At 65.4% G+C, this 57,286-nt stretch carries 46 protein-coding genes, 1 other RNA gene and 1 other annotated feature (1 of these 48 cut by a window edge); of the genes, 24 read left to right on the plus strand and 23 right to left on the minus strand.

What is annotated here, in order from left to right; all coding sequences use genetic code 11:
* Positions 1-102: 102 nt before the first annotated feature.
* Positions 103-2,229 carry a TonB-dependent receptor domain-containing protein gene (locus ACUCV3_RS10390; protein ID WP_279729293.1) on the minus strand — a complete coding sequence of 709 codons (2,127 nt, stop codon included), beginning with the start codon at positions 2,227-2,229 and terminating at the stop codon, positions 103-105.
* Positions 2,230-2,669: 440 nt separating this feature from the next.
* Between ACUCV3_RS10390 and ACUCV3_RS10395 the strand changes: the two genes are divergently transcribed.
* On the plus strand, positions 2,670-5,435 hold the full coding sequence (locus ACUCV3_RS10395) for a bifunctional aconitate hydratase 2/2-methylisocitrate dehydratase (RefSeq protein WP_482240602.1): 2,766 nt from the start codon (positions 2,670-2,672) through the stop codon (positions 5,433-5,435).
* 98 nt (positions 5,436-5,533) lie between these two features.
* Here the strand turns inward: ACUCV3_RS10395 and ACUCV3_RS10400 are convergent, their stop codons facing one another.
* Positions 5,534-7,078 (minus strand): arylsulfatase, encoded by a 1,545-nt coding sequence (locus ACUCV3_RS10400; RefSeq protein WP_038292613.1) that lies wholly within the window; start codon positions 7,076-7,078, stop codon positions 5,534-5,536.
* A 229-nt stretch (positions 7,079-7,307) separates the two neighbouring features.
* Between ACUCV3_RS10400 and ACUCV3_RS10405 the strand changes: the two genes are divergently transcribed.
* Positions 7,308-7,817, plus strand: coding sequence for a hypothetical protein (locus tag ACUCV3_RS10405; RefSeq protein ID WP_279729288.1), 510 nt, complete (start codon positions 7,308-7,310; stop codon positions 7,815-7,817).
* Positions 7,818-7,901: 84 nt separating this feature from the next.
* Here the strand turns inward: ACUCV3_RS10405 and ACUCV3_RS10410 are convergent, their stop codons facing one another.
* From ACUCV3_RS10410 to ssrA, 4 genes are all read right to left on the minus strand, one after another.
* Entirely contained in the window at positions 7,902-10,601 is a 2,700-nt protein-coding gene (locus ACUCV3_RS10410; RefSeq protein ID WP_482240603.1) for a TonB-dependent receptor domain-containing protein, read from the minus strand.
* A gap of 91 nt (positions 10,602-10,692) precedes the next feature.
* Positions 10,693-12,345: a hypothetical protein gene (locus tag ACUCV3_RS10415; RefSeq protein WP_279729285.1), complete on the minus strand. Its 1,653-nt coding sequence runs from the start codon at positions 12,343-12,345 to the stop codon at positions 10,693-10,695.
* Between the two features lie 253 nt (positions 12,346-12,598).
* The gene (locus ACUCV3_RS10420; RefSeq protein ID WP_017500616.1) at positions 12,599-12,979 is read right to left on the minus strand and encodes a hypothetical protein; all 381 of its coding nucleotides are present in this window, start codon (positions 12,977-12,979) and stop codon (positions 12,599-12,601) included.
* 297 nt (positions 12,980-13,276) lie between these two features.
* Positions 13,277-13,631: a transfer-messenger RNA gene (gene ssrA, locus ACUCV3_RS10425) on the minus strand.
* Positions 13,632-13,654: 23 nt separating this feature from the next.
* On the opposite strand from ssrA, the gene ACUCV3_RS10430 reads away from it, so the two are divergent.
* The 3 genes from ACUCV3_RS10430 to ACUCV3_RS10440 are packed head-to-tail and all read left to right on the plus strand — an operon-like array spanning position 13,655 to position 15,102.
* Positions 13,655-14,419 carry an NRDE family protein gene (locus tag ACUCV3_RS10430; RefSeq protein ID WP_279729282.1) on the plus strand — a complete coding sequence of 255 codons (765 nt, stop codon included), beginning with the start codon at positions 13,655-13,657 and terminating at the stop codon, positions 14,417-14,419.
* Between the two features lie 51 nt (positions 14,420-14,470).
* Complete coding sequence (locus tag ACUCV3_RS10435; protein ID WP_136187520.1) at positions 14,471-14,722, plus strand: type II toxin-antitoxin system Phd/YefM family antitoxin; 252 nt, start codon at positions 14,471-14,473, stop codon at positions 14,720-14,722.
* The gene (locus ACUCV3_RS10440; protein ID WP_037511740.1) at positions 14,719-15,102 is read left to right on the plus strand and encodes a type II toxin-antitoxin system VapC family toxin; all 384 of its coding nucleotides are present in this window, start codon (positions 14,719-14,721) and stop codon (positions 15,100-15,102) included. Before ACUCV3_RS10435 ends, ACUCV3_RS10440 begins: the two co-directional genes overlap by 4 nt.
* Here ACUCV3_RS10440 and ACUCV3_RS10445 read toward each other — a convergent pair whose 3' ends face one another.
* Positions 15,103-15,444, minus strand: a complete 342-nt coding sequence (locus ACUCV3_RS10445) for a gamma-glutamylcyclotransferase family protein (RefSeq protein WP_279729279.1) — start codon at positions 15,442-15,444, stop codon at positions 15,103-15,105.
* A gap of 16 nt (positions 15,445-15,460) precedes the next feature.
* The gene (locus ACUCV3_RS10450; RefSeq protein ID WP_279729278.1) at positions 15,461-16,858 is read right to left on the minus strand and encodes an aldehyde dehydrogenase family protein; all 1,398 of its coding nucleotides are present in this window, start codon (positions 16,856-16,858) and stop codon (positions 15,461-15,463) included.
* A gap of 104 nt (positions 16,859-16,962) precedes the next feature.
* Here ACUCV3_RS10450 and ACUCV3_RS10455 point away from each other — a divergent pair, with 104 nt between their 5' ends.
* On the plus strand, positions 16,963-17,322 hold the full coding sequence (locus ACUCV3_RS10455) for a hypothetical protein (RefSeq protein ID WP_279776290.1): 360 nt from the start codon (positions 16,963-16,965) through the stop codon (positions 17,320-17,322).
* Positions 17,323-17,447: 125 nt separating this feature from the next.
* Here ACUCV3_RS10455 and ACUCV3_RS10460 read toward each other — a convergent pair whose 3' ends face one another.
* On the minus strand, positions 17,448-17,843 hold the full coding sequence (locus ACUCV3_RS10460) for a cupin domain-containing protein (protein ID WP_279729277.1): 396 nt from the start codon (positions 17,841-17,843) through the stop codon (positions 17,448-17,450).
* A gap of 76 nt (positions 17,844-17,919) precedes the next feature.
* Between ACUCV3_RS10460 and rnr the strand changes: the two genes are divergently transcribed.
* From rnr to ACUCV3_RS10475, 3 genes are all read left to right on the plus strand, one after another.
* Complete coding sequence (rnr, locus tag ACUCV3_RS10465; protein ID WP_279729276.1) at positions 17,920-20,235, plus strand: ribonuclease R; 2,316 nt, start codon at positions 17,920-17,922, stop codon at positions 20,233-20,235.
* 208 nt (positions 20,236-20,443) lie between these two features.
* Positions 20,444-20,734, plus strand: coding sequence for a hypothetical protein (locus ACUCV3_RS10470; protein WP_279729275.1), 291 nt, complete (start codon positions 20,444-20,446; stop codon positions 20,732-20,734).
* 59 nt (positions 20,735-20,793) lie between these two features.
* The gene (locus tag ACUCV3_RS10475; protein ID WP_007708936.1) at positions 20,794-21,384 is read left to right on the plus strand and encodes an anthranilate synthase component II; all 591 of its coding nucleotides are present in this window, start codon (positions 20,794-20,796) and stop codon (positions 21,382-21,384) included.
* A 136-nt stretch (positions 21,385-21,520) separates the two neighbouring features.
* Here the strand turns inward: ACUCV3_RS10475 and ACUCV3_RS10480 are convergent, their stop codons facing one another.
* A complete protein-coding gene (locus ACUCV3_RS10480; RefSeq protein WP_482240604.1) occupies positions 21,521-23,011 on the minus strand; it encodes a SulP family inorganic anion transporter in 1,491 nt (496 codons plus the stop codon).
* A 63-nt stretch (positions 23,012-23,074) separates the two neighbouring features.
* Positions 23,075-23,130, minus strand: a sequence feature (sul1 is cis-regulatory element that is thought to sense ions involved in sulfur or methionine metabolism; They are found in Alphaproteobacteria).
* A 156-nt stretch (positions 23,131-23,286) separates the two neighbouring features.
* The gene (locus ACUCV3_RS10485; RefSeq protein WP_482240605.1) at positions 23,287-25,041 is read right to left on the minus strand and encodes a chloride channel protein; all 1,755 of its coding nucleotides are present in this window, start codon (positions 25,039-25,041) and stop codon (positions 23,287-23,289) included.
* A 132-nt stretch (positions 25,042-25,173) separates the two neighbouring features.
* On the opposite strand from ACUCV3_RS10485, the gene trpD reads away from it, so the two are divergent.
* From trpD to lexA, 5 genes are all read left to right on the plus strand, one after another.
* Positions 25,174-26,166 carry an anthranilate phosphoribosyltransferase gene (trpD, locus tag ACUCV3_RS10490; RefSeq protein WP_279729269.1) on the plus strand — a complete coding sequence of 331 codons (993 nt, stop codon included), beginning with the start codon at positions 25,174-25,176 and terminating at the stop codon, positions 26,164-26,166.
* Positions 26,163-26,954 carry an indole-3-glycerol phosphate synthase TrpC gene (gene trpC / locus ACUCV3_RS10495; protein WP_069336610.1) on the plus strand — a complete coding sequence of 264 codons (792 nt, stop codon included), beginning with the start codon at positions 26,163-26,165 and terminating at the stop codon, positions 26,952-26,954. Before trpD ends, trpC begins: the two co-directional genes overlap by 4 nt.
* On the plus strand, positions 26,951-27,436 hold the full coding sequence (gene moaC / locus ACUCV3_RS10500; protein WP_279729267.1) for a cyclic pyranopterin monophosphate synthase MoaC: 486 nt from the start codon (positions 26,951-26,953) through the stop codon (positions 27,434-27,436). Before trpC ends, moaC begins: the two co-directional genes overlap by 4 nt.
* A complete protein-coding gene (locus ACUCV3_RS10505) occupies positions 27,433-28,617 on the plus strand; it encodes a molybdopterin molybdotransferase MoeA (RefSeq protein WP_279729266.1) in 1,185 nt (394 codons plus the stop codon). The genes moaC and ACUCV3_RS10505 overlap by 4 nt, the downstream gene beginning before the upstream one ends.
* A gap of 104 nt (positions 28,618-28,721) precedes the next feature.
* Positions 28,722-29,399: a transcriptional repressor LexA gene (lexA, locus tag ACUCV3_RS10510; protein ID WP_279729265.1), complete on the plus strand. Its 678-nt coding sequence runs from the start codon at positions 28,722-28,724 to the stop codon at positions 29,397-29,399.
* Here the strand turns inward: lexA and ACUCV3_RS10515 are convergent.
* Positions 29,390-31,522: a ComEC/Rec2 family competence protein gene (locus ACUCV3_RS10515; RefSeq protein WP_482240606.1), complete on the minus strand. Its 2,133-nt coding sequence runs from the start codon at positions 31,520-31,522 to the stop codon at positions 29,390-29,392. The two genes, lexA and ACUCV3_RS10515, sit on opposite strands and share 10 nt — an antisense overlap.
* Positions 31,523-31,571: 49 nt before the next feature.
* On the opposite strand from ACUCV3_RS10515, the gene gltX reads away from it, so the two are divergent.
* Both gltX and ACUCV3_RS10525 read left to right on the plus strand, forming a co-directional pair.
* The gene (gene gltX, locus ACUCV3_RS10520) at positions 31,572-33,014 is read left to right on the plus strand and encodes a glutamate--tRNA ligase (protein WP_010336543.1); all 1,443 of its coding nucleotides are present in this window, start codon (positions 31,572-31,574) and stop codon (positions 33,012-33,014) included.
* Positions 33,015-33,034: 20 nt separating this feature from the next.
* Complete coding sequence (locus ACUCV3_RS10525) at positions 33,035-34,321, plus strand: citrate synthase (protein WP_010336542.1); 1,287 nt, start codon at positions 33,035-33,037, stop codon at positions 34,319-34,321.
* Positions 34,322-34,381: 60 nt separating this feature from the next.
* On the opposite strand, the gene ACUCV3_RS10530 is transcribed toward ACUCV3_RS10525, so the two are convergent.
* The 5 genes from ACUCV3_RS10530 to ACUCV3_RS10550 form a co-directional block, all read right to left on the minus strand.
* Complete coding sequence (locus ACUCV3_RS10530; protein ID WP_279729261.1) at positions 34,382-34,723, minus strand: gamma-glutamylcyclotransferase family protein; 342 nt, start codon at positions 34,721-34,723, stop codon at positions 34,382-34,384.
* 76 nt (positions 34,724-34,799) lie between these two features.
* Positions 34,800-36,191 carry a sensor histidine kinase gene (locus ACUCV3_RS10535; protein ID WP_017500595.1) on the minus strand — a complete coding sequence of 464 codons (1,392 nt, stop codon included), beginning with the start codon at positions 36,189-36,191 and terminating at the stop codon, positions 34,800-34,802.
* Positions 36,188-37,273 (minus strand): hypothetical protein, encoded by a 1,086-nt coding sequence (locus tag ACUCV3_RS10540; RefSeq protein WP_347881912.1) that lies wholly within the window; start codon positions 37,271-37,273, stop codon positions 36,188-36,190. Before ACUCV3_RS10540 ends, ACUCV3_RS10535 begins: the two co-directional genes overlap by 4 nt.
* Before the next feature lie 77 nt (positions 37,274-37,350).
* A complete protein-coding gene (locus tag ACUCV3_RS10545; protein ID WP_482240607.1) occupies positions 37,351-38,523 on the minus strand; it encodes a hypothetical protein in 1,173 nt (390 codons plus the stop codon).
* 89 nt (positions 38,524-38,612) lie between these two features.
* Complete coding sequence (locus tag ACUCV3_RS10550; RefSeq protein ID WP_037511783.1) at positions 38,613-38,915, minus strand: Hpt domain-containing protein; 303 nt, start codon at positions 38,913-38,915, stop codon at positions 38,613-38,615.
* A gap of 81 nt (positions 38,916-38,996) precedes the next feature.
* Here ACUCV3_RS10550 and ACUCV3_RS10555 point away from each other — a divergent pair, with 81 nt between their 5' ends.
* On the plus strand, positions 38,997-41,672 hold the full coding sequence (locus tag ACUCV3_RS10555; protein WP_279729257.1) for a coiled-coil domain-containing protein: 2,676 nt from the start codon (positions 38,997-38,999) through the stop codon (positions 41,670-41,672).
* A 38-nt stretch (positions 41,673-41,710) separates the two neighbouring features.
* On the opposite strand, the gene ACUCV3_RS10560 is transcribed toward ACUCV3_RS10555, so the two are convergent.
* Positions 41,711-42,796 carry an anhydro-N-acetylmuramic acid kinase gene (locus tag ACUCV3_RS10560; protein ID WP_279729256.1) on the minus strand — a complete coding sequence of 362 codons (1,086 nt, stop codon included), beginning with the start codon at positions 42,794-42,796 and terminating at the stop codon, positions 41,711-41,713.
* A 55-nt stretch (positions 42,797-42,851) separates the two neighbouring features.
* Here ACUCV3_RS10560 and tyrS point away from each other — a divergent pair, with 55 nt between their 5' ends.
* Positions 42,852-44,069, plus strand: a complete 1,218-nt coding sequence (gene tyrS, locus ACUCV3_RS10565) for a tyrosine--tRNA ligase (RefSeq protein ID WP_482240608.1) — start codon at positions 42,852-42,854, stop codon at positions 44,067-44,069.
* A gap of 76 nt (positions 44,070-44,145) precedes the next feature.
* The gene (locus tag ACUCV3_RS10570; RefSeq protein WP_004207490.1) at positions 44,146-44,502 is read left to right on the plus strand and encodes a PilZ domain-containing protein; all 357 of its coding nucleotides are present in this window, start codon (positions 44,146-44,148) and stop codon (positions 44,500-44,502) included.
* Here ACUCV3_RS10570 and ACUCV3_RS10575 read toward each other — a convergent pair.
* Positions 44,474-45,550 (minus strand): mechanosensitive ion channel family protein, encoded by a 1,077-nt coding sequence (locus ACUCV3_RS10575; protein ID WP_270093090.1) that lies wholly within the window; start codon positions 45,548-45,550, stop codon positions 44,474-44,476. The genes ACUCV3_RS10570 and ACUCV3_RS10575 overlap by 29 nt on opposite strands.
* A 172-nt stretch (positions 45,551-45,722) precedes the next feature.
* On the opposite strand from ACUCV3_RS10575, the gene ACUCV3_RS10580 reads away from it, so the two are divergent.
* Positions 45,723-46,334 carry a hypothetical protein gene (locus ACUCV3_RS10580; RefSeq protein ID WP_279729253.1) on the plus strand — a complete coding sequence of 204 codons (612 nt, stop codon included), beginning with the start codon at positions 45,723-45,725 and terminating at the stop codon, positions 46,332-46,334.
* Positions 46,335-46,392: 58 nt separating this feature from the next.
* Here ACUCV3_RS10580 and recG read toward each other — a convergent pair whose 3' ends face one another.
* A complete protein-coding gene (gene recG, locus ACUCV3_RS10585) occupies positions 46,393-48,456 on the minus strand; it encodes an ATP-dependent DNA helicase RecG (protein ID WP_279776288.1) in 2,064 nt (687 codons plus the stop codon).
* Between the two features lie 203 nt (positions 48,457-48,659).
* Between recG and ACUCV3_RS10590 the strand changes: the two genes are divergently transcribed.
* Both ACUCV3_RS10590 and mfd read left to right on the plus strand, forming a co-directional pair.
* Positions 48,660-48,926 carry a succinate dehydrogenase assembly factor 2 gene (locus ACUCV3_RS10590; RefSeq protein WP_279731369.1) on the plus strand — a complete coding sequence of 89 codons (267 nt, stop codon included), beginning with the start codon at positions 48,660-48,662 and terminating at the stop codon, positions 48,924-48,926.
* 126 nt (positions 48,927-49,052) lie between these two features.
* Positions 49,053-52,517 carry a transcription-repair coupling factor gene (gene mfd, locus ACUCV3_RS10595; protein ID WP_482240609.1) on the plus strand — a complete coding sequence of 1,155 codons (3,465 nt, stop codon included), beginning with the start codon at positions 49,053-49,055 and terminating at the stop codon, positions 52,515-52,517.
* 400 nt (positions 52,518-52,917) lie between these two features.
* Here the strand turns inward: mfd and ACUCV3_RS10600 are convergent, their stop codons facing one another.
* From ACUCV3_RS10600 to ACUCV3_RS10610, 3 genes are all read right to left on the minus strand, one after another.
* Positions 52,918-53,247 (minus strand): DUF2322 family protein, encoded by a 330-nt coding sequence (locus ACUCV3_RS10600; protein WP_048936906.1) that lies wholly within the window; start codon positions 53,245-53,247, stop codon positions 52,918-52,920.
* Positions 53,248-53,336: 89 nt separating this feature from the next.
* On the minus strand, positions 53,337-54,473 hold the full coding sequence (locus ACUCV3_RS10605; protein WP_482240610.1) for a hypothetical protein: 1,137 nt from the start codon (positions 54,471-54,473) through the stop codon (positions 53,337-53,339).
* A 62-nt stretch (positions 54,474-54,535) separates the two neighbouring features.
* Positions 54,536-55,672 (minus strand): tetratricopeptide repeat protein, encoded by a 1,137-nt coding sequence (locus tag ACUCV3_RS10610; protein ID WP_279731374.1) that lies wholly within the window; start codon positions 55,670-55,672, stop codon positions 54,536-54,538.
* A gap of 501 nt (positions 55,673-56,173) precedes the next feature.
* Here ACUCV3_RS10610 and ACUCV3_RS10615 point away from each other — a divergent pair.
* Together ACUCV3_RS10615 and ACUCV3_RS10620 are read left to right on the plus strand one after the other, a co-directional pair.
* Positions 56,174-56,581 carry a hypothetical protein gene (locus ACUCV3_RS10615; RefSeq protein WP_279731375.1) on the plus strand — a complete coding sequence of 136 codons (408 nt, stop codon included), beginning with the start codon at positions 56,174-56,176 and terminating at the stop codon, positions 56,579-56,581.
* Positions 56,568-57,286, plus strand: the 5' portion of a protein-coding gene (locus ACUCV3_RS10620) for a TorF family putative porin (protein WP_279731376.1). Its footprint extends 19 nt past the window's final position; 719 of the gene's 738 nt are visible here — the first part of the coding sequence; it begins with the start codon at positions 56,568-56,570; the stop codon falls past the right edge of the window. Before ACUCV3_RS10615 ends, ACUCV3_RS10620 begins: the two co-directional genes overlap by 14 nt.

Raw genomic sequence — 57,286 nt, forward strand, 5'->3', positions numbered from 1 at the left:
GCACCGACCAACTAAAATTGATCGCCTTTCAGACCACCTCTCCCTTCAGGGAGCCCATGACACCGCCCCGCGCCTGGCGCGCAGGGCGGGGCCCTTCTCCCGTCAGAAGTCGACCGTGGCCGAGAGCCAGAGGCGGCGCCCTTCCTGGTTGATCGAATAGGCCGGGGTCCAGGCGGTCGTCGTGCCGGTCTGATAGGGCACATAGACCGCATAGTCGGTGTCGAGGATGTTGTAGAGCGTCGCCGACAGGCGGAAGGCCGGCGCGACTTGGTAGGAACCGCCCAGGTGGAAGACTTCATAGCTGCGGAAGTCGCCCACGGACGTCTGCTGCGCATTGGCGCCGCGATAACGGCTGGAACGGATTTCGGCGCGGGTCCAGACGCTGGCCTTGTCGCCCAGCTTCCAGCGCAGATTGCCGTTCAGCATATGCTTGGGCATGCCGATCAGCGGCAGCCCCTCTTCCGCGCCGCTGAGCTGCTCGGTCTCGGTATAGGTATAGTTGGCCGTCAGCGACAGGGTGGAGGTCAGGGCAAAACGGGTTGCCACCTCGACGCCGCGGGTCCGGGCCTTGTCGATGTTGATCGACTGGCTGAACAGGTCGACGGTCGGGAACGGGCCGACATCCAGACAGCCGGGGCGATTGGGATTGCCTGAAAACTGGCAGTTGGGGATGCCCGGACCGCTGGCGATCTTGTCGGTGAAGTCATTGTTGAACAGGGTGACATTGCCGCTGAAGAAACCATCGCCATCATAATAGAGGCCCGCTTCATAGCTGGTGCTGGTTTCCGGCTTCAGCCCCGGCGTGCCGAGCAGCGGGATGCGTCCCTGCCCGCCAAAGCCGATGATGCCCTCGGCAATCTGTTCGACGCGCGGCGTCTTGAAACCGCGACTGACGCCGCCCTTCAGGGTCAGCACATCATTGATGTTCCACACCGCATAGGCGCGCGGCGACCATTTGTCGCCGAAGGTCGAGTGATTGTCGTAGCGCGCGCCGCCGGTGATGTTGAAGCCGTCGACGACGGTCAGCGTCGCTTCGGCAAAGCCCGCCCATTGGGTGAACTTGAACGGCTCGGGGGCCACGCCCTCGACCATGCGCGCCTTCCAATATTGGCCGCCGACGGTGAAGGCCAGCGCGCCCGCCTTGCCGGCAAAGCGGGAATCGATGATGTCGTTGCGCGCCTCCAGCGTGCGCGGGCTGCCCGGCACCGCGCCCGGCGTGCCATTGGGGATCAGGCGGCCGATCGTCTCGGTCTCGTTGCGGGTCAGGGTGGTGTCGAGCTGGCCGAAGCCCATGCGCCAGCTGTGCGCGATCACATAATTGCTGCGGTTGAACCGCTGTTCGGGGGCATAGCCGCCCGATCCCAGCGTGCCCAATTGGCCCCGGCTATTGTCATAGCTTTGTTCGTTGCGATCATATTCGAACCACAGGTCATGATCGGCATGGGGCGTCAGCGTCAGCCGGCCGCCATAATTATAGATGTCCGATTCCACCGGGTTGCGGCCCAAGGTCAGCGCCGGATCGCCGGGGATCTCGATGTCGGACCCGGCGCGGTGGAAGATGCTGCCGCGCAGGGTCAGGCCGGCCAGCCCCTTGATGATCGGCCCCTGAGCAAAGCCGTTGACCGACTGGATATTGCCGAAGCGATCATCGCCCTGGATCGTGCTTTCGGCGCTGGCGGTGCCGACCCAGCGATCGCCGACCTTGCGGGTGATGATGTTGACGACGCCGCCCATCGCATCCGATCCGTAGAGGGTGGACATCGGGCCACGCACCACTTCGATCCGGTCGATCGCGGAGAAGGGCGGCAGGAAGCTGGTGGAAGTTTCGCCAAAGCCGTTGGGCGTGACGCCGCCGGGCGCATTCTGGCGTCGGCCGTCGATCAGCACCAGCGTATAGTCGCTGGGCATGCCGCGGATCGAGATGTTGAGGCCGCCGGTCTTGCCCGCTTCGCCGCCGACATCGACGCCCTGCACATCCTGCAGTGCTTCGGCCAGGCTGCCGAACCGCTTTTCCTGCAATTCCTCGCGGCCCAGCACGGTGATGCTGGCCGGCGCCTCGATGATATTCTGTTCATAGCCGGCCGCGGTGACGACGATCGCGCTCGACTGCGCATCGGCGTCGGCATCGGGCGCCTGCGCCTGGGCGGCGACGGGCAGTGCGAGCGCACCGATCAGGGCAGCGCCCCCCAGCAGATGGGCACGCGTCGACAAGATTGCAGGAAATGGCATTTCAGACCCCCATTGAAATAATAGTGCGACTTAGTCGCATTAGAATTTCACGGGCTGATGTGGAGGAAGAAGGTGGCGGTCAATCAATGATGATATGCCCAGCCGCCTGCGCAACAATTTCTCACAATCGCGACACCGGCGGAGCGCAGGCCTTTTCTTTACGGGACATGTTGGAGCCGCCTGGGCAACATAAGAAGGGTTGCAGACATCATGGTGGCGCCCAATATCCGCTTCGACACTCGTCCGCCGCTACGGATCGCCGCCGCTCCCCGTGCAGCGAGCGCCGGGGCGATCCGGATCGGTGCATCCGGGCCTATCGGGCAGCTTGCAAGCCGGGCGATCTTGGCCTACGCGCGACCCGTCACCGCCCCAGGTCGGTCCATAAAGCCGTCCGGTGGTGCCACGCCCGGATTCATACACTTTATGGCATTGGATTTATAATGAGCATCTACCTGGATTATCTGGCCGAAATCGACAGCAGGAAAGTCCAGGGGCTCGCACCCAAGCCGATCGACGACGGCGCCCTCGTCGCCGAACTCATCACCCTGATCCAGGATGCCGGCAGCGAACATCGCGCCGAAGCGCTCAAATTCTTCATCTACAACACCCTGCCCGGCACCACCAGCGCCGCCGGCGTGAAGGCCGACTTCCTCAAGAAGATCGTGCTGGGCGACGTCACCGTTGCGGAAATCACCCCGGCCTTCGCACTGGAACTGCTCAGCCACATGAAGGGCGGCCCCTCGATCGCCGTGCTGCTCGACATCGCGCTCGGCGATGACGCGGCGCTGGCGGTTCAGGCGGGCGAAGTCCTGAAAACTCAGGTCTTCCTCTATGACGCCGACATGTTCCGCCTGCGCGACGCCTTCGCCGCTGGCAATGCCGTCGCCAAGGATGTGCTGGAAAGCTATGCCAAGGCCGAATTCTTCACCAAGCTCCCCGAGGTCGAGGACGAGATCAAGGTCGTGACCTTCATCGCCGGCGAAGGCGATATCTCGACCGACCTTCTCTCGCCGGGCAACCAGGCCCACTCGCGTTCGGACCGCGAACTGCACGGCCTGTGCATGATCTCACCCGAAGCGCAGCAGGAAATCGTTGCCCTGAAGGCCCAGCATCCCGACGCGCGCGTCATGCTGATCGCCGAGAAGGGCACGATGGGCGTCGGCTCGTCGCGCATGTCGGGCGTCAACAATGTGGCACTGTGGGCCGGCAAGCAGCAGAGCCCCTATGTCCCCTTCGTCAACTATGCGCCCGTCGTCGCCGGCACCAACGGCATCTCGCCGATCTTCGCGACCACCGTGGACGTCACCGGCGGCATCGGCCTCAACCTCAAGAACTGGGTCAAGATGACCGGCCCGGATGGCAAGGCGATCCTCAACAATGACGGCAATCCGGTGCTGGAGGAGGCCTTCTCGGTCGCGACCGGCACGGTGCTGAAGATCGACGTCAAGAACAAGAAGCTGACCGACGAGGCCGGCAAGGAACTGGTCGACGTCGCCGCCGCCTTCACCCCCCAGAAGATGGAATTCATGAAGGCGGGCAGCAGCTACGCCATCGTCTTCGGCAAGAAGCTCCAGACCTTCGCCGCCGAGACGCTGGGCATCGAAGCGCCCAAGGTGTTCGCGCCGAACAAGGAAATCACGGTCGATGACCAGGGCCTGACCGCGGTGGAGAAGATTTTCAACCGCAACGCCGTGGGCGTGACGCCGGGCAAGGTGCTGCATGCCGGTTCGGACGTGCGCGTGAAGGTCAACATCGTCGGCTCGCAGGACACGACCGGCCTGATGACCGCGCAGGAACTGGAGGCGATGGCCGCCACCGTCATCTCGCCGCTGGTCGATGGCGCCTATCAGTCGGGCTGCCACACCGCGTCGGTGTGGGACAAGAAGGCCCAGGCCAACATCCCCAAGCTCATGAGCTTCATGAACAATTTCGGCCTGATCACCGCGCGCGACCCCAAGGGCGTCTATCACGCGATGACCGACGTGATCCACAAGGTGCTGAACGACATCACCGTGGACGACTGGGCGATCATCATCGGCGGCGACAGCCACACCCGCATGTCGAAGGGCGTGGCCTTCGGCGCGGACTCGGGCACGGTTGCGCTGGCGCTGGCCACCGGTGAAGCGACCATGCCGATCCCGCAGTCGGTCAAGGTCACCTTCAAGGGCCAAATGGCGCCCTATATGGACTTCCGCGACGTCGTTCACGCTACCCAGGCGCAGATGCTCCACCAGTTCGCTGGCGAGAATGTCTTCCAGGGCCGTATCATCGAAGTCCATATCGGCACGCTGCTGGCCGACCAGGCCTTCACCTTCACCGACTGGACCGCCGAGATGAAGGCGAAGGCGTCGATCTGCATCTCGCAGGACGAAACGCTGATCGAGTCGCTGGAAATCGCCAAGTCGCGCATCCAGATCATGATCGACAAGGGCATGGAAAATACCGCCGGCACGCTCCGTGGCCTGATCGCGCTCGCCGACAAGCGCATCGCCGAGATCCGCTCGGGCGAGAAGCCCGCGCTGTCGCCCGACGCCAACGCCAAATATTATGCCGAAGTCGTCGTCGACCTCGACCAGATCGACGAGCCGATGATCGCCGACCCGGACGTCAACAATGCCGACGTGTCGAAGCGCTACACCCATGACACCATCCGCCCGGTTTCCTATTATGGCGGCACCAAGAAGGTGGATCTGGGCTTCATCGGATCGTGCATGGTGCACAAGGGCGACATGAAGATCCTGGCCCAGATGCTGAAGAATATCGAAGCCGCCGAGGGCAAGGTCGAATTCAAGGCGCCGCTGGTCGTCGCCCCGCCGACCTACAACATCGTCGACGAGTTGAAGGCTGAAGGCGACTGGGACGTGCTCAAGAAGTACGCCGGCTTCGAATTCGACGACAGCCACCCCAAGAATGCCGCCCGCACCGAATATGAGAACACCCTCTATCTGGAGCGTCCGGGCTGCAACCTGTGCATGGGCAACCAGGAAAAGGCGGCCAAGGGCGACACCGTCCTCGCCACCTCGACCCGCCTGTTCCAGGGCCGCGTGGTGGAAGACACGGCCGAGAAGAAGGGCGAATCCCTCCTCGCTTCGACCCCGCTGGTGGTGCTCTCGACCATCCTGGGCCGTACGCCCAACATGGACGAATATAAGAAGGCGGTGGTCGGCATCGACCTCACCAAATTCGCCCCGCCCAAGGCGGCCTGATCAAGACCGCCGCCCGATCGCAGGATCGGGCGGCGGCATCAGGACAGCGATGATCAGAAGCGGCGCGGGACAGTATCCCGCGCCGCTTTTTTCATGGTTCAGCTCGCGCCGCCCGCCGCATCGCCCATCGCGTTGATGGCGTCGTCGATGGTGAAGGTGTTGGGCTTCTGGATCGGCGGAAATTCCTTGAAGGTGTCGGCAAATTGGGCCGCCCCCGCCTGTGCGCCATAGAGCAGGAAGGTGTTCTTCAACACCCAGTCATAATAGGTGTTGGATGTGATGTCGGCGAACTCATAGGGATCGATCCGCAGGTTGAAGAGCTTGGGAATGCGCAACCGGGTGAACGGCTCGCCCCAGACCTTCATCGTGCCGGCGCAGCGCTGTTCCAGGAACACGCATTTCCAATTGTCGTAGCGCATGGCCAGGATGTCGCCATCGTCGCTGATGTAGAAGAAGGCGTTGCGCGGGCTCTTCTCTTCCTTGCCGGTGATGTGGCCGACCAGGCTGACGCCGTCGATATGGTTCTTGTAGGTCCGGCCGATCGCCTTGTAGCCCTTCTTCACCTTCTCGACGATATCGGGCTCGCCCGCCATTTCCAGGAAGGTCGGCAGCCAGTCATGATGCTGGACGATGCCGTTGGAAACTGATCCGGCCGGCACCTTGCCCGGCCAGCGCACCATCATCGGAATGCGGAAGGCGCCTTCCCAATTGGTGTTCTTTTCGCTGCGGAACGGCGTCGTGCCGCAATCGGGCCAGCTGTTGCGATGCGGGCCATTGTCGGTCGAATATTGGACCAGCGTGTCCTCGGCGATGCCCAGTTCGTCCAGCAGGTCGAGCAGCTGGCCGACATTCTTGTCATGATCGATCATGGTGTCGTGATAGTCGGACTGCCAGCGGCCGGCCTGGCCCTTGCTGCCCGGCTTGGGGTGCGTGAACATGTGCATATGGGTGGTGTTCACCCATACGAACCACGGCTTTCCATCGGCCTCCGCCTGCTTGATGAATTTCGACGCGCGTTCGACGAATTCATCGTCGCAGGTTTCCATGCGCTTGGCCGTCAGCGGGCCGGTATCCTCGATCTTCTGCTTGCCGACCTTGCCCCAGCGCGGCATTTCGGTGGCATCGTCGACATCGGTCGCGAAGGAATGGATCACCCCGCGCGGGCCGAATCGTTCCTTGAAATGCGGCATGTCCGGTTCGTTGAGCGGATAATTTTCCATCTCCGGCTCTTCTTCGGCGTTCAGGTGATAGAGATTGCCGAAAAATTCGTCGAAGCCGTGATTGGTCGGCAGCATGTGGTTGAGATCGCCCAGATGGTTCTTGCCGAACTGGCCGGTGGCATAGCCCTGTTCCTTCAGCAGTGCGGCGATGGTGATGATCTTGTCGCTCATGCCCACCGGCGCGCCGGGAATGCCGACCTTGGACAGGCCGGTGCGCAACACGCTCTGCCCGGTGATGAAGGAGGAACGGCCGGCGGTGCAGCTCTGCTCGCCATAGCTGTCGGTGAACTTCATCCCCTCCCTCGCGATCCGGTCGATATTGGGCGTGCGATAGCCCATCACCCCGTCGGTGTAGCAACTGAGGTTCGATATCCCGATATCGTCGCCCCAGATGACGAGGATATTGGGTTTCTTGTCGGCCATGGTGCTTTCCCTTCGCATGAACAGGAATTGGGTCGCCTTTGTCTGCATCCTGCCTGACCAGCCGGCTATCGGGGAAAACCCTGTGAAGCGTCCGCGATGATGCACGGACAGGAGCCTGCCCGCTCCGAATGCGCGGCCATGCCCCCCTGCCCGGTCGCACGCACCGCCAGCCTCTTTCCTTTCGCAACCGTCATGGCATGACGGGAACAATGCACAGGGGGAGGATGAGGTGATTACAGCCTATGACAGGAGCATGGCGCCGTTCGACTGGGCGGCGATCCTTTATCTGATCTTCTTTGCCCTCTTGTTCCTGGGCGCCCGCTGGTGGAAGCGATCCGGGCGACGAATGCCGCGCTATACGCCGGCCGCGATCCTGCTTGCCGGCCTGTGGTTCGGCGGCCTGCCGCTGTTCGACCAGTTGCGGGTCGGCGCCATGGACATGGACCAGATGAGCGTGACCAAGGGGCGGATCAGCAAATTATGGGACATCCGCACGCGCAGCCGGAATACCGCTCCCCTCTCCTTCCAGAAACATCAGACCAATATAACCCATGGCTTCGACATCGGCGGGGAGAGTTTTTCCTGGCACGAGGGCAGCCGCTGTCCGGTGGCGACCTTCTGCGGCTTTGCCGGCGGTCCGCCCTATCTGCGCGAAGGGCAGAAAGTGGAGATAACCTGGTTCGCCGACCCGCTGCGCTTCGGCAAGCGCCGGATCGTGAAGCTGCTGATCGAAAGCTGATCGAAAAATGAGCCCGCGCCGCCGATCCCCCAACGCAAAAGGGCGCCCGATCGGGCGCCCTTTCCGTTTCGGCTGTGCCTGACGTCAGAAGGTCGTCGAAAGCGAGAAGTTGAAGGTCGTGCCATAATTATAGGCGTTGTAGATGACCTTGTTGGTACCGTTCGACTGGCTTTCCTCATAGTCGTTGCCCAGGATGTTGCGCACCTCGAACTTGGCGTCGAACTGGCGCCCCGCGACATAGACGCCCTGGCGCGCCACGAAGTCCAGGTTGATGCCGGGATGTTCATAGACGTCGGGCTGGTCCTGGTTGGCCAGGCCACGGCTGGTCACGCGCTTGCTGGCATAGGACAGGATCAGCGTCTGCTGCGACAGCTTGTCCTGGTCTTCCAGGCCAAACTGGAAGTTGACCAGATGGTCCGACTGGCCCGTCAACGGCGAACCGTTGCGGAAATAGTCGGTCGCCAGCGTCGACGACGCGCCGAACACGGCGGTCGTATCGCCCTCCTTCACCTTCAGCTTCGACTTGGTGTAGGTATAGTTGGCGATCGTCACCAGACGGCGGGTCGAGAAGAACGCGCTGTCAGACATGGACGACAGGTCGAAATATTTCTGCAACTCGACTTCGCCGCCATAGAGGTCGGCCTTGGGCGCATTGGCGAAGCTGGTGACGAAATTGTCGCCGTTGAGCGTGATGAAGGTTTCGATCGGGTTGTCGATCTTCTTCATGAAGCCCGACAGCGAGAAGCGCTGATCCCGCGCGAAATACCATTCATAGCGCGCTTCCGCGTTGAACAGCTTGCTGTCCTGCAGATAGGGGTTGCCCTGATAGCGACGGTTGGTGTCCGGGTCGAAATAGAACTGATAGATCAGCTCGCGGAACTGCGGCCGGGCAATGGTCTTCGACGCGTTCAGGCGCACCTGCATGTCGTCGCGCATCTGCCAGGTCAGCGTGCCGCTGGGCAGCCAATAGTCATTGTCGAGCTGGGTCGAGGCCGTGCTGGCGCCCGGCGTGCTGAACACCTGCAGCGGCGACACGGTCAGCTTGGCCGTTTCGTAGCGAACGCCTGCGTCGAGCGACAGGTCGTCCAGTATCTGCCAGTTCAGCTTGCCATAGCCGGCATGGTTCTTGAGCGTCGCGCGGAAGGCGGGATTGCCTTCGTTGGTTTCGATCAGGCTGATGTCATAATAGTTGACGATGCCCGGTGCCAGCAGCAGGTCAGGGCGCAGCACGCCCACGCCCTCGGGCATGTCGCTCGACGCGCGGAACTGGAAGTCGCGGCGCGAGCTGGTGCGGTTGGTGTCGACATAGGCATAGCCGGCGGTCAGCGCCATGTCGGCCGACGGCTTCCAGGTCAGGTCTGCGCCGCCCGACCACAGATCCTCGTTGAGGTCGGAGAAGCTGACCGTCGCGGTCTGGCCGGTATTGCCGTTCAGACGGTTGACGAACAGATTGCCATAAGGGTCGGCCGCCGCATTGGTGCGGATATATTCGAACGACAGTTCATAGGGAGCTTCGCGCTGCGAATTGGCGAAACCGCCGCGCACGTCCAGGCTGAACGCCTGGCTCAGCTTGAACTCGCCAACCACCTGCGTGTCGATCAGCTGGCGCTCATACCAGGCGGTATCCTGCTCCATGATGTCCGACGTCGGCTGGGTCTGCGTGTTGCCCAGACCCATGCGGGTGTGCTTGAGCGTGTCGCGGATATAGAGGTTGGTCCAGCGGATCTTGTTGTCGCCAAACTCCAGGCCCAGGCCCAGCAGGCCGTTGACGACAATGCGATTGTCGGTGGTGACGCGCTGGAAATCCGAATTGAGCGCCGACAGGTCGGGCGTGATCGAATTTTGCTGGCGCTGGTCGCGCGTGGTCCACTTGTTGCTGTAGCCCGCAGTGGCGATCAGGCCCAGGGTCGAACCGCCCAGGTCGAACGAGGTGCCGCCCGAGATGGTCGCCGAATAATTGGGGTCGATATCCTTGATTCGCTGGACGGTGCCCTTGCTGAAGCGCACCATTTCCGCCGCGATCGCGGTGGTATCGACATTGCCCGAGCTGATCCGTTCGCCGCTGGCGAAGAAGGCGGCGAGCGCCGGCGGAATGTCGCGGCTGCCATTGTCGAAGCCGGTCCAGTCGCTCTTGCTGCCATAATAGCTATAGCCCATCTGATAGGTGGTTTCGGTGTTGGCACCGATACCGCCGCTGATCGTCAGGAAGCTTTCCGCCGGCACCGCATTGGTCGTCAGGTTGATGACGCCGCCGCCAAATTCGCCGGGATAATTGGCCGAATAGCTCTTCTGCACCATCGAGGACGAGACGATGTTCGTCGGGAACAGGTCCAGCGGCACGACGCGCTTGAGCGGCTCGGGGCTGGGCAGCGGCGAACCGTTCAGCAGCGCGAGCGAATAGCGATCGCCGAGGCCTCGAACATAGACATAGCCGTTGCCGACCACCGACAGGCCGGTGACGCGGCCCAGCGCGCCGGCAATATTGCCGTCGCCCGTCCGGGCGATATCGGCCGAAGACAGGACCGAAACCACCGCCGGAATATTCTTCTGGACGTTGGCACTGCGGCGGCCGGTGACGATGATGTCGGAACCGGGGACCGAAATGTCGGGCGCCGCCTCCGGATCCTCGGCGGTCGAACGACCGGCAGCGGCAGCAGGATCGGCCGCCTGCGGGTCGGACGTGGTGGCATCGGCGGGCGCGGGCACTTCCTGGGCCAGCGCGGCCGGCGCGACCAGCGCAGTGGAAAGCAGCAGCAGGCCCGCGAACTTGAGCGGCGTCGCCATCGAATATCCCCTAGATAAGGTCATTGCACGTTTCGGGGCGGGATGCGGCCGATCATGGCCGCGTCCCGCCCCGCATCAGGTCCGTCCCGTCTTAGAGCGGGATCGAGGTGCAGGCGCGGCGCGCGGTGCTGGTGCTGTCAAACGGCGCGTAGGCCGAGTTGCAGGTCCAGCCGGCGAACCAGGTGTCGTTGGCGTCCTTGACCGCGCCGACATAGGTCGTCGTGTCGAAGAAGCTGTCCAGCGTCTTGGCGTCGATCGCGGTGGCGGCGGTTTCGGCCGCACCGTTGATGAACACCGCGCTCAGCGAGGCGGTGTAGGCATCATTGTTGTTGTTGCCGCTGAAGATGGCGGCAACATCGGCGGCGGTGTAGGCGGTCGCGCCGCTACCCGAACCGATATACTTGGTCGCGTTGCACTGCATCAGCACCGAACGGGCGGTCAGCGTGGCGCGGGTCGAGGTCGTGCCGGTGCCATGCAGGCGGACGCACTCGTTGTTCGGCGACACGACGATGCCGTTCACCAGCGACAGGTCGCTGTTGCCGCGGTTCAGGATCGATGCCTGGTCATTGGCTTCGTTGTTGCTGCTAACCTGCGACTGGATCGCGGTGAAGTTGGCGACGATGGTGTTCTGGCGCGGAGTATCGCTTTCCAGACCGTTGCTGTCGATTTCCATCAGCGCGTCGCCCTGACCCGGACGCTGCACGATCAGCACATATTGGAAGCGCCCCTGGATGCCGGTGTCGGCGTCAAGGCTGTCATCGTCCGCGCCGGTCGCGATATAATGCTTCATGTGGACGGTGCCGCCGAAGAATTCCGCGCCGTCGTCCGAGCTGTTGAAGCTCTGGATATAGTCCAGCGTGGTGCCGCTGCCGATGCCTTCGCCGGTCAGCGCCTGCAGTTCGGTGTTGGCGCCCAGAACATAGCCCGAATAGCGGATCTGGACATATTTCATGGTGCCCGCATTATAGGCGTCGTCACGACCGCCAAAGGTCGCCGGATCGGCCGAACCTTCGGTCTGACGCTCGCAGGTGTCGGCGCCGACCGAACCGCTGTTGCAGTCGGTGGTGCGCGCACGGCCCATCAGCACGACGCCGCCCCACTGGCCCATCGACGTTTCGGTCGAGTTGCCATTGATATTGTCGCGGCTGGTGAAGATGATTGGCGAGGTCGCGGTGCCAACGGCGTTGATCTTGTTGCCGCGGTTGACGGCCAGCCAGCTGGTGCCGGTGCCGCCATAGACGATGACGCCCGGCTCGATGGTCAGGGTGACGTTGGTGTCGGCGGTCAGCTGACCGCTGGTCAGGCTGAAGCCGTTGGCGGTGGTGCAGCCCACGGTCGAGCTGGTGACCGGCGCCGAGGTGGTGGGCGCAGCGAAGCCGCTGTCGCAGCCGACGTCGACACGGCCCTTCATCTGGTAAACCAGACCGGCGATCTTGGGCAGGGTGATGCTCTTGGCGATGATCGAAGGCAGCGTGCAGACGCGCCAGGCATCACCGTTCGAGCTGGAGATGGTGCCTTCGTCGGTCAGACCCTTGGGGTCGGCGATCGTCGGGCAGCCGGCAGCCGGGGTAACGCCGGTCGGGGTCGGCGTGGGGGTCGGCGTCGGCGTGGGGGTCGGCGTCGGGTTGATGATGACGTCGCCGCCGGTGCCGGGCGAAGCGATATCGTCCGCGCCGCAGGCAGCCAGCGCCGCGCAGGCGCAGCCCGCCATCAGGATATTATGGATACGGTTGATCTTGGCCATGTCGTCTCCGCTCCGGCTTCTGCCGGGTTTGTTGCGATGCGGAGCGCAAGGGGGAAAAGCGAATCGGACAACGCCCCCTGTCGCCCTCGGAAGCGGCAGGTAGGCGCGGTAAATGACAGCCTCATTTTCCTTTTATGACATATCGGGGTCTGTAAAATTACAGTTCAAAGACAGTGGCCCAACCGCCACAGCCAACAGAAAGGGGCGCCGTCCACCGGACGACGCCCCTGCGCGAGCCACTGAAACAGGGCGTTCAGCGCATCGCATAGCTCGTATTCAGGCGCGCCGAGGCGCGCTGCGCGATCGAGCGCGAGGATTCCTCACTGCCATCGGCCAGCACCAGCGTCATGTCGGGCACGCGCGACACGGCGGCATAGGCTTCGCGCGCATCGCTGGTGCGGCCCATCCCCGCATAGGCATTGCCCAGGTTGATCAGGCGCGCCGGATCATTGATGGTGTCGGGCCAGACCGCCTGCAGCTTGCGAGCGGCCTTGTCGAAATCATGGGCCAGCAGCGCCGACGCAGCCAGACCCGCATCCGGCACGACGCTGACGATCACGTCATCCGCCGCCGACGCCATGGCCGGCACTGCCGAAGCCAGAAGAAAGCCCGCAACTGCCGCCGCCTTGAACATCGATTTTCTCCGAAAAAAACTTTCAAACATAGCCGGAATTATTTCATCTTGATGACATCGGCACAAGATCAGGCATGGGCGTCGATTCCATTTTATATAGACGCAATTTCATTGCCTTATGCGTTTTTCACATCAGTGTCATAAAAATGAAATCGAATGCAGCATGCAAATTTCATCCGATTCGAATCGCATCATGGACGCGCAAAAGGCCATGCACCGCAAGCGGCGTGGCCTGAAAAAACATCGCTGATGGATTGGGTCCGGAGGCTTCTGTTGCCCGGCGCCTCCGGGGGCCGCTGAATTCCCTTCTGTTGCCCGGTGGGTTCAACCGCGCTATTTTAGAGTAATGTCAGGCCGTGAGGCCCTCAATTACGCTGCAATGGCGAGTGCTTCGTTATCGTTGGCACTTGTGAGTTTTGCACAGTTTAACGGCTTACACGGGCCGGGTAAAAGCATCGCCTTTGAACACACGTCGATCCTAGTTCGGCCCCATCAGACACCCCGCCAGACCAAAGGTCATCCGGGACATGTGGTGGAACCGCCGGGTACTGCCCCCGGGTCCGCTGCGTCTATTATACGACACGATTTATCACCATAGCCGGGCGAGCCCGGCACCCCCTATATGGCGGCGGCCGCGCCATTTATCAAGCCGGTGTTGGGTGATGGAGGCAGCAAATGTGTATCGTGGCACTGGCCTGGCGGGCGCACCCGCGCTGGCAGCTCGTCCTGATCGGCAATCGCGACGAATATCATGCCCGCCCCGCCGCGGCGATGGCGCGCTGGGGCGACCGGCCGGGGCTGATCGCCGGGCGCGACCTGCAATCGGGCGGCACCTGGCTCGGCGCGGACGAGGATGGCCGGGCCGCCGTCATCACCAATTTGCGCGGCTTCGGCGATCCCCTGCCCGACCGCGCCTCACGCGGCGCGCTTGTGACCGATCTGCTGACCGGCAGCGGCACCTATGCCGATCCCCATGCGGCGGCGCTCGACGATTTCAACCCGTTCAACCTGCTGCTCGCCGACCGCGACCGGCTCGTCTTCCTCACCAATCGCCCCGAACCCCAGCGCAGCCTGCTCGCGCCCGGCCTCTACGGCCTTTCCAACGGTCCGCTCGACCAGCCCTGGCCCAAGACGCTCGCGCTCAAGGAGGCGATGCTGCAATGGCTCGTCGCCGGCGCGGCCGATCCGGAAAGCCTGTTCGACGCCCTGCGCCGCGAGACCCTGCCCCCCACCGGCATCGCCCCGGCCACGCCGTCCGACGCCCCGCTGGAGCCGCCCCTCTCCCCCATCTTCATCCGCAACCCCGTCTATGGCACCCGCTGCAGCAGCATCCTCGCCATCGCCCCGGATGGCACCGGTCTGGCGCTGGAACGCCGCTTCGACGCGCAGGGTCAGATCACCGGCGACAGCCGCATCCCCTTCCGTTGGCCGGAACCTTGATTTGGACCATGTAATGGTCCATATTAAGACCCATTTATCAGGAGCTTTTCGATGCGCATTTCCGTCTCAGAAGCAAAGGGCCAGTTGACCGATCTCGTCCGCCGCGCAGAAGCCGGAGATGAGGTCATCCTGACCCGCCATGGCCAGGCCGCCGTCCGCCTTGTCCCGATCCGCCAACCTGTTGACGGTGCCAGCCGACGCGCGCTGATGGAAAAATTGCGCGCGGCCGCGCGCCCCGCGGCCGGGCCGGACGCCGCCCGCAGCCAGAACTTTCTCTATGGTGAGACGGGCCTGCCCGAATGATCGTGATCGATACGTCGGCGATCATGGCAATCCTGCTCGACGAGCCCGAAGCGGACCGCTGTATCGCCGCGATCGCGGGAAGCGACATTTTGCTGATGTCAGCGGGCACGCTGGCGGAAACGCTGATCGTCGCCGATCGCCGCTCCGTCGGGACGGAAGCCGCCACTTTGATTGACGGCCTCGGCGTAGAGGTCGTCCCGGTCACCCCCGAAGACGCCCGCCGGGTTGCCGCTGCCTACACGCAATGGGGCAAGGGCCTTCATCCCGCCGCGCTCAATTTCGGCGACTGTTTCGGCTATGCGTTAGCGCGGGAGCGCGATTGCCCCCTGCTCTTCATCGGCGAAGATTTCGCGCGCACCGACATCGTCAGCGCCGCCTGATCAGGCGCCCTTGTCCCCATAAACAAAGGCCCGCCGTCCCGACCGCAGCAGCACTTCGCGCCGGACATAATCGACCTCATAGGCGTCGGCGCTGGCGACATCCGCCTCCGTCAGGCGAAACAGCGTCCCCTCCACCGCATCCTCGGGATCATCGCTCGGCTCGACCATCGGGTGCCAGCGCGTGCCGCTCTTGGCGATCACATCCGGGTCGCTGATCTCGATCATGCGCTGGCGATAGCCCGGCATCGCATCCGGCTCCCCTTCGACCAACCGGCCGAACAGCGCCATCTGCACCTCGACCAGCCGCAGCGTGCCATAGGAAAATAGCAGTATTTCGGTCATCTGCGCGCTCCTCCGTTCAGCCCAGGGCCGCATTGACGATGCGGATCTGGGTGAATTCCTCCACCCCGGCCAGCCCCTGGTGCCGGCCGATGCCCGATTGCTTGGCACCGCCGATCGGCACGTCGAAGGGCAGGTCGAACAGCCGGTTGACCCAGACCAGCCCGCTGTCGATCCGCGCCGCCATCGCCTGCCCGCGCGCCGCATCGGCGGTCCACACCGACGCGCCCAGCCCATAGGGGCCGTCATTCACCCGGCGGACCAGTTCCGCCTCGTCATCATAGGCGAGCAGCGGGATGATCGGCCCGAACTGTTCCTCCTGCACCAGCCGCGCATCGTCAGGCAGGTCGGTGACGATGGTCGGCGCAATATAATAGCCGTCCCCCTCGATCGCCACGCCGCCATGCAGCACCCGCCCCTGCGCCCGCGCCTCCGCCAGCAGGTCGACCAGCCGCGCATATTGCGCCGCATTCTGCACTGGGCCGATCGTCGTGCCGACCGCCCGCCCGTCGCCGACCACCGCCCGCTGCGCACATTCGACCAGCGCCGCGCCCAGCGCCGGCATCAGCGCGCGCGGCGCATAGATGCGCTTGACACCCAGACAGACCTGCCCGGCATTGCCCATCGCCCCGTCGAACAGGATCGGCGCCACCGCCGCGACATCGGCATCGTCCAGCAGGATCGCCGGATCATTGCCGCCCAATTCCAGCGTGAAGCGCTTCACCGTGTCGGCCGCCGCCGCCATCACCCGCCGCCCGGTCGCGGTCGATCCGGTGAAGCTGACATGGGCGATACCCGGATGCGCGGTCAGCATCGGCCCGACATCGCCGGCATCGCCCAGCATCTGCACCACCCCGGCGGGGAAGATGTCGGCGGCCAGCGCGCCCAGCATCAATGTCGTCAGCGGCGTAGTCGGCGCCGGCTTGGCGATCACGCAATTGCCCGCGATCAGCGCCGGCGCGAGCTTGAGCGCCAGGAGCAGCAGCGGATAATTCCACGGCACGATCGCCGCGACCACGCCCAGCGGATGGCGCTGCTCGACCACGCGCTCGGTCGCGCTCTCCTTCAGCACCACCGACTCCAGCCGCAGCCCGGCATGATAGCGCAGCGCCGCCACCGCCGCCTCTATCTCGCCCCGCGCCTCGGCCAGCGGCTTGCCCTGTTCCTGCGTCAGGAGCGTGGCGAAATCCTCGGCCCGGCCCTCCAGCGCATCGGCCAGCGCCACAATCCGCGCGCCACGTTCGGCAAAGTCCAGCGCGCGCCAGCCGGCAAAGGCCCGCTGCCCGGCCGCCACCGCCCGCTCCACCTGCGCCGCATCGGCACAGGGCGCGGCGGCAAAGACCTGCCCGTCCGCCGGATTGACAAGGTCGATCGCGCGCGCGCCATCGACCAGCTCACCATCGATAAGAAGCTGCATCCCGCCCCTCTACCGCAGCCATGCCATGCTGCAAGCCTGTCCTACAGCGGTGCGATCCGCTAGACCCACTTCATAAGTGCCAGCGTTCCGCATCGGGGGAGTATATGCACGCAAATCGCATTGGCGGCCTCGCCATCATGGCCATCCTTGCCTCGCTCACCGGGTGCCGGCAGCCAGTTCAGGACACCGCAACCCTGCAGGCGATCGAACGGGAAGCCAAAGCCTTGGCTGCGCGAACGCCCGCCAGCCAACAATTCGTGCCCAAAAGCCGTTGGCCACATCATATTGCGCAGCTCGATCCCATGAGCGTCACGATTTCCCCCGATGGCGTCGACATTCTGACAAAGCCCTATTTTGACGGCGGCTGGGGCTATTTCATCACGCACGATAGCCGGAAAGGTCCGCCGTCAGGCCCACACTTCTCCAAGATTGGCCATGACATCTACTGGTATCAGCCCGATTGAAGGCCCGCATAGTCCTCGCTGCACGGCGCACAAAGGCAAGCGGGCCGGCGCGTAACAAGATTTCCTACTTCTGTTCCAAAATATCAGAATGTGCGGGAAATATGCGAAGTTAAGCGGAGGATTTCCTATTTTTCCGCCGGCGCGTCGACACGGTCGCCATGGCTTTTGGGCGTCGAATTGACCAGGAAATCGACCGGAGCGCCGCTGCTGTTCTGCGCCCGGTGCGGCACGCCCGGCGGCACTTCCAGCCCCTGCCCCGCTTTGAGCACATGGGTCACCCCGCCCGCCTCCAGCGTCAGCTCGCCCGACAGGACATAGAAGAATTGCCGCGCTCGCTGATGATAATGGCGCACTTCCGCCCCGCCCGGCACGATCCGTTCCTGGATCACCGACATCTCGTCGCGCTTCACCAGATGCCAGCCATCATTGCTGCCGCCCCAGACATAATGTTCGGCATTGGTCCGGTCGATCGGGGCGTCGGGCGCGGCGGCCAGCAGCAGGGGCAAAAGCAATATCGTCATGCCCGTTCCAACGATCCGTCCCCGCCATCCCGCCATGCCACTGGCGCCCATGCGGCCTGCCCCCTATAGCGGAGCCATGGCATCGACCCAGAAGCAGAAGAAGGCGGCCCCGGCCCGCGCGAAAGTCCGTCCCGCCGGGTTCCCGACCCGACAGCAGGTGATGGACTTCATCACCGAGTCCGACACCCCGGCGGGCAAGCGCGAAATCGCCAAGGCGTTCGGCCTCAAGGGGCAGGAAAAGATCGCCTTGAAGGCGCTGCTCAAGGACATGGCGGACGAGGGCCTGCTCGACATCGGCCCGGCCCGCGCCTTCCACAAGATGGGCGGCGTGCCCAAGGTGACGGTGCTGCGCATCGTCGATGTCGACGACACCACCCTGATCGCCACCCCCGAACGCTGGGAGGCCGAAGGCCAGCCCGCGCCCCGCATCCGCGTGGTCGAACGGGGCAAGCGCGGCGCGCTGACGATCGGCGACCGCATCCTCGCCCGCACCGAGGAAGCGGGCAAGGGCTGGCTCGCCCATCCGATGAAGAAGCTCGCCAAGGCGACCGAAATGCTGCTCGGCGTGGTTGAGGAAATGGCCGACGGCAAGCTGTGGCTGCGCCCGGTCGACAAGCGCATCCGCAAGGATACGCCGATCAGCGACATCGGCACCGCGAAGAAGGGCGATCTGGTCCTGGCCGAGCCGACCGGCCGCCCGCCGCGGATCAGCGCGCGCGTCACCGACATTCTCGGCGATCCCTTCGCCCCGCGCAGCTTCAGCCTGATCGCGATCCACAAGCATGGCATCCCCCATGTCTTCCCCGAAGCGGTGGAGGAGGAAGCGGTCACCGCATCGAAGCTGCCGCTGCATGAGGACAAGCGCGAGGATCTGCGCCATCTGCCGATCGTCGCGATCGACCCGGTCGATGCCCGCGACCATGACGATGCCGTCTGGGCCGCGCCGGACGAAGACCCCGCCAATGAAGGCGGCTACAAGGCGATCGTCGCCATCGCCGATGTCAGCTATTATGTCCGCCCCGGCAGCGCGCTCGACCGCGAGGCGCGCAAGCGCGGCAACAGCGTCTATTTCCCCGACCTGGTCGTACCGATGCTGCCGCACCAGCTCTCGTCCGACATGTGCTCGCTGCGCGCCGGGCAGGACCGCGCCGCCATGGCCTGCCATCTGGTGATCGACGCGCAGGGCAAGGTGAAGAGCTTCCGCTTCTCCCGCGCCATCATCCGCGTCGCCGCCGTCCTCGCCTATGAAAATGCGCAGGCCGCGATCGATGGCGAGCAGGATAATGAATTGCTCGAACCGGCCCTGAAGCCGCTCTGGGCCTGCTGGGCGCTGCTACGCAAGGCCCGCGAAAAGCGCGATCCGCTCGCGCTCGACCTGCCCGAACGGCGCGTCGTCCTCGACGAATGGGGCAAGATCGTCAGCGTCGCCGTGCGCGAACGGCTCGACGCCCATATGCTGATCGAGGATTATATGATCGCTGCCAACGTCGCCGCCGCCAAGGCGCTGGAGGCGAAGAAGGCGCCAGTCATGTACCGCGTCCATGAAACGCCGGGCCGCGACAAGCTGGTCGCGCTCAAGGAATATCTCGCCACCTTCGACATCGACTTCGCGCTCGGCCAGGTGATCCGCCCGTCCACCTTCAACCAGCTGATCAAGAAGGTCGGCGAGTCGGAGGAGAAGGAGCAGATCATGACCCAGATCCTGCGCTCCCAGACCCAGGCCTATTATGCGCCGCAGAATATGGGCCATTTCGGCCTGGCGCTGGGCAGCTACGCCCATTTCACCTCGCCCATCCGCCGCTATGCCGACCTGTTGGTCCATCGCGCGCTGGTCGGCGCCTATGATCTCGAACTGCCCGCGCCCAAGGACAGGGCGATCCCCGATCGCTCCTCCCTCAGCCAGGAGGATTATGAGAATATGGGCCGGGTCGGCGAGATGATCTCGGGCCATGAACGCCGCGCGATGGAGGCGGAGCGCGAGACGATCGACCGCTATGTCGCCGCCTTCCTGTCGGCCCATGTCGGCGAGGTGGTGAAGGCGCGGATCACCGGGGTCCAGAATTTCGGCTTCTTCGCCACGGTCGAGGGGCTGGGCGGCGACGGCCTCGTCCCCGTATCGACGCTGGGCGCCGAACATTTCTTCTTCGACGAAGCGGGCAAGGCGCTGCAGGGCGTCGAAAGCGGCGACCGTTATACGGTGGGCCAGCGGCTGGAACTGCGCCTCGCCGAAGCCGATCCGATCAACGGCGCGCTGCGCTTCGAGCTGCCCGACAATCCAGCCCCGCGCGGCAGCCCGCTGAAACGCGACCGCACCCGCCCGAAAATCCACCGCGGCCGCCCCACCAACATCCGCCACATCGGCAGCAGCCGGGGCAAGCACAAGAAACGCTAAGGGATGGGCGGCGGAGCGCTGCCGCCTCCTTTTACTCCGTCATGCCAGCCTTTTTTTTTACCGTCATCCCCGCGAAGGCGGGGATCCATCTCCCACCATAACCCCAGCCGCGAGGTCCGGTGATGGTTTCCCGCTTTCGCGGGAATGACGAAAGTCAAATGATAGCGGTCTGCTTTTCCGTACCATCAATTATGTGTAGTCAGACTGCATGAAGCCAAACGAATATGCGCAAGCTCAGGCTTGGGATTCCATGATACGTATCATGGTCGTCGGCTGTCTGTTTCTCAGCGCCTTCATGGCTGCCTGTTCAGCCATCGTCCTCAGCATCCTGGCGGACTCTGGCGATGCCATTCTTCTGCGAAGCGTCCTTTTGGTGTTTGGCACATTGGCGTTCGCGGCGAGCTTGGCTTTCAGAAAAATCGATCGCCTGACCTGGAAGCACTGGTCAGTCATATGCTTGCTCGCCGCGCCAGGGGCAATTTACATGTTAGTCCACTAAGATCAGGCGTTGTTCGCCCCCTTCCCCCCATCGTCATCCGCGCCTATAGGCTGTGTCCCATGATCCTCGTCATCGACAATTATGACAGCTTCACCTGGAACCTGGTCCATTATCTGATGGAGCTGGGGGCCAAGGTAGAGGTCGTGCGCAACGACGCCATCTCGGCGGGCCAGGCCCTGTCGAGCGGGGCCAAGGCTTTCCTGCTGTCGCCCGGTCCCTGCACCCCCAATGAGGCGGGTGTGAGCCTGGATCTGGTCGCGGCCTGCGCCGATGCCGGCGCGCCACTGCTCGGCGTGTGCCTCGGCCATCAGGCGATCGGCCAGCATTTCGGCGGCAAGGTGGTGCGCGGCGGGCTGATGCACGGCAAGACCTCGCCTGTGCGTCATGACGGCACCGGCCTGTTCGCCGGCCTCCCCTCGCCCTTCACCGCGACCCGCTATCACTCGCTGATCGTGGAGGATATTCCGGCCGATCTGGTGGTCAACGCGACCAGCGAGGACGGATCGGTCATGGGCTTCCGCCACGCGACCCTGCCGATCCATTCGGTCCAGTTCCACCCGGAAAGCATCGCGACCGAACATGGCCATGACATGCTGGCCAATTTCATGAAGATCGCCGGCATCCCGGTCCGCGAGCGCGAGGCGGCGTAAGGCCGCTTTTGCCCAATTTCACTGCCGTCATCCCGGACTTGATCCGGGATCCATTCAGCGCTCGCTCGTCAGCGTAGCGCCGAATGGATCCTGACGTTCGTCAGGATGACGCAAAGGGAAAAAGGCCGCAGCCGTGTCAGTGCGGCACCGCCCCCGTCTCCACCCCGGTCTTGTCGTGCAGGGCGAAGCGGTCGACGATGTCGGCGCTCGCCCGGTTATAGCCAACCACCTCGACCATGCGCCCTTCGCGCCGCAGCCGGGCGATGATCTTGTCGAGCGCGCCGACACCCGAAATATCCCAGAAATGCGCGCCCGACACGTCGATCAGCACATGGGTCGCGCTTTCCTCGCCGGTGAAGGCGCGGGTGAAGCGATCGACCGAGGCGAAGAAGAACTGGCCAGTGACGCGATAGGTCGCCCGACCATCGACCTCGCTGCGCTCCACCGCGAACATGCGCTGCACCTTCGCCGCGAAGAAGATGCCCGACAGCAGAACGCCGGTCAGCACGCCCAGCGACAGGTCGCGGGTCGCCACCACGACCACCACCGTTGCCAGCATCACCGCCGAGGAGGTCGGCGGATGCCGCCGCAGATTGGAGATCGAGGCCCAACTGAACGTGCCGATCGACACCATCACCATCACCGCGACCAGCGCCGGCATCGGGATGCGCCCGACCCACGGCCCCAGCACCGCCAGCAGGAACAGCAGGAAGGCGCCGGCGACGAAGGTCGACAGCCGCCCGCGCCCGCCGGATGTGACGTTGATCACCGACTGGCCGATCATCGCGCAGCCGCCCATGCCGCCAAACAGGGACGCGACGATATTCGCCCCGCCCTGCCCCATGCATTCGCGCTGCTTATCGCTGTCGCTATCGGTCATGTCGTCGACGATCTGCGCGGTCAGCAGCGATTCGAGCAGGCCGACCGCCGCCATCGTCACCGAATAGGGCAGGATGATGCGCAGCATCTCCCAGGTCAGCGGCAACTGCGGCAGGGCAAGGCTCGGCAGCCCCTCAGGTAGCCGCCCCATGTCGCCGACGGTATGGACCGGCAAGCCCAGGCCGATCGACAGCGCGCTCAGCAACGCGATCGCCACCAGCGGCGCCGGCACCGCCTTGGTGATTCGGGGAAAGAGATAGATGATGGCGAGGCCGCCCAGCACCATCGCATAGGTCTGCCAGCCGACATTCGTCAGCTGCGGCAGTTGCGCCATGAAGATCAGGATCGCCAGCGCATTGACGAAGCCGGTGATGACCGATCGCGACACGAACTGCATCAGCAGGTCCAGCCGCAGCAGCCCGGCGATGATCTGCACCACGCCCATCAGGATCGTCGCGGCAAAAAGATATTCCAGGCCATGCTCGCGCACCAGCGGCCCGACCAGCACCGCGACGGCGGCGGTCGCGGCGGAGATCATCCCCGGCCGCCCGCCGATCAGGGCGATGGTGATGGCGATCGCCACCGAGGCATAGAGGCCAACGCGCGGATCGACCCCGGCGATGATGGAAAAGCCGATCGCTTCAGGGATCAGGGCGAGCGCGACGACGATGCCGGCCATGATGTCATGGCGCGCCGTCCGGGCGTCGCTGAACCATTGGCGGCGATAGCGGCTGAAAAATTGGGTCATGTCGAAAATCCACATCAATGCACATGGCGCCATCCGGGGCGCAGTCTCGATAAACATGTGTGATGTTGTCCGGCGGATCGGCGGCCGGAATAGCCACCCGGAATTTCACCGGGTCCATGCGAATGCCGGCCTTCTACAGCCCGGCCCCGCCAATGCAAGCCCGGCCCGCGCGCCCGCCCGGACGCCCCGCGGCGATATACTGTGGGAGGCCGGGTGGGGGTGCGGGCCGGTGCGGCACCGAAAATGCGCTCTTCCGCGCATTTTCCAAAATGCCTCTACCCTTCCCCGAACAACGCCCGCTGCGAGCTTTCAATCTCCTCGAAATAGCGCCGCCGCGCATGTTTCTCGGTGAGCACGCCCAGCACCAGCCCGCTTTCGTCCACCACCGCCAGCTCGTCCGCCGCCGCCTTGTCGAAAAGGGGCAGGATCGCGCGGATATCCGCGTCGGCCCGCAACGCGATATCGGCCAGGCTTGCCAGCGGCGCGATCGGCGCATCCTCCGCCAGTTCGGGGCGATACACCGCCGCCGTCGGCACGATGCCGCGATAGCCGCCCGCACCGTCGATCATGATCGCCTTGCTCGCCGACCCCAGCGGCACCAGCGCACGAAACTGGCCGACGCTCATCGTGTCGGGCACCGACACCCAGTCGCGCCGCATCATCCGCCCGGCGGTCAGGTTCATCACCCAGCCAATGTCGCGCGGGCTGCGGATGGTCGATCCGCGCAGATGCAGCCGCCAGGTGGAGAAGGAATAGCCGAACATTTCCCGCGTCACCGCGCTCGACAGCAGCGACGCGGTCAGCACCACGCCCATCAGCTGGAAATCATGGGTCGTCTCCAGCATCAGCAGCCCCAGCGTCATCGGCCCGCCGACGATCGCGACGCTCAGCGCCGCCATCCCCACCAGCGCCGCATCATTGGGGTCGAGCGACCAGCCGATCCCGATGAGGTCGACCAGCTGCGCGAAAATCTGCCCCGCCAGCGATCCCAGGAACAAAGACGCAAAGAACAGCCCGCCGCGAAAGCCGAAGCTCAGCGAGATCACCGACGCCGCGATCTTGAGGCACAGGATCATCAGTAGCACGGTCCAGTCGGGCAGCAGGATGAGGTTGAGGTGCAGCGCGCCATGCCCGGCCGACAAGGTCTGCGGCGTTGCCCAAGCGAGCGGCATCAGCAGCAGGCCGCCGATCACCGGCCGCCATCGCCCCGGCCAGGTCCAGCCCTGCACCCGCAGCTCGGCAAAGGTCACCATCCGCATGATGAGGATGCCCAGCCCCGCGCACAGCAGCCCCAGCAGCGCATAGAGAAGATAGTCCGCCGTCCCCAATATCCGGTCCGCCGTGGTCGCGATCAGCCAGGGCTCGACGCCCAGCGCGCGCGTCACGAAGGCGGCACTCAAAGCCGCAGCCACCACCGGCGCGATCGCGGCCGGCGTATAATGGCCGATCACGATCTCGAACGCATAGAAGGCGCCGGCCAGCGGCGCGCCGAAGGCCGCGCCCACGCCTGCCCCCGCCCCGGCACCGACCAGGGTGCGCAGATCATTGCGCCGCAGCTTCAGCCATTGGCCCAGCAGCGACGCGACGCCGCCGCCCATCTGCGCATAGGCCGCCTCCAGCCCGACCGAGGCCCCCGCCCCGTTCGACAAGACCGTCTGCCCGGCAATGACCAGATTGTCGGCCATCGGGATGCGCCCGCCATGCAGCGCATTGGCCTCCACCACGTCGATCAGCGGCCGTTGCCGCCGGCGCAGCAGCCGTGCCAGCAGTACCAGCGCCAGCCCACCCAGCGGCAGGCCCAGCAGCCGCCAGGGATGGCGGATCTCGCCCAACGCGCTCAGCCGGTTGATGCTGACGCCATAGAGAAGTTCCTGAATGCCGTGCGCCATCAGCTGCAACAGGTTGGTGATCAGCCCCGCCGCCACGCCCGCCAGTATGGCGAGCAGGATGAAGGCCGCCTCGCTCTCGCGCAGCCGGCGGCGCTGGCGGATGGCAAGGCTCCAGAACAGGGTCGACCAGGAACGGCGCATGGTTTCCCCGACAACGCCCCTTTGGTGCCCGCGTCAAGCCAATTGCCGGACCACGCAACAAAATTCCAATTGGCGGGCAAATAGCATGTCGCCCTCGACTTTCGCGCGCGGCCGGGACTAAAGGCTTGGCCCATGACCCTGTTGCCCGATCCCAGCGCCCCCCTGGCCGCCGACGAAGCCGCCCGCGCCTTCGACCTGCTGTTCGACGCCGACCTGTCGGACGAGGCGATCGCCGGCTTCCTCGTCACCATGGCGCGGCGCGGCGAGAGTGCGACGGAAATCGCCGCCGCCGCCCGTGCGATGCGCGCCCGGATGATCCCGGTCGACGCGCCCGACGGCACCATCGACGTCTGCGGCACCGGCGGCGACGGGCATCATACGCTCAACGTCTCCACCGCCGTCAGCCTGGTGGTGGCGGCTGCCGGCGTACCGGTCGCCAAGCATGGCAATCGCGCCGCCTCGTCGAAGGCGGGGGCCGCCGATACGCTCGAAGCGCTCGGCCTTGATCTCGATCGCGCCGCCGCCACGGCGGAAGCCACGCTCAAGGATCTAGGCATCTGCTTCCTGTTCGCGCAAAATTACCATCCTGCGCTCAAGCGCCTCGGCCCGATCCGCCGGTCGATCGGCGAACGCACCATCTTCAACCTGATGGGGCCGCTCGCCAATCCCGCCAATGTCCGCCGCCAGCTCGTTGGCATCGCCCGCCCCGCCTATGTCCCCATCTATGCCGATGCGCTCGGCCAGCTGGGCGCCACCCATGCGATGATCGTGTCGGGCGACGAGGGGCTTGACGAACTCTCGCTCGCCGGCGGCAACGACATTGCCGAGGTGACGGCCGACGGCGTGGTCGCGATGCGCCGCCTGACCGCCGCAGAACTCGGCCTCTCGACCCATCCCGTCACCGCCATTCGCGGCGGCGACCCGGCCCATAATGCTGCGGCGCTCCGCGCCCTGCTCCAGGGCGAGGCCGGCGCCTATCGCGACGCCGTGCTGCTCAATGCCGCCGCCGCTCTGGTGGTGGCTGACGCCGCCCATGATTTCCAGGAAGGCGTCGAACAGGCCGCCGAGGCGATCGACAACGGCCTTGCCAACGCGCTCCTCAATTGCTGGATTGCCTATCAATGACCAACAAGCTCATCGAAATCTGCGATTTCAAGCGCGAGGATGTCGCCCGCCGCAAGGCCGCGACGACGATCGCGTCGCTCCACGCCCGCGCCAGCGAGCAGACCCCGCCGCGCGGCTTCCGCAGGGCGCTGGACGATGCCGCCCGCTCGGGCTTCGGCCTGATTGCCGAGGTGAAGAAGGCCAGCCCGTCCAAGGGGCTGATCCGCGCCGATTTCGATCCGCCGGCCCATGCGGTGGCCTATGCCGCCGGTGGCGCGGCCTGCCTCTCGGTGCTGACCGACGAGCCCTATTTCCAGGGCCATGACGATTATCTGATGGCCGCCCGATCGGCCTGCGCGCTGCCGGTGCTGCGCAAGGATTTCATCGTCGATCCCTGGCAGATCCTGGAAAGCCGCGCGCTCGGCGCCGACGCGATCCTGATCATCGTCGCCGCGCTGGAAGATAGCCAGATGCAGGAGATAGAGGATGCGGCGCTCGGCCTGGGCATGGATGCCCTGATCGAGGTGCATGACGAGGCCGAACTGGAGCGCGCGCTCAAGCTCCGCTCGCGCCTGATCGGCGTCAACAACCGCGACCTGCGCGATTTCAGCGTCGATTTCGCCCGCACCTATGAACTGGTAGGCAAGGCGCCCGACGGCTGCACCTTCGTCGCCGAAAGCGGCCTTGGCTCCCATGCCGACCTCACCGCCATGGCCGATCATGGCGTGCGCTGCTTCCTGGTCGGCGAAACCCTGATGCGCCAGGCCGATGTCGAGGCCGCGACCCGCAACCTGCTGACCGGCGCATGACCGGCCTCACCCATCTTGATGAAGACGGCGCCGCCCGCATGGTCGATGTCTCGGCCAAGGCCGTGACCGCACGCGAGGCGGTGGCCACCGGGCGCATCACCATGGCGGCCGACGCCGCGCAGGCGATCGCCGCCGGCCTCGTCAAGAAGGGGGATGTGCTCGCCGTCGCCCGTGTCGCCGGTATCATGGCGGCCAAGCGCACCGCCGAACTGATCCCGCTCTGCCATCCGATCCCGCTGAGCGCCGTCACCATCGACTTTGCCCTCCACGATGACGGCGTCACCGTCACCGCGACCGCGCGCACCGCCGGCCAGACCGGGGTAGAGATGGAGGCGCTGACCGCCGCCACGGCCGCCTTGCTCACCGTTTACGACATGGCCAAGGCGCTCGATAAGGGCATGATAATCGGCGATGTTCGCCTGCTCGCGAAGCGCGGCGGCAAGTCGGGCGACTGGACCGCGCCGGAGAGCAGCGACCGATGAACCTGATGCCGGTCGCGGACGCGCAGGCGCGGCTACTTGCCCTCGCCGATCCGTTGCCGGCCGAACTTGTGTCCGTCGCCGCTTGTGCCGGCCGCTGGCTCGCCACCGACATCAGCGCACTCCGCGACCAGCCCTGGGCCGATCTTTCCGCGATGGACGGCTATGCCGTGCGCGCATCCGAAGGCGCCGGGCCGTGGCAGCTGGTCGCCACCAGCAGCGCGGGCGACGCCGATATCCCGGCCCTGCAACCGGGCCAGGCCTGCCGCATCTTCACCGGCGCACCCTTGCCGGCCGGCGCCGACGCGATCCTGATCCAGGAAAATGCCACGCGCGATGGCGACAAACTGACCGCGCATGACGGCATATTGATGCCCGGCAGGCATGTCCGCCCGCTCGGCTCGGATTTCCACGCCGACACGCTGCTGGTCCGCGCCGGCAGCCGCCTCACGCCGGGCCAGATCGCGCTCGCCGTGCTGGGCGGCCATGGCAGCCTGCCCGTCGGCACCCGCCCGCGTGTCGCCCTGCTCTCGACCGGCAATGAACTTGTTGCCCCCGGCGCGCCGACGCCGCCTGGGTATCTCCCCTCGTCCAACGCGCCGATGCTCGCCGCCCTGCTCGCCGCCCTGCCCTGCGAGGTGATCGACCTTGGCATCGTGCCCGACGATCTCTCCGCCATGACGCAGGCGCTGGAACAGGCGGCCCAGGCCGACATCATCGTCTCGACCGGCGGCGCCTCGGTCGGCGACCATGACTATGTCCGCCCCGCCTTTGCGGCGGCCGGCGGCACGCTCGATTTCTACAAGATCGCGATGCGGCCGGGCAAACCGCTGATGGCCGGACGCCTCAGCAACGCAATCTTTCTCGGCCTGCCGGGCAATCCGGTCTCCGCTTTCGTCACCGGCACCCTCTTCCTCTGCCCGCTGGTCCGCCATCTCGCCGGATCGCGCGCGCCGCTGCCGCCGGTCGTGCAGGCCCGCCTTGCCGCCCCACTCGGCGCGACGGCGGAACGCGACGATTATCTGCGCGCCTATCGCGGCGCCGACGGCATCGTCTCGGTCACGTCGCAGGACAGCGCCGCCACCGCCGCCATGGCGCTGGCCGACTGTCTGATCCGCCGCCCGGCCGGTTCAGCCCCCGCCATTGCCGGCGACATGGTCGACATCATCCCCCTGACCGCCTGACTATCTGACCGCCTGACCGGCAAAAGCGGCGCATGGCTTAACGCGCTTGACTTGCCCCTTTCCGTTTCCTATGCGTTCTTCATTCGTTCCATGGAGGACCGCCGATGTTGACGCCCAAGCAGCAGGAATTGCTGAGCTTCATTCAGACCCGGCTGGAAGAAGGCGGCGTGTCCCCTTCGTTCGAGGAGATGAAGGACGCGCTCGATCTGCGCTCCAAGTCCGGCATCCACCGGTTGATCAACGCGCTGGAAGAACGCGGCTTCATCCGTCGCCTGCCCAACCGCGCCCGCGCGCTCGAAGTGTTGAAGCTGCCCGATGCGATGCACCGCGCGCCCGCGCCGGCCATTCCGACGCCCAAGGTGTCGGCGCCCGCTGTGCTGCTACCGACCGCCGCCAATGACGTGATCGAAATCCCGCTGCACGGCCGCATTGCCGCCGGCGTGCCGATCGAGGCGATGGAAAGCCACACCATGCTCTCCGTCCCCGCCGCCTTGCTCGGCTCGGGCGATCATTATGCGCTCGAAGTGTCGGGGGACTCGATGATGGAGGCCGGCATTCTCGACGGCGACTTCGCGCTGATCCAGCGCACCGATGTCGCGCGCGAAGGCCAGATCGTCGTCGCCCTGATCGACGATGCCGAAGCCACGCTCAAATATTTCCGCCGCGAAGGCGCGCGCGTCCGGCTCGATCCCGCCAATGCCGCCTATGAGCCGCAGATCTACGATCCGCGCCAGGTCCGCATCCAGGGCAAGCTCGCCGGCCTGCTGCGCCGCTACAACTGACCGGCCGTTCGGGGCCGGCGGCGCACGATCCAGGGATGCGCGTCGCCGGGCCGATGGACGGTGTGAACTTTGCCGCTTTCAAGGCCAATCGACAGGCCGCCGGTGCGGGACAGCAGCCAGCGGTCGATCTTCATCCAGCGCGGCCGGCACCACCAGGGCAGCCCCCGATCGCTGATGACGATATCGGCCGCCGCGCAATCCCGCTCCAATGTCGGCCGATCGACCAGCATCGCATTGCGCGTCACCAGCAAGCGCCAGTTGCGCCCGCCCCGCGGCAACGTCACGGCACACAGATCAGTCGAACAGCGCGCCTGCTTCATCGTCGCGATCGCCTCCAGCGTCCCGTCATAGCCCGCGCTCTCGCTCAGCACGTCGCGGACATAATCGCCCGCCCCCTCGCGCAGCAGCGCCATCGTTCCTGCCTGCGTCCGCACCGCGACATGCCGCCCGTCGCCGGTTACCACGATATCGGGCGGCGCCAGCAGCGCGATGCCGATCAGGCCAACCGCCACCGGCCCCACCCCCAGCCAGCGCCAGCGACTGCGCCAGAGCAGACACCACAGACCACCGACGACAATGATCCCGAAAATCCAGCCCGGCACCGCCGGTGCCAGCATCACCGCCATCGGGCTCGCCGCCACGCCATGCGCCACCGCCAGCAACAGCGCGATCGCCTTGGCCGTGAGCCACCAGAAGGGCGCGCCCAGCCCGACGAGGTCGAAGAGCAGCGCCAGCGCCTCCAGCGGCATGATGACGAAGGTGGTGAGCGGGATCGCGACCAGATTGGCCACCGCGCCCAGCAAACCTGCCTTGTGAAAATGGAAAAGGGCGATCGGTGCCAGCACCAGTTCGATGCCAAGCCCCGTCAACAGCATCGCCGCCACCGTCCGTCCGGCCTTGCGCAGCCAAGGCTCGTCCCGCGCCATCGCGAACATCTTGAACCGCCGATGCTCGCCCAGCGCCACCAGCGCGACCACGGCAGCAAAGCTCATCTGGAAGCTCGGCCCGATCAGCGCCTCCGGCCAGAAGACCAGCACCACCAGCGCCCCGGTCGCCACCAGCCGCAAGGTGATCGCCTCGCGCCCCAGCGCCAGCCCGCCCAGCACCAGCAGCGCCGCGATGCAGGATCGCACCGTCGGCACCTCCGCGCCCGTCAGCAGCGTATAGCCGATCCCCGCCAGCGCGCCCCCGGCCGCCGCGATCAGCATCAGCGGCCAGTCCAGCGCCGCGCGCGGGATCAGCGCCAGCAGGCGCAACAGCAGGAATATCACCGCCCCAATCAGCGCCGTCACATGCAGCCCGCTGATCGACAGAAGATGGGCAAGGCCACTGCGCCGCATCGCCTCGGCATCCGCTTCGGCAATCGCGCCCTGATCGCCGGTCGCCAGCGCCACCGCAATCCCCGCCGGTGCGCCCGCCACCTGCCCGCCGATATGATCGAACAGTCGCGCCCGCAGCGTCGGCCCCTCGCGCGCCTGCTCCACCATTTCGACCGGCGTCAGCGCCCGCCCGGTCGCCCCGATCCCCTGGAAATAAGCACGCCGCGCGAAATCGAACGCCCCCGGCACGCTCGGCGGCGCGGGCGGCATCAGGCGCACGCGAAAGCGCAGCACCGCCCCCTTACCCAGTCCTTCGGGCACATCCGCCTCCGCGATATTCACTCGGATCGCCGCGGGCAGCGCTGGCGCCTCGATCGGCCGCAGCCCCACGCGCACCATCTGTTGCGCCGGCAGCTTGGCCACCGCCGTCACCGTCCCCGTCACCTGTACGAATATGGGACGGGCCAGCGGCGGCTGACCCAGCCATGTCGCCTTGCCCCAGACCAGCAGGCAACCAACACAAGCCAGCAAGCCGCCCGCCACCAGCATATGCCGCAATCGCGCGCCCACCGGCAGCAACAGCGCCAGACAGGCCAGCCCCAGCGCCGCGCAGCAACTGGCCAGCCAGTGTGCCGGTCCCGGCAGTACGAACCAGCCGGCAATGCCCGCGCCCAGCGCCACCGGCACCCACAAGGCGAGCTGTTCGCGCTCCACCTCCAGCCATTGTTCGATCCGCGCAAATCCATTGTGCGCAATACGCACCGTCCTGCGCCCAACGGACGTTTGTCGTGGCTCAAAAGCCATGCTAGGGGGCGTCGCATCCATGGATCAGGCAGGAAGAATGTCAGCGAATATGACGGCAAGTGCAACGGGATTGAACAAGCAGGTGGTGACCCGTTTCGCCCCGTCGCCAACGGGCTTCCTGCATATTGGCGGCGCCCGCACCGCGCTGTTCAACTGGCTGTTCGCGCGCCATCATGGCGGCAAGTTCCTGCTCCGCATCGAGGATACGGATCGCGCCCGCTCCACCGAGGAAGCCGTGGCAGCCATTTTCGACGGCCTGGAATGGCTGAACCTGGGCGGCGATGAGCCCGCCGTGTTCCAGTTCGAGCGCACCCCGCGCCATGCCGAGGTCGCCAATCAGCTGCTCGCCAATGGTCATGCCTATCGCTGCTATGCGACGCAGGAAGAGCTGGCCGAGCTGCGTGAACAGCAGCGCGCCGCCAAGCAGCCGATGCGCTATGACGGCCGCTGGCGCGACCGTTCGCCGGAGGAAGCGCCCGAAGGCGCGCCCTTCGTCATCCGCATCAAGGCCCCTCGGACCGGCGAAACCGTGATCGAGGATGCGGTGCAGGGCCGCGTCGTGGTGCAGAATGCCGAGCTGGACGACATGATCCTGCTCCGGTCGGATGGCACCCCCACTTATATGCTGGCCGTCGTGGTCGACGACCATGACATGGGCGTCACCCATGTCATTCGCGGCGACGACCATCTCAACAACGCTTTCCGCCAACTCGCCATCATCAAGGCGATGGGCTGGGAAGAGCCGGTCTATGGCCATATCCCGCTGATCCACGGGTCGGACGGCGCAAAGCTGTCGAAGCGCCACGGTGCGCTCGGCGTCGACGCCTATCGCGACGAGATGGGGATGCTGCCCGAAGCGGTGCTCAACTATCTGCTGCGCCTGGGCTGGGGCCATGGCGACGAGGAGATCATCTCGATCGAGCGCGCCATCGAACTGTTCGATATCGACGGCGTCGGCCGTTCGCCCTCGCGCTTCGACATCAAGAAGCTGGAAAATCTGAACGGCCATTATCTGCGCGAGGCCGACGAGGCGCGCCTGGCCGCTCTGGTCGCCCCGCGCGTTGAGTCGCGTCTTGATACGCAACTGAATGACGCCCAGCGCGATATTTTGACCCAGGCGATGGTTTCGCTCAAGCCGCGGGCCAAGACACTTAACGAAATTGCAGAAGGCGCGGAGTTTCTGTTCAAATCTTGCCCGCTCGATTTTGACGAGAAGGCGTCTGCTCTGCTAGATGAACCCGCGCGTGAGCTGCTGAAAAAGACAGCCGACGCTCTCCAGCCCGTCCAGTCCTGGACGGTTGAAGCGATCGATGAAGTGATACGCCGCGTGGCAGAGGATGCGGGGCTTGGCCTGGGCAAGGTGGCACAGCCGCTTCGTGCGGCGCTCACCGGGCGCACGGTCTCGCCGGGTATTTTTGATGTCCTCTTCCTTCTGGGGAAAGAGGAAAGCTTGAAGCGACTGACCGCTGCGGGGCACGTGGTGGCCGGTTGACGGCAGTTAAGGAGAAAAACATGTCGGATAATAATGCCAGTTTGACCGTTGGCGGAGAGGCCAAGGACTATGCCATCATGGATGGTACCGTCGGTCCCCAGGTCATCGACGTTCGCAAGCTCTACGCCAACACCGGCATGTTCACCTACGATCCGGGCTTCACCTCGACCGCCAGCTGCGAATCGGGCCTGACCTATATCGATGGCGACGCCGGCGTGCTGCTGCATCGTGGCTATCCGATCGGCCAGCTCGCCGAACAGTCCAGCTTCATGGAAGTCTGCTATCTGCTGCTGAACGGCGAACTGCCGTCGGCCAAGGAACTGGCAGAGTTCACCAACACCATCACGCGCCACACCATGGTGCATGAACAGCTGACCGCCTTCTTCCGCGGCTTCCGTCGTGACGCCCACCCGATGGCGATCATGGTCGGCGTCGTCGGCGCCCTGTCGGCCTTCTATCATGACTCGACCGACATCAACGATCCGGAACAGCGCCGCATTGCGAGCCACCGCCTGATCGCCAAGATGCCGACGATCGCTGCGATGGCGTACAAATATTCGGTGGGCCAGCCCTTCGTCTATCCGCGCAACGACCTGAGCTACACCGCCAACTTCCTGAACATGACCTTCTCGGTCCCGGCGGAAGAGTATAAGATCGATCCGATCGTCGTCGACGCGATGGACAAGATCTTCACCCTGCATGCCGACCATGAGCAGAACGCGTCGACCTCGACCGTCCGTCTCGCCGGTTCGTCGGGCGCCAACCCGTTCGCCTGCATCGCGGCCGGCATCGCCTGCCTCTGGGGCCCGGCACATGGCGGCGCGAACGAAGCCGCACTCAACATGCTGCGCGAAATCGGCACCGTCGATCGCATTCCGGAATATATCGCCCGCGCCAAGAACAAGGACGATCCGTTCCGCCTGATGGGCTTTGGCCATCGCGTCTACAAGAATTACGATCCGCGCGCGACCGTGATGCAGAAGACCGCGAAGGACGTGCTGGAGAAGCTGGGCGTCAACGACCCGATCTTCGACGTCGCCAAGGAACTGGAGCAGATCGCGCTCAACGATCCCTACTTCATCGAGAAGAAGCTCTACCCGAATGTCGACTTCTATTCGGGCGTGATCCTCTCGGCGATCGGCTTCCCGACCGAAATGTTCACCGTGCTCTTCGCCCTCGCCCGCACCGTCGGCTGGGTCGCGCAGTGGAACGAAATGATTTCGGACCCAGCGCAGAAGATCGGCCGTCCGCGTCAGCTCTACACCGGCCCGACGCAGCGCGACTATGTCGCCGTCGACAAGCGCTAAGACGCGGTCACAGAGACAAGAGGAACGGCGCCCCATCGGGCGCCGTTTTTCGTTTAGGGCTCAGCCGCCAACCCCGGCATAGACATAGATCCAGGCCGGCACGCGCCCCTGATCGGTAACCACATCAATCGCGACACGGCGATAATCCGCCCCCTCGAACGCATCGAGCCGCGCCCAATGCGCCGGCAGGTCGGGCGAGCGGAATAGCTGGACCGGCACCGCCGCGCCGCCCTCGTCGGGAATGAAGGCGGGAAAGCCCATCGACGCGGCCCAGCCATGCGCGACCAGATGGCCGGTCACATGCCCCGCCTGCCAACTGCCCTGCAGTTCCGCCAGTTGATGATGATTGGCCCGTCCGGGCGCCAGCGTGCCATAGGTGGCCAGGCAATGCGATCTGTCCATGCCACCACCCTATCGGGGCAGCATCGGCCGGACAAACAAGCGCTCTTTATCTCATATAAGCGCGATCGCGCGCCCGTCAGTCGAGCACCGGCAGCGTCAGGATGAAGCGCGCGCCCTCGCCCGGCGTGCCGCCAACACTGATGTCGCCGCCCATCGCCCGCGCCAGCTTGCGCGAGATATAGAGGCCAAGCCCGCTACCGCCCGGATCGTCACGTCCCAGCCGCTCGAACTTGTCGAAAATCTTCTCCCGATCCTCCAGCGCCACGCCCGCACCCTGGTCGATCACCAGCACCCGTGCCTGCCGATGCTCGCGCTCGACGACGATGCGCACCTGCGATCCCTCGGGCGAATAGCGCACCGCATTGCCGACCAGATTGACCAGTATCTGCAGCACGCGGCGGAACTCGCCCCTCGCCATCAATATCTGGTCGACATCCGGGCAATGGATCTTGATGTGCCGATCCAGCGCCTTGACCGTCAGCAGGCCGCCGGCCCGCCGGCCCAGATCCGCCAGGTCGACATCCTCGATGATCACGCCGAAATCGGGCCGGTCGATCGCCTGCAGATCGGCCAGATCGTCGACCAGCGCCATCAGGTGACGGCCGGCGGTCGCGATATCATTGGCATAATCGGCATAATCGGGCCGCAGCGGCCCTTCCAGTTGCGCGCCGATCGTGTCCGCATTGGCGATGATCCGCCCCAGCGGCTGGCGCAGCGATCGATCAAGCCGCTTGCCGAACTCACCGGGATAGAGCGACAATTGCGTCGTATCCGCCCGCGCCAGCGCCGGCGGTCGTTCGATCGGGCAGGCCTTGCCGCGATAGCCGACCAGATGGCCGGCCAGATCGAACAGCGGAAAGCCCGCCAGCCGCACATGCTGTTCGGGATCATGCACCAATGTCGCGACCTGATCGCGGAAGGCACGGCGCTGGGTGAAGCCGCGCAGGATCGCCATGTCGCCCTCACCATCGCTCTGCAGCTCGAAATAGCTGGAGAAACGACTGCCCGGCAGGGGCGGCTGCGTCGGCAATGCGCCCTGCCGGTCGGTCCCGGCAATTGCCATCTGGAACTGCAACTGGGTGTCGATCTGCCAGGTCCAGCCATCGGCCAGCGCCGCCAGATCGGCCTCGCGCCGGCTATGATCGCCGGTATTGGCGAGCGGCGGCCGCTCGCTCCAGTCGACCACCGCCAGCGACACGATGCGCCCGTCCGGCCCTTCGTCGCTGCGCGCCCGCACCCACATGTCGATATCGCCTCGCTCGGCGGCCGCGACCACCGGCCGCGATACGGTGACACCCAATCGCGCCGCCAGCCGCACCACGGCGGCCAGTTGCGGAATGGCGAGCGGCCCCAGCAGATCGCTCCCCGCCTCCCGCTGCAAGGCGAGCAGCGGCGCATCGGCACTCAGAAGCGTGCCGTCCGCCGATGCCGTTGCCCGGACGATGGAGGGGTGGAGCGTCATGTTCATCCGGTGACGCGCCGCAAATGATCGAGCTTCGCGCGGAAGGCGGCGGGCGCGCGCAGGGCGCCCACCACGGCTTCCGCCTTCACGTCGCTTAGCAATTGATATTGGTCGGCCTCGGCCACGATGACCGCGTCGGACAGGCCCGGCCGCACCGGCCGCAGCGCCAACAGCAGATGGCGATAATCCGCCCCGGTTCCGCCCAGCGCCCGGCACAGGGTCGCGACCTGCATCACCGGCCCCATGATCAATATGTCCGTCACCTGCGCGGTGCCGAGGCGCAACCGTCGCCCGGCCAACGCCGCGAACAGCAGGAAACGCCGCTGCCCCAGCGCCGCGCCCAGAAGGTCGGGCGCATCGGCCTGCGCCCCCAACCGGCGCACCAGTTGGTCGGCCGCCGCGATCGGGCCATTGCTTTCGTCATGGCTGGCAAGCAGCGCCCAGCCCGCCCGCTCGAACGCGCCGAGCAATTGATTGTCGGGCTCCAGCGCGGTCCGCTGCACCACCGCCGCCAGACAGGCGGCCGCAGTCCATACCAGTTCGGCAAAATGTTCGGCCGGCAGATCGGGCCGCATCGGCTGATCCTCGCCCCCCATCGCCTGCCACTGCCCCTCGGCCAGCGCCAGCGCGACGATCGCGTCGCCAATTTCGGGATCGTCCGACGACAGGATCGACTCGGCCTCGGGCTGTTCCGGCGGCTCGCCATCGGGGCGCCCGATCTGCCGCAGCAACAGGCTCACCCCCGCGCGCATCTGCATATGGGCCAGCAAGGCCGGTCCCAGCAGGGTCGGCTGCGCACAGATGGTCGGCCAGCACAGCCCATCGGGCCAACGCCCCAGCGCCGCGGCAATTGCGGGATCACCCGCCAGGCTCAGCCGCAACGCCGTTTCGATCGCAGTCAGGCATCCGCCCAGATGACGGCGGGTCTCCGCGATCAGCGCATCATGGCGCGCCCGGTCCTCGACCGGAAAGAAAAAGGCGAGATCAATCGCATGGCCGACGGGCACGGCCGACATGCCGGCCATGACATGTGCCATGGGCCAGCTGTCCGCCATGATGGATCCGGCAAGGGACGTGTGGGCGCTCATGCAAGGCAGCATAACCCCACGTCGTTAAAATGCACTAAACCCTGACAGCAAAATCAACGATCTCGATGCGACAAAAATCATCCGCCCCGACGCGACAGGATGATCGCCCCGATCGATCCGATCGCCGCCAGCATGGCAACGTCGAAACCAAATGCCTCCCCCCCCGTCAGCAAGGCTGCCAGCAGTACCAGCAACGCGGTGCCCGGCGTGAAGATCATCCAGGGGCGCGCCGCCCCGGTCCGGCGCCAGCGATCGGCAACCGTGATGATACCCAGCAACAACGCCAGATAGTTGGGCACCATCCCGCTGCCCGACAGCATCACGCCGATCAGCGTCAGCCCCGGCGCCAGAAAGGCGATCCAGCCGCTCGGCGGCCGGCGCAGCGCCATTTCATCGAGCCGATCGGCCAGTTCCGCCAGCAGCAGCGCCAGCAGCAACAGGCTGAGCCCGGTGCCCGGCCAGCCCAGTTCCAGCGGCATCAGCGCAATACCGGCCAGCGCGATCGAACCGATCCGCACCTGCATCGCCGGCACCTGGCTGCGCATCAATGCGGGGCCGAGCAGCCGGGCCAGCGGCCCGAACAGATAATGTTCGATCCCGCCGCGGCTGGACGATCCCGACCGCGCCCCGGTCGACATCACCGCCTGCGCGGCCAGGTCCGCCTGTTCCTGCCCGTCGACCAGCGCGACTCGGCCTTCCAGCAGATCATCCTGCGGCACGGTGATTCGCACCGCACCGCCCTGCACCGCCGATCGCACCAGCGTCAGAGCCAGATCCCAGTCGCCGATCATGTCCAGCGTGCCGAACAGCAGCGCCGGATTGATCCGCGCCAGCCCGGCCCAGCGCTGCCCCGCATCGATCCGCTCGAACGGCGCGCTGGCGCGGCTGTCGTCGGTGACCAGCAGCGCATTGCCCGCCTGCCCCGCCAGTGCGTCATAATGGCCCTGCGCCACCACGGCGCCGTCCGCCACCAGCAGCACATCGGCGTCGCGCGGCGCATCGCGCACCATCGACACCATATCGCGGATCAGGGCGACGGCAATGCCGTCCGCGCTCAGCCGGTCGACCGCCTGCGAAATGGCCGGCGTGATGACGCTGACCAGGATCATGATCCGGTCCGCACCGGCCCGGACCGCCTGTCGCGCCTGATATTCGACCAGCGTCTGGCCGGCGAAATGCAGGGTGGCGCGAAGCGCTGCAGGCGAATCACTTGAAGCCCGGCTGGCACTGAGAATGGCCGCGAATGTCATATTGTCTGGAAACCGACCCGTTTTGATTGCGACGATCTTCTTGCAAGCCGAACGACGCAGCGCAAGCAGGCGCTTTCAAATCACCGGTTTCAGCCCTGCTGAAGCAGTGCGATCGTGCTGCGCAAACGCTGCAAGGCGCGCGGATCGCCCGGCGCGGCCTCGACCGCCTCGTCCGCCAGCGCCATCAGGCTGGTCAGGCCGAAACTCGCCGCCAGGCCTTTCAAACGCCAGGCCGCCAATTCCCAATTGGCGTCGCAGCGCGCCCGGCTCATCAGGTCGAGATGGCGCTCCGCGCTTTCAAGAAAAGCCACGCGCAGATCGGCGATCAGCACCGCGTCTTCGCCGACGGCGGCGGCCAATGCCGCATTAAGAGCGCCAGGATCATAGGACATGGGGACGGAAGCTATCGAAATTGCGTTAAGTTTTGGTAACAAGGCATTTGCGCAGACGGAAAAGATGATAGGATCACACCCATGAATGGGGGCAGCACAATCGTCGAATTCTGGCGAGACGAGGGAAACGCGACCGGCAACGCGCCGGCCGCGGATGACATCCTGCTATTGAAGCAGGCCGTACTGGACATTGATGATGCCCCTGACGACGCGCAGGGGGAAGGCGAAAAGCTGGTGCGCAATGCCCGGATCGGGCTCGGCCTGCTGGCCGCGCTCTGGCTCGGCTTCGCGCTCTGGGCAACGATCGTATCGGATCAGTGGCGGGCTGGCCCGGCCGGCTGGCCCGCACTTGTCGCCACGCTGCTGGTGCCGATCAGCCTGCTCGGCATCGCCTATCTGCTGATCGTGCGCAACAGCCGCGCCGAATCGCGCCGCTATCTCGATACCGCCCATGCGTTGCGGACCGAGGCCGAACTGCTCGAACTGCGCCTCGGCCGGATCGCCGACCGGCTCGAATCCGCGCGCCAGACGATGCAGGATCAGGCCGAACTGCTCGACAGCTATGGCGCCGCCGCCAGCAGCAATATGGAGGCATCGGCCGAACTGATCGCCGGCCGCGCCCAGACCACCGCCGATCGCGCCGAAAGCGCCGAGCGTGCTGGCACCGCTCTGGTCGCGCGGATGGACGCGCTGATCGCCGCCATGCCTCAACTCGAAGAACGGGCCGTGCGCATGGCCGCGCAGATCATGGACAATGGTCATGCGCTGGCCGAACGGATCGACACGCTCGAAGCGCGCCTCCACGCGCTGGGCGAACTGTCCGACGACACCCGCACCCGCACCCTGTCCGCGACCAAGAGCCTGTCGAGCCAGCTAGGCCAGTTGCAGGAGACGACCCGCAGCGCCACCGACGAGGTCAACGGCCTGGCCGACATCGCCGCCGGGCGGATCGAGACATCGGCGCAGAGCGCGCGCGCCGCCATGGACCAGACCCGGCAGGACATCGATGCCCAGTCGGCCGCACTGGACGTGCTGGTCAATCGCGTTGCCCTGTCGCTCGGCGAAACCAGCGATGGTGCGGTTCGCGCCCTCACCCAGGATCTCGATCTGGTCGAGGCATCGCTGCGCGGTCGCCTCGAAACCTCGATGGATCAGGTGCGCGACACGATGGAGCGCGCGCAGGAAGGGCTTTCGACCCAGCGCGCCACGCTGGAGGCGCTGGTCGCCCGCGCCCAGGCCAGCATCACCGCCACCAGCCAGAATGCGCTCGCCGCGCTGGGCCAGGATCTCGGCTCGATCGAGGATGATCTGCGCCAGCGGCTCGATGCAACCCTGCTCCAGGCCCGCGAAACACTCGCCCTCACCGATGCCGGGCTGCGCGATCAGGCCGGTGCGCTCGACAGCCTCATCACCCGTTCGCGTGACAGCATCGCCGCGATCGGCACCGATACCGTCGCCGGCCTTGCCGACGATATTGGCGAGGTCGAAAGCCGCCTGCACCAGATCAACGATCTGGTCGAAGGACAGCGCAGCCTGATGGCCGGGCTGCACGGCACGCTCAACCAGACGATCGACCAGGCCGAGGCGCGCTTTGCCGCGCTGGAGGATAATGCCCTCGCCCGCAGCCAGAAGCTGACCGACGCGCTGACCCGCCTGACCGAGGAAACCCGCCGGATCGACACGGCGCTGCATGACGGCGGCACCACCGCCGAAAAGCTGATCGGCAATGCCGAAACGCTGATGGTCGCGCTCGATTCGAGCGTCCGCGAGCTGGACGAAACCTATCCCGGCGCGCTTGCCCGCTTCGACGCCCGACTGGAAACCAGCCGCGCCATGCTGGGCGCCGCGACGCCCGAGCTGGAACGGCTGGAAGCCATTTCGGAAGCGCTGGTCGGCCGCACCCAGGAAGCCGAAGAGATGCTGCGCGGCCAGGGTCGCCGTCTCTCCGAATGGCTGGAAAGCACCCAGAGCGGCATCGAATCCAACCGCGAACTGGTGGAAAAGCTGCGCACCGCGCTCGACGCCGCGCATGAGGACACGACCCGCATCACCGAAGGTGCCGGCCCGCTGCTCATCACCGCCCTGCTCCGCGTCAAGGACACCGCCGAACAGGCCGCCGAGCGCGCCCGTCAGGCGCTCGGCCGCGCCATCCCCGACGCGGTGCAGAACCTGGCCGAAGCCAGCGAGCAAGCGATGCAGCAGGCCGTCGGCGATCAGGTTTCGGCCCAGATCGAGAAGCTGGCCGATGTCGCGGAAGAGGCCGTGCGCGCCGCGCACAATGCTTCGGACCGGCTGACCCGCCAGTTGATGACGATCGCCGATACCAGCGCCGGGCTGGAACAGAGGATCGAGGAAGCCGGCCGCGCGGCCGAGGAACGCGATCGCGACCACTTCTCCCGCCGCTCCGCCCTGCTGATCGAATCGCTCAACAGCACCGCGATCGACGTCGCCAAGATCCTGTCCAACGATGTGACCGACACCAACTGGTCGGCCTATCTCAAGGGCGATCGCGGCGTCTTCACCCGTCGCGCAGTCAAGCTGCTCGACGCCGGCGAGTCCCGCGAAATCGCGCTCCATTATGACAATGACGCCGATTTCCGCGAGCATGTGAACCGCTACATCCACGATTTCGAGGCGATGCTGCGGATCATCCTGTCGGCGCGTGACGGCAACGCCCTGGGCGTCGCGATCCTCTCGTCCGACATGGGCAAGCTCTATGTTGCCCTTGCCCAGGCGATCGAGCGCCTGCGCCAATAAGGATCAGGGGCGGCGCCCGGCCGCCCCATCCCCCTTTTTCAGGGCTGGAACAGCACCCCGCCGGTCATCGGTTCAGGCGCGCCGGTGGTGCCGGGAAAGCTGATCGGCAGGCCATTGAGGTGGCGCACCGCCATATAGGCAAAGCCCTGCGCCTCCAGCGCGTCGCCATCCCAGCCCAGTTCGTCGACCGAGCGGACATCGGCGCCAGTGCGCGCCGCCAGCATCGCCATCAGCGTCGCATTATGACGCCCGCCGCCCGCCACATAGATGCGCGCCGGCCGTTCGGGCAGATGATCGACGCCGCGCGCCACCGCCTGCGCGGAAAAGGCGGTCAGCGTCGCTGCCCCGTCCGCCAGCGACAATCCCTCGACCGGCGCGATGGTGAAGGCTTCGCGGTCGATGCTCTTGGGCGGCGGCGCGGCGAACCAGGGATCGGCCATCATCGCCGCCAGCCGCGCCTCGTCCACCTGGCCCCGCGCGGCGGTCGCGCCGCCCGCATCATAGGCCGCGTCGCCATGCGCCTGCATCCAGTTGTCGATCAGGCCGCTCGCCATCCCGGTGTCGAAGGCGACCAGGCTGCCGTCCGATCCGATCGCGGTGATGTTCGCCACCCCGCCCAGGTTGAGGATACCGACCGGCTTGGCCAGACCATCGGACAGCGCGCGATGATAGACCGGCATCAGCGGCGCGCCCTGCCCGCCCGCGCGCACATCGGCACTGCGCAGGTCGGCGACCACGGGAATGCCAAAGGCGCCGGCCAGCACCGCGCCGTCACCGATCTGCCAGGTCCAGCGCCGCTCGGGCCGGTGGGCAACGGTATGGCCATGAAAGCCGATCACCCCGATATCCTCCGCCACATGGCCGCTGCGGCCCAGCATGTCGGCGATCGCATCGATGTGGAAATTGGTGAGGTCCATCTCCACCGCGCGGATCAGCGGATCCTCGCCCGGCGCGTCCATCGTCATCGCCCGCGCGCAGGCGGCGGCCAGACGCTCGCGAAAATCATCGCTGTAGGGCTGGGCGTGGAAGATGATCGCCTCGGCCTGCCCCTCGCCATCCGTCTCGATCAGCGCGGCGTCGATCCCGTCGCGCGAGGTGCCGGACATCAGACCGATTGCCAACATGATCGAAAACTCCGCCTCTTTTCCAGTTGCTGCCCCAATGCTACAGGCGCGCGTCATGAGCAACTATCAGTCCGATCTCCTCCGCCTGCTCGAAGCACGCGGCTACATCCACCAACTGACCGACGCGGAAGGGCTTGATGCCATGGCCGCCAAACAGGTGGTGCCGGGCTATATCGGCTTCGACCCGACTGCGCCGTCGCTCCATGTCGGCCACCTCGTGTCGATCATGATGCTGCGCCAGTTGCAGAAGGCGGGTCACAAGCCGATCGTCCTGATGGGCGGCGGCACCGGCAAGATCGGCGATCCCAGCTTCAAGGATGAAGCGCGCAAGCTGCTGACCGTCGACCTGATCCAGGAAAATGTCGCCAGCATCAAGCGCGTGTTCGAACGCTTCCTGACCTTCGGCGACGGCCCGACTGACGCGATCATGGTCGACAATGCCGACTGGCTCGACAAGCTCGAATATATCCCGTTCCTGCGCGACATCGGCCAGCATTTCTCGGTCAACCGGATGCTGAGCTTCGACAGCGTCAAGCTGCGCCTCGACCGTGAGCAGTCGCTCAGCTTCCTCGAATTCAACTACATGATCCTCCAGGCCTATGACTTCCTGGAGCTGTCGCGCCGCAGCGATTGCCGCCTGCAGATGGGCGGATCGGACCAGTGGGGCAATATCGTCAACGGCGTCGAACTGGCCCGCCGCGTCGATGGCACCCAGGTGTTCGGCCTCACCACGCCGTTGCTGACCAATGCCGACGGGACCAAGATGGGCAAGACCGTGGGCGGCGCCGTCTGGCTGAACCAGGACCAGCTGTCCGACTATGATTATTGGCAGTTCTGGCGCAACACCGCCGACGCCGACGTGTTCAACCGGCTGCGCCTGTTCACCGATCTGCCGATGGATGAGGTCAACCGTCTCGCCGCGCTGCAGGGCGCGGAGATCAATGAGGCCAAGAAGATCCTGGCGAACGAGGCAACCGCGCTCTGCCGTGGCGCCGAAGCCGCCGCTCTCGCCGCCGAAACCGCGCGCAAGACCTTCGAGGAAGGCGCGTCGGACGCCAATCTGCCGACCGTTGCGCTGGGCGCCGAAGGCCTGACCGTGGTCCAGGCCACCACCGGCCTTGGCTTCGCGACCTCCAACAAGGAAGTCCGCCGCAAGCTGGCCGAAGGCGCGATCAAGGTGAATGGCGAGGTCGTCACCGACCCGGCCGTCACCCTCAAGGCCGGCGACAAGCTGAGCTTCGGCGCCAAGAAGCACGGCCTGGTCACCGCCTGAGGACAAACAGGGTTTCAGCTTAGTTAACGCTACCAGGTAGGAAAGCCTCCACTTTCCGCCCGCTAGGCTGAAACCCATGTCCTCCTCGGTTTTCGCCAATCTTGGCCATGTCATGCGGTCGCGCGACCCGTCCGTCGATCAGCGGCGGGTGGCGCGCGACCTGGTCGACATGGTCAGCCATATCACAGCGGACGGCCGCACCCATGGCGTGCGGATCATCAACATCTCGCCGCTCGGCCTGATGTGCCGCACGGAAGAGTTGCTCACGCTGAGCGGGCGGGTGCTGATCTGGCTGCCGGTGCTTAAGGATCGTCGCGCCCTCGTCCGCTGGAGCGAGGAAGGCCGGATCGGCCTCGAGTTTGTCGAGCCGATCCCGACCGCGGGCTATGACGCCATGATGGCGCTCATCCCGCCACGCCGGACCGCCTGGTAAAGGCCTCGTCCCTCTCCAGCGTCTGACGCCCGCGCACCAGCGCCTCGGGCATGTCGGTCCGCAGGAAAGTCAGCATCGCCTCGCGCACCTCGCAGCGCAGGTCAAAGGCGATCCCGGCATTGCGCGCCGACAGCAGCCCGCGCAGTTCCAGCGCATCGGCACGATGGTCGGTCACCTGCAGGATCGCCACCCGCCCGTCCCAGCGGCCATTCGCCTTCACCGCCTCGACGAAGCGCGCGCGGATCCGCTCGATATCGGCGGTCGGATCGACATAGAGGAAGACGGTGCCCAGCAGGTCCGACGTCTTCGTCGTCCAGTTCTGGAACGGCTTCTCCAGGAAATAAGACACCGGCACCACCATGCGCCTGTCGTCCCAGATGCGCACGATCACATAGGTCAGCCTGATCTCCTCGATCCGCCCCCATTCCCCTTCGATGATGACGACATCGTCCAGCCGAATCGGCTCGGAAAAGGCCATCTGGATGCCCGCGATCAGATTTTTGAGCGCCGGTTGCGCCGCCGCGCCCACCGCCAGCGCGGCGAGGCCCGCCGACGCCATCAGCGACACGCCGATCGTCCGCACGCCCGGAATGGCGATCAGCATCATCGCGATCACGAAGAAGCCGACGATGCACTGGCAGATGCGATAGAGGATGCTGATCTTGGTGCGCTGCCGCCGCGCCTTCAGATTATCCTCGACGCTGATGTCGGCGCGCGCCTCCAGCATCGCCTTGCCCGCCCGCATCGCGCGAAACACCAGCCAGCCGACCAGCAGCGCAAATATCATCCGCGCCCCGATCGACCAGATATCCTCGATCCGCGGCCCCATCTCGATCGACTTGAGCCCAGCCCCCAGCGCGAGCAGCACCACCAGCCAGCGCGTCGGCTGGAAGATGGCCGGCAACAACAAAGGCTCGATCCGCGCGCGCTTCACCAGCCGCAGCGCGATCCAGTAAAGCGCCCAATGGACGACGAAGGCGACGACCACCGACAGCGCGATCGAAAGCGCGGCCATCGGCGTAATATGGGTCAGGCTGATGTCGGTCATGCCAAGGGCAACGCGACCGCCCCGCATTTTGTTTCGCAGGTGCAGCAGGGATTTTAGATACCCCATTTGCCTTCCGAAATTTCCATTCGTTCTTATCGAATGGCGTTTGGCAGGCCCTTCCTATTATTCATAGTATCGCGCAAATGGATGAACCGATGATGGAGATTTTGTCATGAAAACCATCTTTTACATGCTCACCATCATTTTCGGGTTTTCGATTTCAGCCAGCGACGCGCGTGCCTCCAATTCGTTAGGCATTTTTGCCGGATGTCTGGTCCAATATGATGCCGAGCGAATGAAGACTTGGGTCATTTGGGACGGACCAGGCCTCATCTACAAAGAGCTTGGAACGGTCGTCCCCCGATCCGGCTGCGATCAATCTGGCAATTGGGATTATTGGGACTTCCGAGGCGCTTTGGCCGAAGCACTATTGAAGGATAAATATGCGTCCAGGCCGGTTCCGGACCTGCAGGATGCGAAACCCGTTACCGACATAAAAATGGCATTGGCGTGGGGGAATAATGACGGCCGGGAAGGCATGTTGCTGAATGTCTTCAGCGAATGCGAAGTGCGTAAAAATTCCGGCGAGATATTTCGAATATTCATGACAAAATTCAGCAGCGACGCTGAAAATCAAATGCTAAAAACTCTAAAAAACAACGCCGCCGCATGCAGATACTTAGCCGGCAACATAAAAATAGCGATAAGCAACCAGGCACTCCGCGCAAGATTGGCAATTGCATTTTACCTGACAGACAAAGATGAAATTTCCACAGAAAATTGAAAATTCGCTCAACATCGGGTTCCACAAAGCCGCCACACAGGTCTGATTGCGGTCAAACCTACCCCCCCCGCAGCAACCCGACCGCGGCATCCTTCTCGAACAGATAGAGGCAGGTGCGCGCCGCCTGTCCGCGTTCGCTGTCCAGTCCGCCATCGCGGTCGATCAGCAGATGGGCGTCGTCACGCGCGCTATCCACCAATGCCGACACATGTTCCGGCGTCGCGATCTTCAGTTCCGCCTCGCCCGACTGGCGCGTGCCCAGCACCTCGCCCGCGCCGCGCAGCTTCAGATCCTCCTCGGCGATGCGGAAGCCGTCATTGGTCTCGCGCATCAGCGCCAGCCGCGCCCGCGACGTCTCGCCCAGCGCATTGCCGCGCAGCAGCAGGCAGACCGACGGCTTGTCGCCGCGCCCCACCCGGCCACGCAACTGGTGCAACTGGGCCAGGCCAAAGCGCTCCGCCCCCTCGATCACGATCAGGCTGGAATTGGGCACGTCGACACCGACCTCGATCACCGTGGTCGCCACCAATATCCGGGTGCGGTTGGCGGCAAAGGCCTCCATCGCCGCATCCTTGTCCGGCCCCTTCATCTTGCCATGGACCAGCCCCACCCGGTCGCCGAAGCGCTGGCGCAGCGTCTCGGCGCGCATCTCGGCCGCCGCCTGGTCACTTGTCTCGCTCTCCTCGACCAGCGGGCACACCCAATAGGCCTGCCCGCCACCCTCGACATGGCGGGCCAGCCCCTCGACCACCTCGTCCAGCCGGTTGGCCGACATCACCAGCGTCTGGATCGGCTGGCGGCCCGGCGGCATCTCGTCCAGCCGCGACACGTCCATCTCGCCATAATAGGTCAGGGTCAGCGTGCGAGGGATCGGCGTGGCCGTCATCACCAACAGATGCGGGGATCGCTCGGCCTTGCTCGCCAGCATCATCCGCTGCGCCACGCCAAACCGATGCTGCTCGTCGATCACGGCCAGCCCCAGCGCCTTATACTGCACCTTCTCCTGGAAAATCGCATGCGTGCCGACCAGGATGTGGATGCTGCCATCGGCCAGCCCCATCAGCGTCGCCTCGCGCACCTTGCCCTTTTCACGGCCCGTCAGGATCGCGATCTCGATCGGCAGCCCCGATGCCATCTTGCGCAGCGTCTCATAATGCTGCCGCGCCAGGATTTCGGTCGGCGCCAGCATCGCCCCCTGCATCCCGGCCTCGACCGCATTCAGCAGCGCCATCAGCGCCACCAGCGTCTTGCCCGATCCGACATCGCCCTGCAGCAGCCGCAGCATCGGCGTCGCCTGCGCCATGTCGCCCTCTATCTCGCCGATAGCGCGGCGCTGGGCACCGGTCGGGGCGAAAGGCAGCTTCAGCATCGCGCGCAGCCGCCCGTCGCCGCTGATCGGCACGCCGCGCCGCCGCCGCGACGATTGCCGCACCAGCATCAGCGCCAGTTGCCCGGCGAAAATCTCGTCATAGGCCAGCCGCTCGCGCGCCTGCGCGTCGGTCGGGTCGGCATGGAAACGCTCCAGCGCCGCGCCCCAGGCCGGCCAGCCCTTGCTCGCCAGCAGGCTCGGCTCGATCCATTCGGGCAGTTCGGGCGCACGCGCCAGCGCCTGCCCCACCAGGTCGCGCATCCGGTTGTTGGTCAGCCCTTCCGACAGGCCATAGACGCTTTCGCGCGCCGGCACGGTGTCGGCCTCCTCGGGCGGCAGCACATAGTCGGGATGGACCATCTGCAGATTGTCGCCATAGGCTTCCAGCTTGCCCGACACGAATTTCGCTTCGTTGAGCGGCAACAGCTTGCGCGGCCAGGCGCTGTTGCGGCCGAAATAGACGAGGGAGACGGCATTGCCATGGGCGTCCACCGCCTGCACCCGGAAGGGCGCGCGCGCATTGCCGCTGGCGCGATAATCGACCGGGGTCAGCATGATGCCGATCACCTTGCCGGCGTCGGCCATGTCCAGTTCGTCGATCAGCTTCCGGTCGACATAATTGACCGGCAGGTGAAAGGCGACATCGACCGCCCGCGCCAGCCCCAGCCGTTCGAGCGGACGGGCCAGCGCCGGGCCAATGCCCTTGAGCGCGGAGATTTCGGCAAAGAGCGGATTGAGAATATCGGGTCGCATGGCTATCTGACGGCTGTAACGCGTGATCGTTCCTGTGTGAACGTCATTGCGAGCGTAGCGAAGCAATCCATGTCTGACCGGTGGATTGCTTCGCTACGCTCGCAATGACGAGCAGTTCGGGGATGGTCAGGCCCCATTCCAGCCGGGACGGTCATTCAAATATCCGATCGGCTGTTTCGGCACGTCCGTTAAAGGAACAAATTGTGAACGACAACCCGCTGATGCGTCGCCTGAAATTCCGCGCCTGGCACCGGGGCACGCGCGAGGCGGATTATACGGTCGGCGGCTTCTTCGAGCGCTATCATGCGAGCTGGAACGACGAGCAGATCGCCTGGTTCGAGCGCTTCATGGACGAACAGGATGCCGACATCATCGGCTGGGCGCTCGGCACCATTGCCGTGCCCGAAGAATGGAAGGGCCCGATGATGGACCAGTTCCTGAAGCTCGATTTCGTCAAGATCGAGAACTGACAAGTCCCCCTCCCGCTTGCGGGAGGGGTTAGGGGAGGGCCTGTTTCTCCCCCTCCTTACAAACCCTCCCCCGACCCCTCCCGCAAGCGGGAGGGGAGAGACCAAGGAGAGGCGCGAGTAGCAGATATGACCGATCTCCAGAAAATCCTGAAGGCGAAGGCGCCGCTCACTCTGTCCGGCGTGCCGGCCGGCTTCCAGCCCTGGCTGCTGGCGGACATCGCCCGCGCGGCAACCACCCGCGCCGTCTTCGTCGCCTCCGACGAGCAATTGATGCGCGCGGTCGCCGACACCGCCCATTATTTCGCGCCAGAGATCGAGCTCATCGAAATTCCCGCCTGGGACTGCCTGCCCTATGACCGGGCCAGCCCCTCGCTGCGCACCGCGTCGGCGCGCCTCGCCGGCCTTCATGCGCTCCAGGCGAAACCAAAAGGGCCGCAGCTGGTCCTCACCACCCTCAACGCCCTGACCCAGCGCACCCTTACCCCGTTCCGCGTCCGCCAGCTGGTCGCGCGCCTCGCGCCCAAGGAGCGGATCGCGATCACGCGCCTTGCCGACATGCTGCAATCCAACGGCTATGTCCGCACCGACACGGTGCATGATCGCGGCGAGTTCGCCATTCGCGGCGGCATCGTCGACCTGTTCCCCGGCGGCGAGGAGCAGCCGCTGCGCCTCGACTTCTTCGGCGACGAGATCGAGACGGTGCGCCGCTTCGACCCGACCGACCAGCGCACCACTGGCAGCGTCGACGGCTTCACCCTGCTCCCCGCGTCCGAAGCGCTGCTCGACGAAGACACGATCAAGCGCTTCCGCGGCCGCTATCGCGAAACCTTCGGCGCGACCGCGACCGGCGACCCGCTCTATCAGGCGGTCAGCGAAGGCCGGCGCCTCGCCGGCATGGAACATTGGCTGCCCTTGTTCGAGGAAAAGCTGGTTCCGCTGACCGACCATCTGGGCGATGACGCGATCATCATCCGCGACCATGGCGTGGTCGGCGCGGCCGAGGCCCGGTTCGAGGCGATCCGCGACTATCATGCCAACCGCATCGCCGCGAAATCGGCCGATCCCGGCGCCTATCGCCCGCTGAAACCCGAAGCCCTCTATCTCGACGCCGCCGAATGGGACGCCTCTGCCGCCACTTGGCCGATGCACGCCACCACCCCCTTCCACGAGCCCGAAAGCGCCACCGTGCTCGACTTCGCGGTCGACGGCCCGCGCGACTTCGCGCCGGAACGCGCGCAGAACGTCAATGTCTATGAGGCGGTCGGCAAGCATATCGACGCCCTGCGCCGCACGAAGAAGAAGGTGGTGATCGCCAGCTATTCCGCCGGCGCGCGCGAGCGCCTGTCGGGCCTGCTCGCCGATCATGGCGTCGCCCGCCTCGCCGCTGCCGACAGCTGGCAGGAAGCACTCGGCACCGCAGCCGGCGGCAGCGCCGTCCTCACCGTGCTCGGCCTCGACCATGGCTTCACCGCGCCCGACGTCGCCGTCCTCACCGAACAGGATATGCTGGGCGATCGCCTGGTCCGCCGCGCCAAGCGCAAGAAGAGCGCCGACGCCTTCCTCGCCGAACTCGCCACCCTCTCGCCCGGCGACCTCGTCGTCCATATGGACCATGGCATCGGCCGCTATGAGGGGCTGACGCAGATCCCGGTCAGCAAGACCGCGCATGACTGCGTCGCCCTCTCCTATGCCGGCGGCGACAAGCTCTACGTGCCCGTAGAAAATCTCGAAGTCCTCTCCCGCTACGGCTCCGACAGCGAGGGCGTGAGCCTCGACAAGCTGGGCGGCGAGGCCTGGCAGCGGCGCAAGGCGCGGATGAAGGAGCGGATCCGCGAGATTGCGGGCGAACTGCTCAAGACCGCCGCCGAACGCGCTCTGCGCCCGGCCGAGATCGCCGAGCCGGACGCCGCCGGCTATCCCGCCTTCGTCGACCGCTTCCCCTATCAGGAAACCGACGATCAGGACCGCGCGATCGGCGATGTCATCGAGGATCTCGGCGCCGGCCGCCCGATGGACCGGCTCGTCTGCGGCGATGTCGGCTTCGGCAAGACCGAGGTCGCGCTGCGCGCCGCCTTCGTCGCTGCCATGGCCGGGATGCAGGTGGTGGTGATCTGCCCCACCACCCTGCTCGCGCGCCAGCATCACATGAATTTCGTCGAGCGCTTCCGCGGCTTCCCGCTGGAAATCGCCCGCCTTTCCCGCCTCGTCCCCGACAAGGAGGCGAAGGCGACCAAGGCGGGCCTCGCCGACGGCACGATCGACATTGTCGTGGGTACCCACGCCCTGCTCGCCAAGGGGCTGGAGTTCAAGCGCCTCGGTCTCGTCATCGTCGACGAGGAACAGCGTTTCGGCGTCACCCACAAGGAACGCCTCAAGTCCCTGAAGACCGACGTCCATGTCCTGACCCTCACCGCCACGCCGATCCCCCGCACGCTCCAGATGGCGATGTCGGGCCTGCGCGAACTCTCGGTCATCCAGACCCCGCCGGTCGATCGCCTGGCGGTGCGCACCTACATCATGCCCTGGGACGGCGTCGTCATCCGCGAGGCGCTGCTGCGCGAACATTATCGCGGCGGCCAGAGCTTCTTCGTCGTGCCGCGCATCTCCGACCTGACCGAGGTCGAGGAGTTCCTGCGCACCGAAGTGCCCGAGGTGAAGCCGATCGTCGCCCATGGCCAGATGAGCGCCACCGATGTCGAGGAGCGCATGTCCGCCTTCTACGACAAGCGCTATGACGTGCTGCTTTCCACCACCATCGTCGAATCCGGCCTCGACATCCCCAGCGCCAACACGCTCATCATCCACCGCGCCGACCGCTTCGGCCTTGCCCAGCTCTACCAGCTGCGCGGCCGCGTCGGCCGGTCGAAGACGCGCGCCTATGCCTATTTCACCACGCCCGCCAACCGCATCATCACCGAAACCGCGGAAAAGCGGCTCAAGGTGCTGTCCGATCTCGATACGCTCGGCGCCGGCTTCCAGCTTGCTTCCCACGATCTCGACATTCGCGGCGCCGGCAATCTCGTCGGCGACGAACAGTCGGGTCATATCAAGGAGGTCGGCTTCGAGCTGTACCAGTCGATGCTGGAGGACGCGATCATGGACGCCAAGGCCGGCGGCGCCGGCCTCGAAGCACGCCGCGACAGCTTCTCGCCACAGATCAGCGTCGACGCGCCGATCATGATCCCGGAAGAATTCGTGCCGGATCTCGACCTGCGCATGGGCCTCTATCGCCGCATCAACGAGCTGGAGGACCGCCAGGGTCTGGAGGCCTTCGCCGCCGAACTGATCGACCGCTTCGGCAAGCTGCCCGCCCCGACCCAGAACCTGCTCAAGATCATCGAGATCAAGCAGAATTGCCTCAAGGCCAATATCGCCAAGATCGATGTCGGGCCAAAAGGCGCGCTGGTCAGCTTCTTCGAGGATCGCTTCCCCAACCCCGCGGGCCTGGTCGCCTATGTCCAGCGCCTCGACGGCGTCGCCCGCCTCCGCCCGGACAGCAAGGTCGTCGTCACCCGCGCCTGGCCCGACCCCGCCGCCCGCCTCAACGGCGCGCTGCAACTGTCGAAGGGGCTGGCCAAGGCGGCGGGGTAAGCCTGCGCTCTGTTCCTCACCGCCGCGCGGGGAGAAAACGACCAGAAGCTGACATTCCTCCCCGGCACGGGGAGGTGGCAGCGCGAAGCGCTGACGGAGGGGCAGGAGCCTCTTAGCGCTGAGCTATCCGGCCTGTGCCCCTCCACCACTCGCTACGCGAGCGGTCCCCCTCCCCGTGCCGGGGAGGAATGTCTTGTTCACACCCATCCCGGCCATTGCCAATTCCCCTCTCCCGTGAACGGGAGAGGAAGGCGGCCGCGCCGCAGGCGTGGGAGGGTGAGGGCCTTTCGAAGCAACCTGCCCTCATCCGATTTCGCCCGCCCGACCTGGCAGGCCCTGCGTCATGCCCCGACAGCGGCAAAAGAAATGGCGCGTCGAGGCAATAATTTACCCGGCTCGTTCAGCCCGCAACCACCCCGATCGCCAGCGCATCGCCGCCGTCCACGATCGCGATCAACCGATCGACATTGGGGTGCGCGCCCGGCCGATTGCGAGCGTCCGCCGTATGTTCGGCAAACACCGTCAGCCCATGCTCGGCCGCCGCCGCGTCCAGCGTGCCGAACACCTTCTGCAAATAGGCATAGACCGCCAACGATCCCTGCTTGCCCGGCTGGTTCTCGATGCTGGCCACGACCGTGCCGGTCGCATCCTTCAGGTCGATGCGGGCAATGCCGTCGATCGGCGGCAGCAGCTGGAGATTGTCCTTGAACGTCGCACCCGGTTGAATCATCGCTGGCTTCCCGTCTCGAAAAATGATGAGCGCGGGCCTTTAGAGCCTGCCCTCCGGGGTGGAAAGCACTTTGCGCTGCTGCCCCTGCCTCATTCGCCCGGCGGGGACATGGCGGCCTCCGATGCGGTCAGGTCCAATATCTCGAAGCCCGGTGCAGCCACCCGGCGCCGGATATTCGACCCGACCGGGGTCGCATATAGGTTCTTGCGGGTCACCCGCTCGATCCGATAGCTACCAGGCCCATCTTCCTCGCCAACCTTGGCGTTCGCCGCATAGCGCCGTCCCGCAACCTGTTTCAGGATCGCCGGCGCCCAGGCAGGCGCGCGCGACCCGCGCAAGATTTCCGCTTCCTCGGTATGCCCATCTGGTCGAACCCAGAAGCCCACATCCACCCACTGGATGCTGGCCACATCGGTGGATCGGACCGACGTCACATCGACGCCGCCAAAGGCCCGAACATTATTGCTGGCCTCGGCCATCGCATCCCCCGGATAGGGCGGTTGCCAAACCAGGACCGGCGGCCCGTCCTGGTCCGCAGCGATGGTTCCGGCCAGGCGGGTGATCTCCGCATCGTCGCCGGCCCGCACCGCCAGGCGCAGGCGCACCACGCGCAGGGCGGTGCGAAATCCCGGTTCCTGCGCAATCGGCCGCTGCTCCAATGCATCCAGCATCATGCTCGCCTCGCGCGCCTTCCCCAGCGCGCCGGCCAACCACACCCGCTTCATCCCGGCCATCATCGCCGGATAGGCGCGCCCTTCGGCCAGCGCCTGATCCTCGATCGCGTGAAAGCTGGCGTCCGCCTGGCGAAATTTTCCGAGCTTGATCCACATGTCGCCCAACGCCGTGGCCGATGCCTGCACCGCCACATCGTCCGCCGGCAGATTGTCGCGCAGCGTCTTGACCTGCCCTGCCACCGCGCGGCGATAATCATCCTGATCGCCCTCATGCAGCGACACCGTCGCCATCGCTTCATAGATGGCGGCAACCGCTCGCGGCGCCTCCGCCCCCTTGTTCTTGTTGCGGCTGATCGCTGCGGCCAGCAGCCCCTTAGCCTGCATATATTCGCCATTGCGGAACCGTTGCTCGGCCAGCGCGATCGTCGCCTGCGCATCGCGCAGCGGCGTGCATTCGCCGCGCACGCATTTTGCCTGCTCCTCGACCAGCCGCTGGCCCGTCACGACGATATCGGGCGAGGCCGCCTGCACCAGAAGCAAAAGGGCGAACATGATGATTTCCTTCCTTTCTGTCAGCTACCCTGTCACATGAACCGCTATGCCCATACCCGGCCTTATTCGCCGGGCGGCGGCATCGCCGCTTCCGATGCGGTCAGGTCCAGTATCTCGAAGCCGGCTGCCGGAACCCGACGCCGGATCACCGATCCTTTGGGAACCACATATTGATATTTGGGCGTGACACGCTCGATCCGATAGCTGCCGGATGCATCCCCCTCTCCCGCTTTCGCACTCGCAGCATAGCGTCGCCCCGCTACCTGCTTCAGGATTGCCGGCGCCCAGGCAGGCGCGCGCGACCCCCGCAATATCTCCGCTTCCTCGGTATGCCCATCCGGCCGGATCCAGAAGCCCACATCCACCCACTGGATGCTGGCTAGGTCGGACGAATTGATCGGAACCGCATCCACGAGATCAAAGGTCCGGGCACTATTATTCGCCTCGACCGCCGCACTACCGGGATAGGATGGTTGCCAGATCAGCACCGGCGGGCCACCCTGGTCCGTGCCGATCGTTTCGGCCAGCCGGGTGATTTCCGCATCGTCGCCGGCCCGCACCGCCAGTCGCAGGCGCACCACGCGCAGGGCAGTGCGAAAGCCTGGCTCCTGCGCGATCGGGCGCCGCTCCAGCGCGTCCAGCATCATACGCGCATCGCGCATCTTGCCCAGCGCGCCAGCCAGCCACACCCGCTTCATCCCGGCCATCATCGCCGGATAGGCGCGCCCTTCGGCCAGCGCCTGCTCCTCTATTCCACGGAAGGTCGATTCCGCCTGCCGATAGCGGCCCAGCTTGATCCACATGTCGCCCAGCGCCGTGGCCGATGCCTGCACCGCCACATCATCCGCTGGCAGATTGTCGCGCAGCGTCTTCACCTGCCCCGCCACCGCGCGGCGATAATCATCCTGATCGCCCTCATGCAGCGACACCGTCGCCATCGCTTCATAGATGGCGGCAACCGCTCGCGGCGCCTCCGCGCCTCTGTCCTTGTTGCGGCTGATCGCCGCGGCCAGCAGCCCCTTGGCATGCACATATTCGCCATTGCGGAACTGCTGCTCGGCCAGGGCGATCGTCGCCTGCGCATCGCGCAGCGGCGTGCATTCGCCGCGCGCGCATTTCGCCTGCTCCTCGACCAGCCGCTGGCCCGTCACGACGATATCGGGCGATGCCGCCTGCAACAGAAGCAAAAGGGCCAACATGATGATATTCCTCCTGCATTCCCCAAGTTCATAGTGGCGGATCGACGCAGGCTTGCAAGTGCCAATAGCCGGCAGAAACGTTCAGCAACCTCTTCTTTCCTATTTGGACTTTCCCTGCTCTATCCTGTCGGATGACGCCATTTGCCTCCACGCCTCACCCATCGCATGAGATCATGCCCCAACTGTCGCGTCCTGACGCCCCAAATGACGCGTCACCATGACCCAACCGTCGCGTCACTGACACCCAATTGGCGCGCCGCTGTCGCTTGCGTGGCGCGTTGCCATGACCTTTCTCGCGAAATCGGCCAGAAATACGGGGCAAGAACGGTGTGAACTTCGCGGCTGACGCGTCACGATGCCCCTGTCGTGACCCAAAACCCTGCATATCCGACCCTCATGTCGCCATTCATCATCAACCAGAAAAGAAGCAGCAACAGTAGAAACCTACATGCCTTCGTGACGACCGGGCAACAAAGCGCGGCGTCACAGCAGGAGAATGAAATGAGTTTGATCCTTATGGCGCTCGCCGCCGCCGCGACCCACAATGTGTCGGTCGAGCATCATGGCAACCAGGTCGGCGCCACCTACACCGCCCGTGCGGACATCCGCACAAAGACCATCGGCGCCAGGACGCCCAACCGCATGGACAATCAGCGCTGCCAGTGGACCGCGACGATCGTCGTCGACCGCAAGCTGGACCATGGCCCTGCGCTCGCCCGCACCGTGTCGAGCGACAAGCAGTTTTCCGGTAGCGAGGCTGGCGCCTGTACGACCGGCCGTCAGTCGGGCGAACGCAACATGGCCCAGTATCAGGACAAGATCGAAGCCCACCTGATCGCCGTGGCAGAGGCCGATCGCGCGCCGCTGCTGGCCGAACTTGACTCGGTGCGCAATCTTGCGTCGAACTGATCGGACCATCGGCCTGGCATGGCTGGGCGGGCTTGGCCTCGCCCTCCATGCCGTACCGGCCGCCGCCCAATATGCCAGCGGCCCCAGCGCCACGGTCGAGGTCGCCAGCGACGAGCGTCGCCGCGGCCTGAGCTGGAGCGACGGCGATCCGGTGCTGCGCGGCAGCGTCTCCGTGCCGGTCGCGCAGGGCCTGTCGCTCGATGGCACCGCGACCAGCCTCTGGGGCAGCGATCGCCATGGCGGCGCCGACGCCGTGATCGACCTTGGCCCTTCCTATGTCCATCAACTGGGCGGATGGCGGCTGTCGCTCGACGCGCGCTACCATCTCTTTCCCGGCGCCGATGATCAGGGCTATGGTGAATTTGGCGCCGGCGCCGGCTTCCTGATCGGTCCCGCCAGCATCGACATCGGCGCCCAATTTGCGCCGCGCCAGTCGGCGATCGGCGGCGACAATCTCTATCTGTCCTCCGCCGCCTCCTTCGCCATTCCGGGCACGCCGCTCACCGCCTCGGCACGGGTCGGCCATAGTTCCGGGTCGGATCGCGATCCGATCGCCTCGCAACGGCTGCGGCCGGGCGGGGATTATTGGGATTATGGCGCTGCCATCGCCTGGTATCGCGGCCGCTGGTCGGCAGAACTGCGCTACAGCGACACCGACATCGACAGCCGCGACGCGCGCCACGCCGGCGCGGCCCTCATCGGGAA

The sequence above is a fragment of the Sphingobium sp. VMM genome, from assembly GCF_056790315.1.

What these genes read in the sequence shown, in the direction of transcription:
- ACUCV3_RS10430 (WP_279729282.1), top strand. Translation starts at nt 13,655, where the DNA reads ATGTGTATCGTGGCACTGGCCTGGCGGGCGCACCCGCGCTGGCAGCTC.
- rnr (WP_279729276.1), top strand. Translation starts at nt 17,920, where the DNA reads ATGGCATCGACCCAGAAGCAGAAGAAGGCGGCCCCGGCCCGCGCGAAA.
- ACUCV3_RS10555 (WP_279729257.1), top strand. Translation starts at nt 38,997, where the DNA reads ATGAATGGGGGCAGCACAATCGTCGAATTCTGGCGAGACGAGGGAAAC.
- lexA (WP_279729265.1), top strand. Translation starts at nt 28,722, where the DNA reads ATGTTGACGCCCAAGCAGCAGGAATTGCTGAGCTTCATTCAGACCCGG.
- ACUCV3_RS10485 (WP_482240605.1), bottom strand. Translation starts at nt 25,041, where the DNA reads ATGCGCCGTTCCTGGTCGACCCTGTTCTGGAGCCTTGCCATCCGCCAG.
- ACUCV3_RS10525 (WP_010336542.1), top strand. Translation starts at nt 33,035, where the DNA reads ATGTCGGATAATAATGCCAGTTTGACCGTTGGCGGAGAGGCCAAGGAC.
- trpC (WP_069336610.1), top strand. Translation starts at nt 26,163, where the DNA reads ATGACCAACAAGCTCATCGAAATCTGCGATTTCAAGCGCGAGGATGTC.
- ACUCV3_RS10530 (WP_279729261.1), bottom strand. Translation starts at nt 34,723, where the DNA reads ATGGACAGATCGCATTGCCTGGCCACCTATGGCACGCTGGCGCCCGGA.
- ACUCV3_RS10390 (WP_279729293.1), bottom strand. Translation starts at nt 2,229, where the DNA reads ATGCCATTTCCTGCAATCTTGTCGACGCGTGCCCATCTGCTGGGGGGC.
- recG (WP_279776288.1), bottom strand. Translation starts at nt 48,456, where the DNA reads ATGCGACCCGATATTCTCAATCCGCTCTTTGCCGAAATCTCCGCGCTC.
- ACUCV3_RS10600 (WP_048936906.1), bottom strand. Translation starts at nt 53,247, where the DNA reads ATGATTCAACCGGGTGCGACGTTCAAGGACAATCTCCAGCTGCTGCCG.
- ACUCV3_RS10445 (WP_279729279.1), bottom strand. Translation starts at nt 15,444, where the DNA reads ATGACCGAAATACTGCTATTTTCCTATGGCACGCTGCGGCTGGTCGAG.
- ACUCV3_RS10540 (WP_347881912.1), bottom strand. Translation starts at nt 37,273, where the DNA reads ATGAGCGCCCACACGTCCCTTGCCGGATCCATCATGGCGGACAGCTGG.
- ACUCV3_RS10450 (WP_279729278.1), bottom strand. Translation starts at nt 16,858, where the DNA reads ATGCAGCTTCTTATCGATGGTGAGCTGGTCGATGGCGCGCGCGCGATC.
- gltX (WP_010336543.1), top strand. Translation starts at nt 31,572, where the DNA reads ATGACGGCAAGTGCAACGGGATTGAACAAGCAGGTGGTGACCCGTTTC.
- ACUCV3_RS10455 (WP_279776290.1), top strand. Translation starts at nt 16,963, where the DNA reads ATGCACGCAAATCGCATTGGCGGCCTCGCCATCATGGCCATCCTTGCC.
- ACUCV3_RS10570 (WP_004207490.1), top strand. Translation starts at nt 44,146, where the DNA reads ATGTCCTCCTCGGTTTTCGCCAATCTTGGCCATGTCATGCGGTCGCGC.
- ACUCV3_RS10560 (WP_279729256.1), bottom strand. Translation starts at nt 42,796, where the DNA reads ATGTTGGCAATCGGTCTGATGTCCGGCACCTCGCGCGACGGGATCGAC.
- ACUCV3_RS10400 (WP_038292613.1), bottom strand. Translation starts at nt 7,078, where the DNA reads ATGGCCGACAAGAAACCCAATATCCTCGTCATCTGGGGCGACGATATC.
- ACUCV3_RS10420 (WP_017500616.1), bottom strand. Translation starts at nt 12,979, where the DNA reads ATGTTCAAGGCGGCGGCAGTTGCGGGCTTTCTTCTGGCTTCGGCAGTG.
- ACUCV3_RS10480 (WP_482240604.1), bottom strand. Translation starts at nt 23,011, where the DNA reads ATGACCCAATTTTTCAGCCGCTATCGCCGCCAATGGTTCAGCGACGCC.
- ACUCV3_RS10505 (WP_279729266.1), top strand. Translation starts at nt 27,433, where the DNA reads ATGAACCTGATGCCGGTCGCGGACGCGCAGGCGCGGCTACTTGCCCTC.
- ACUCV3_RS10545 (WP_482240607.1), bottom strand. Translation starts at nt 38,523, where the DNA reads ATGACATTCGCGGCCATTCTCAGTGCCAGCCGGGCTTCAAGTGATTCG.
- ACUCV3_RS10610 (WP_279731374.1), bottom strand. Translation starts at nt 55,672, where the DNA reads ATGTTGGCCCTTTTGCTTCTGTTGCAGGCGGCATCGCCCGATATCGTC.
- ACUCV3_RS10535 (WP_017500595.1), bottom strand. Translation starts at nt 36,191, where the DNA reads ATGAACATGACGCTCCACCCCTCCATCGTCCGGGCAACGGCATCGGCG.
- trpD (WP_279729269.1), top strand. Translation starts at nt 25,174, where the DNA reads ATGACCCTGTTGCCCGATCCCAGCGCCCCCCTGGCCGCCGACGAAGCC.
- ACUCV3_RS10415 (WP_279729285.1), bottom strand. Translation starts at nt 12,345, where the DNA reads ATGGCCAAGATCAACCGTATCCATAATATCCTGATGGCGGGCTGCGCC.
- ACUCV3_RS10435 (WP_136187520.1), top strand. Translation starts at nt 14,471, where the DNA reads ATGCGCATTTCCGTCTCAGAAGCAAAGGGCCAGTTGACCGATCTCGTC.
- ACUCV3_RS10440 (WP_037511740.1), top strand. Translation starts at nt 14,719, where the DNA reads ATGATCGTGATCGATACGTCGGCGATCATGGCAATCCTGCTCGACGAG.
- ACUCV3_RS10605 (WP_482240610.1), bottom strand. Translation starts at nt 54,473, where the DNA reads ATGTTCGCCCTTTTGCTTCTGGTGCAGGCGGCCTCGCCCGATATCGTC.
- ACUCV3_RS10470 (WP_279729275.1), top strand. Translation starts at nt 20,444, where the DNA reads ATGAAGCCAAACGAATATGCGCAAGCTCAGGCTTGGGATTCCATGATA.
- moaC (WP_279729267.1), top strand. Translation starts at nt 26,951, where the DNA reads ATGACCGGCCTCACCCATCTTGATGAAGACGGCGCCGCCCGCATGGTC.
- mfd (WP_482240609.1), top strand. Translation starts at nt 49,053, where the DNA reads ATGACCGATCTCCAGAAAATCCTGAAGGCGAAGGCGCCGCTCACTCTG.
- ACUCV3_RS10410 (WP_482240603.1), bottom strand. Translation starts at nt 10,601, where the DNA reads ATGGCGACGCCGCTCAAGTTCGCGGGCCTGCTGCTGCTTTCCACTGCG.
- ACUCV3_RS10575 (WP_270093090.1), bottom strand. Translation starts at nt 45,550, where the DNA reads ATGACCGACATCAGCCTGACCCATATTACGCCGATGGCCGCGCTTTCG.
- ACUCV3_RS10615 (WP_279731375.1), top strand. Translation starts at nt 56,174, where the DNA reads ATGAGTTTGATCCTTATGGCGCTCGCCGCCGCCGCGACCCACAATGTG.
- ACUCV3_RS10395 (WP_482240602.1), top strand. Translation starts at nt 2,670, where the DNA reads ATGAGCATCTACCTGGATTATCTGGCCGAAATCGACAGCAGGAAAGTC.
- ACUCV3_RS10550 (WP_037511783.1), bottom strand. Translation starts at nt 38,915, where the DNA reads ATGTCCTATGATCCTGGCGCTCTTAATGCGGCATTGGCCGCCGCCGTC.
- ACUCV3_RS10580 (WP_279729253.1), top strand. Translation starts at nt 45,723, where the DNA reads ATGAAAACCATCTTTTACATGCTCACCATCATTTTCGGGTTTTCGATT.
- tyrS (WP_482240608.1), top strand. Translation starts at nt 42,852, where the DNA reads ATGAGCAACTATCAGTCCGATCTCCTCCGCCTGCTCGAAGCACGCGGC.
- ACUCV3_RS10475 (WP_007708936.1), top strand. Translation starts at nt 20,794, where the DNA reads ATGATCCTCGTCATCGACAATTATGACAGCTTCACCTGGAACCTGGTC.
- ACUCV3_RS10515 (WP_482240606.1), bottom strand. Translation starts at nt 31,522, where the DNA reads ATGGCTTTTGAGCCACGACAAACGTCCGTTGGGCGCAGGACGGTGCGT.
- ACUCV3_RS10460 (WP_279729277.1), bottom strand. Translation starts at nt 17,843, where the DNA reads ATGACGATATTGCTTTTGCCCCTGCTGCTGGCCGCCGCGCCCGACGCC.